Raw genomic sequence first — 56,664 nt, 5'->3', positions numbered from 1 at the left:
GGCCAAATCCTGGGCCGACGGCCGCTTCAAGAATTCGGTGATCCCGGTCAAGGACCAGAACGGCCTCACCATTCTCGATCATGACGAGCACATGCGCCCCTCGACCGACATGCAGTCGCTGGCATCGCTCAACCCGTCCTTCGTCATGCCGGGCGAAATGGGTGGCTTCGATGCGGTCGCCGTGCAGAAGCACCCGGAAGTCGAGGAAGTGAACCATGTCCATCATGCCGGCAACTCCTCCGGTATCGTTGACGGCGCCGCCGCGGTGCTGCTTGGCTCGAAGAAAGGCGGCAAGGCGATGGGCCTGAAGCCACGCGCCCGGATCCGTGCCTTCGCCAATATCGGTTCCGAGCCGGTGCTGATGCTGACCGGTCCGGTCGACGTCACCGAGAAGCTCTTGAAGCGCGCCAAGATGAAGCTGTCGGACATCGACCTCTTCGAACTCAACGAAGCCTTTGCTTCCGTTGTGCTGCGCTACATGCAGGCCTTCGAGATCCCGCACGACCAGATCAACGTCAATGGCGGCGCGATCGCCATGGGCCATCCGCTCGGCGCCACCGGCGCCATGATCTTCGGCACCGTGCTGGACGAACTCGAGCGCCGCGACCTGAACACAGCGCTGGTCACGCTCTGCATCGGGGCCGGCATGGGCACCGCCACCATCATCGAACGCGTCTGACGGGGAGAGAGAAGATGAGCTATACCAATTTCACCCTCGACGTCGACGCCGACGGCATTGCGCTGGTCACCTGGGACATGCCGGGCCGCTCCATGAACGTGTTCACCGAAGAGGCGATGCGGGAGTTGAATGCCATCGTCGACCAGGTGGCCGGCGACGCCGCCATCAAGGGCGCGGTGATCACCTCGGGCAAGGACAGCTTTTCCGGCGGTGCCGACATCACCATGCTGCAGAAGATGCTCGCCACCTTCGCCGCCGACAAGGAGAAGGACCTCGAGAAGGCCACCAAGGCGCTGTTCGACAATGCCGGCTACATGACGGGCCTGTTCCGCAAGCTGGAAACCTGCGGCAAGCCATGGGTATCGGCGATCAACGGCACCTGCATGGGCGGCGCCTTCGAGCTGTCCCTTGCCTGCCATGGCCGCGTCGCGGCCGATTCCGACAAGGTGAAGATGGCCCTTCCCGAGGTGAAGATCGGCATCTTCCCGGGCGCCGGCGGCACCCAGCGCGTGCCGCGGCTGACGGACCAGCAGCAGGCGCTGCAGATGCTGACCAGCGGCCAGAACCTGTCGCCGCAAAAGGCGAAGCAGATGGGCCTGATCCACGAGATCGCCGAACCTTCGAAGCTCGTCGAGACCGCCAAGGCAATGATCAGGAATGGCCTGAGGCCGGTCGCGCCCTGGGACGAGAAGGGCTTCAAGCTGCCCGGCGGGCCGGTCTATTCGGCGGCCGGCGCCAATCTCTGGCCGCCGGCCATCGCAATCCTGCGCCGCGAGACTTACGGCAATTATCCGGCCGCGGCGGCGATCCTGAAATGCGTCTATGAAGGCCTGCTGGTGCCGTTCGACACCGGGCTGAAGATCGAGCAGCGCTACTTCACCGAGATCATGCAGACCAGGCAAGCGGCGGCGATGATCCGCTCGCTGTTCATCTCGCTGCAGGAATTGAACAAGGGCGCGCGTCGCCCGGCCGGTGTGCCGGACACCAAGTTCAAGAAGATCGGCATCCTCGGCGCCGGCTTCATGGGTGCCGGCATCGCCTATGTCACCGCAAAAGCCGGCATTCCGGTCGTGCTCCTCGATCGTGACATGGAAGCGGCCGAGAAGGGCAAGGCCCATTCCGACAGCCTGATGACCGACCAGGTGAAGAAGGGCCGTGCCAAGCCCGAGGAGAAGGACAAGCTGCTCTCGCTGATCACCCCGACAGCCGACTATGCCGATCTGGCGGGCTGTGATCTCGTCGTCGAGGCGGTATTCGAGGATTCGGCCGTGAAGAAGGACGCCACCGAGAAGGCCGAGGCTGTGCTGAAGTCGTCGGCGATCTTTGCCTCCAACACCTCAACCATCCCGATCACCGCGCTGGCCAAGAACTCGTCGCGGCCGAAGAACTTCATCGGCATCCACTTCTTCTCGCCGGTGGACAAGATGATGCTGGTCGAGATCATCCTCGGCAAGAAGACCGGCGACAAGGCGCTTGCGACGGCCATCGACTTCGTGCGCGCCATCAGGAAGACGCCGATCGTGGTCAATGACACGCGCGGCTTCTACGTCAACCGCTGCGTCCTGCGTTACATGTCGGAAGCCTACAAGATGCTGATCGAAGGCGTCCCGGCGGCGATGATCGAGAACGCCGCCAAGGCCGCCGGCATGCCGGTCGGGCCGCTGGCGCTGACCGACGAGACGGCGATCGATCTCGCCCAGAAGATCATGAAGCAGACCATCAGGGATCTCGGCGAGAAGGCCGTTGACCCGAAGCAGATGGCGCTGATCAACACCTTGGTCGATACCCATGGCCGCTTCGGCCGCAAGAACGGCAAGGGCTTCTACGACTATCCGGCGAAGCCGGCGAAGAAGAAGCTGTGGCCGGGCCTGAAGGAGCTCTACCCGCAGCTCAAGCCGGAGAAGGTCGACTATGAGGAACTGAAGCAGCGCCTCCTGGTCACCATCGCTTTGGAAGCGGTGCGCGTCATGGAAGAGGGGATCGTCACCGATCCGCGCGAGGCCGATGTCGGCTCGATCCTTGCCTTCGGCTTCGCGCCCTTCACCGGTGGTGCGCTCTCCTATATCGACGGCATCGGCGCCAGGCAGTTCGTCAAGATCGCCAAGGCTCTGCAGAAGAAATATGGCGCCGAGTTCAAGCCGCCCCGGCTGCTGCTCGACATGGCCGAGAAGGGCGAGACCTTCTACCAGCGCTTCGATCCTTACCAGAAGGGCGAAGTCAAGGAGGCGGCTTGACGATCGGACGTTTGGGCACGCCTGCTGCGCCTTGCATCCTTGGATAGCAAGGACGCAGCAGCGCGCCCGAAGGCCACGGCTTCAAGCCGTGGCTCTTTCCGATCGGCGAAGCCGGCTTGTCTTTCGGGCACGCATCGCTTTCCTGCACGCAGGTATGTCGGAGAATTTGGCCCGACCCTTCCGTGCCCGGCGCAGATGCATTATTGCTGAGCAGCCGCTTGCTCATGTGGACAATCAGGCGGTCCCGCGGTAGACAGTCAGAGGCATTTTTTCCTGTTTCGAAGGAGAGCGAGCGTGCTCTCACACGATCGCGTATGGGCAGCCATCGACGCTCTGGCCGAGCGCTATTCGCTGTCGGCTTCCGGTCTCGCCCGACGCGCCGGCCTTGATTCAACCGCCTTCAACAAGTCGAAACGCCTGTCTTCGGACGGCCGGCCGCGTTGGCCATCGACGGAGTCCCTGGCCAAGATCATCGAGGCGACGGGAGCTTCGCTGGAAGAATTCACCGGCCTAGTCGAAGGACGCCTCGGCTCCGCCGCTCCGCAGCCGCACAGCGCCGTGCCGCTGCTTGGATTCGCCCAGGCCGGGGCTGGCGGATTCTTCGACGATGCCGGCTATCCTTCGGGGCAGGGCTGGGATCTTGTGGAACTCCCGACGCGGGCGGCGGAAAGTTCCTACGCGCTGAAGGTCCAGGGCGATTCCATGCTGCCGCTCTACCGCAACGGAGACGTGCTGATCGTCGAGCCGGGCGCCCCCACGCGCAAGGGCGATCGCGTTGTCGTCAAGACTGTTACCGGCGAGGTGATGGCCAAGGTGCTCGATCGGCAGACCGCCAAGTCGATTCTCCTGGTCTCGCTCAATCCCGCCCACCCGGACCGCGACATTCCAATGCGCGAGGTCGAATGGGTGGCGCGGATCGTCTGGGCAAGCCAGTAGGACCGGACTGGTGCGGGTCGTCCATTTTGTCCTGGCGGTTCTGACAGTACCGGCAATGGCGGCGCTGGTCGTTGCCGGAGGCCGCTCGCTGAAAGGCAACGAAAGCGTCGTCACGGTCGACCAGATCGATCCGGCCGCGGTTGCCGACCTAGCGCAAGACGCCGAGTTCGCGCCTGAGGCACCGGCCAACTCTGCCATTCCCGGTTCCGCCGCTTCTCCAAAGGCGGTGCCGCATTCGCGGATGATCGATCCTGAAGTGGTGGCACCGCCGGAACTGCCCGCCGAGGAGCTCGAACGGGTCGAGCCGCGCGCCCCGCTCAGCGATCTGGCGCTGGCCGGGCCGCTCAAGCCACGCAAATCGAAAATGCCGGATGGCCGGGATGGCACCAAGCTGTTCCAGCCTGTGGCAACCGCCGCCGGCCTGATCGAGGCCAAGGGGTATATTGTCGCCGTTTCCGGAGTGGATGTCGTCGCAGCTGACGAGATCTGCAGCGACGGGAGCAGGTCCTGGGACTGCGGCGCTCGCGCCCGGACAGCGTTTCGCGCTTTCCTGCGCGGGCGCACGGTGATGTGCGCGGTACCCGCGCAAGGCGGGCGCGACACCGTCGTGGCCGAGTGCTGGGTTGGCAACAAGGATGTCGGCCAGTGGCTGGTGGAGAACGGCTGGGCACGCGCCGCGCAGAGCGGCCCGTATCTCGAAGCGGAAGACAAGGCACGCGCTGCGAAGAAGGGCATCTTCGGTACCGCCCCGGACCTTGGCGGGCTGCCGTCTTTGCCGGCGGCCACCGGCCCGGCGCCTGACGCGCCGGATACCATCCTGCCGGCGGAAGACGGCGCCGTTACGCCGCCAACTGCCCAAGCAGCGCCCGCTCGATGAGCGCGCGTGTTTCGGCGATGCCGTAGAGCGCCGCGAAGGAACCGAAGCGCGGCCCGCGCTCCTGCCCGATCAGCACCTGGTAGATCATCTGGAAGAAGGCGACCGACACCCCGGGTCCGCCCTCCGGGCTCTGCTTGGAATGGTCCTGATAGCGCTCGATCCGCCGCGCGACGTTGAGGGCGGCGTTCTGGATCGCCTCGCCGTCGGCACCCTGGGGCAGCGCGCCAAGCGCGTCGGAAAGCTTCGCCAGGGCCTCGCGCTCCACCTCGTCGGCAGCGCGATAAACCTTGCTCGGCTTCACGAAGTCCTCGAAGTAGCGGATCGCATAGCCGGTCAGCCGGTCGAGCTCGGGATGCGTCGCTGGCGTCACGCCCGGCGCATGCCGCGAGATGAAGCCCCACAGCACCGCCTTGTCATGCGCGTTGGAGGCGCTGACCAGATTGAGCAACAACGCGAACGGCACCGGCAGGTCGATCGCGGGCGGGTTGCCGTCATGCATGTGCCAGACAGGATTGCCGAGCCGCTCCTTCCACGCCTGCCGCGGATAGGCGGAGAGGAAGGCGTAATATTCATCGACCGCCTTCGGGATGACGTCGAAGTAGAGCTTCTTGGCCTGACGCGGCCGCTGGAACATATAGAGGCCGAGGCTCTCGGTCGGCGCGTAGGTCAGCCACTCGTCGATGGTGAGACCGTTACCTTTCGATTTCGAGATCTTCTGGCCGTTCTCGTCGAGAAACAGCTCGTAGACGAAATGCTCCGGCGCCCGCCCGCCAAGGATGTTGCAGATGCGGTCGTAGATCGCCGCATTGGTCTGGTGATCCTTGCCGAACATTTCGAAATCGACGCCGAGCGCCGCCCAGCGCATGCCGAAATCCGGCTTCCACTGCAGCTTAACCTTGCCGCCCTTGATCGACAGGGTGGTTTCGGTGCCGTCCTCATCGTCAAAGGTGATGGTGCCGGCTTGGGCATCGACATGCTTCATCGGCACATAGAGCACGCGGCCGCTCTTCGGCGAGATCGGCAGGAACGGACTGTAGGTCGCCTGGCGCTCCGGCCCAAGCGTCGGCAGCATCACCGCCATGATCTCGTCATAGCGTTCGGCGGCGCGCAGCAGCACCTCGTCGAAGCGGCCCGACTTGTAGTATTCGGTCGCGCTGGCGAACTCGTAGTCGAAGCCGAACGTGTCGAGGAAGCGGCACAGCATCGCGTTGTTGTGGTCGGCAAAGCTCGCATAGTCGCCGCCGAATGGATTGGGCACCGATGAAAGCGGCTTGTGCAGATGCGGCTCGAGCGCGGCGCGGTCCGGAACATTGTCCGGAATCTTGCGCATGCCGTCCATGTCGTCGGAGAAGCACAGCAGCTTCGTCTTGATCTTGTCCCCGGTCAGCACACGGAAGGCATGCCGCACCATCGTGGTGCGGGCCACCTCGCCGAAGGTGCCGATATGCGGCAGGCCGGACGGGCCGTAGCCGGTCTCGAACAGGACGGTTTCGGGAAAATCCTTGCCCTTGTAGCGCGCGATGATTTTCTTCGCTTCCTCGAACGGCCAAGCCTTGCTGTCGGCTGCCGCGGCAAGCATCTCAGGATTGAGATCGATTGCGTTTGATCCCGTCATGTCGAAGTTCCGGTCGTGGGCAGGCTTTCGCCCGGTAAGATTTTCAACCGGTCTCTAGGCGCGACTGACCGGAGCGTCAACGATTTGCGGCGGTTTTCCTTGCGGTGCCGCAATGGCGTTCCTACGTTCGAGTCTCGCACTCAAGGAGTTTTGAATGCCTTTGCTGACGCCGCACGAAGCTTTGATCTATCTGATGGTCATCACTTCGGCTTCCGACCGCGACATGACCGATGTCGAGCTGGCTCGGATCGGGGACGTCGTCCGCACATGGCCGGTGTTCGTCGATTTCAATCGCGACAGGCTGGTTCCGGTGGCGCAGGCGTGCCAGAAAGCCTTGCACGAAGAGGACGGTCTGGAAGGCGTGCTTGCGCGCGTCGGCGAGGCCCTGCCGGAGCGGCTTCGCGATACCGCCTATGCCGCCGCCTTCGAGGTCGCGGCCGTCGATCTTGAAATGCGCATGGAAGAAGTCCGGGTCCTGCAACTCGTCCGCCTCCGGCTCGATCTCGACACGCTGACCGTCGCCGCGATCGCCCGCGCGGCCAAGGCCCGGCTGCGCACGCTGACGTGACAGTTGACTGGCAGCGGAGGGCCGGCCTCAGCTGAATATCGGCAGCCCCTCAGAAGAAGCTGACCGGGAAATAGCGCAGGTAGAACTCGGCGAAGGTACCCTTGATCGAGATCTCCTGCAGAGCATAGTCGAAGGCCGCGGCGAGCGCCGGGTCGCCTGTCCGGGTGGCGATCGCCATGCCCGATCCCAGATATTCCGGCGCCAGGTAGGGTCCGCCCGCGAAGCGGCAGCAGCCGGCCGCGTCGGAGCCGCCCAGCCAGAAAGAAAAGCGCATGCCATCGCCGAAGGCAGCGTCGATCTTGCCGGACTTCAGATCGGCATAGAGGTTCTCGGGCTTGTCGAAGGGCACGACCTGGACGGTGCCGAAATAGTCGCGCAGCATCTTCTCATGCGCCGAGCCGGCAAGCACGCCGACCCGCTTGCTGCGCAGCTTGTCGAGGATCGGCTCGGTGAAAGCCTTGGTCTTGGGCATGACGAAGCGCGCCGGAAATTGCAGGTAGGAGCGCGAGAAAGCGTATTTCTGGCGGCTCTCCGGCGTCGCGGCGATGCCGGCGATGATCGCTTCGCCTTCGCCTTTCCGCAGCGCGTCTTCGAGTTCGTTCCAGGGCATGGCCTGGATCTGGCATTTCTCGACGATGCCGAGTTCGGCGCAGATGGCCCGCGCCAGGTCGATGTGGAAACCCGACAGCCGGCCGGCGCCGTCGAGGAAGTTGAAGGGCGGAAAATCGGTCGTGGTGAGGAACCGCAATCGCGGCAGGCCGGAGAGGTCCGGCTTCGGCAGCCGCTCCTTGGCGTCCCACAGCACCGGCACCTGCGGTTCGGCGGCCTGAGCCGCGCCGAAGCGCGGCAGCGCCCCGATCAGCATCGATATCAGCGCCAGAAATATCCACCGGAATGTCACGAAAATGCTCCGCACTGTCACAAATCGAAGCTTTTCGTATGAAAATGACACATGCACAATGGTTTTTGATTTCATCCGACGGAATTAGGCGTATGGTTTAGCAGGTTTGCAAGTGGCTGCGTGGGCGCCTGCAAGGGAGGCGCAATCTCGTGGACATTGCAAATCCAAGGCTTGATGGCGTGGAGCCGTTCGGGCATTGACGAGGATTACGGAATCGCAAGCAACATAGGGTGGATGTTGCGATGAGCCAGTTCGACAGAACTTTGGAATACATAGACCAGCTGCAGCACGCCAATACGGCGGCTGCGGTTTGCGAACGCTTGCTCAGCGTCACCTCGAATTTCGGGCTGACGGCACTGATGGCTGGTACCGTGCCCCACCCGGGCACGCCGCGCGGCCAGCAGAAGGACCATGTGCTGCTCTGCGACTGGCCGGGCGAGTGGCTGGAGCGCTACGTGGCGCGAAACTATGTCGACCATGATCCGGTCGTCAGCCACATGAAGCAGCTGCAGGCCCCGTTCCAGTGGCGCGAAGCCTCCCAGAACATCGTCATCGACAAGAGCAGCGACGAGGTGATGGGCGATGCCCGCGAATTCAAGCTGCGCGACGGCCTGGCCTTCCCGCTGGTTACCCTCGACGGTCAGATCGTCATGGTGTCGCTGGGCGGCGAGGCGGTCGAGCTGTCGGAGGCCGAGTTCGGCATGGTCTCATTGGCGTCCACCTACGCGATCGGCCGTGCCATGCAACTCCATACGATGGCCGACAAGGTCATCGATCACATAGAATTGACGCCCCGCGAGCGGGAATGCCTGCAATGGGCAGCCGTTGGCAAGTCGGAGTGGGAGATTTCGCAGATCCTCGGCATCTCGGAGCACACCTCCGAGAAACATCTTCTCAACGCCAAGAGCAAACTCGGCGCCGCCAATCGGGTCCAAGCCGTCGCGGAGGCCATTAGGCGAGGCTACATTAGCTAGATCGAACATATCGGCCTAATGCCTGTCGCCCAGAAATGCGCTGGGACGATGACATGCATCGAACAAAGACGAGTGCATGTCGCCCAGAAGTGTGCAGCGATTCTGGGGCGACGACATGCATCAAAACAAAGACTTAAAGCGGGTCGGCCGAATCCGTTTCTGCGCGACCTGCATCACAATTCTTAGCGATGCGATCGCCTCATATTTTCGGGAAAGCCCGGCCGTATCTGCCTCTTTGGGAAACGGCTAATGCTTTCTTAACGCCAAAAGCAAACTCGAGCCGCCAACTGGGTCCAAGCCGTCGCGGAGCCCATTAGGCGAGGCTATATTGGGCAGGTCGGCCGTGCTGGCCTAGAATTCTTGCCTACGCGATCGCGTAATATTTTCGGGAAAGCCCGGCCGTATCTTCCTCTTAGCCCCAGGAGACGGCTGATGCTTTTTTCCCTTACCACTCAGGAACTGATGGAACGTCCCGACCTTTGGGAAGCCGTCCATCGTCTGCGCCACAAGATCTTCGTCGAAGAGATGGGCTGGACCGATCTCGATCGGCCGGACGGGCTCGAAATCGACCAGTTCGACCATGACGAGGCCGAACACCACCTCGTCATTCGCAACGGCGAGCTCGCCGGCTACCAGCGCATGCTGCCGACGACCCGGGCGCATCTTCTGACCGACGTACTGTCGGACCTCTGCGAGGGGACGTCCCCCTCGGGACCAGGCGTCTGGGAACTGACCCGCTATGCGGTGGCACCTGGCTTTCGTGACGGCAAGCGCGGCGTCTCGACCGTCGGCACCGAGCTGATTGCCGGCTTCGTCGAATGGGGGCTCAAGCGCAATGTCAACCAGGTCATCATCGAGTTCGAGCCGATGTGGGTGCTGCGGGCGCTGCAGTTGCACTTCCTGGCGACGCCCCTTGGCTATCAGCGCACCTACGGCAACCAGCAGGTCGTGGCGACGCTGCTCACCTTTACCGACCATACGTTGGAAGTGGTGCGCCAGCGCCGCAACCACTTCCTGCCGGTGCTGTCCAGGGGCTATCCCGGCCAGCTCGGCCTCAGGCAGGCTTCGTGAGGCGGGAGGCGGCCATGACTTACCATCCCGAACCAGAACTGCGCGGCCACACGCTGGTCGTCACGGTATCTTCCCACGACGGCCGGCCCGTGCTGGACAGGCACGCCTATGCCAGCCTGGCCAGGACGTTCCACCATGCCGCGGCCAATGACGAGGTGCGTGTGGTCCTGCTGCGCGGCCTCGCCGGCTGCTTCTGCCTCGGCGGCGACTTCTCGGAGTTTCTCGACGCCACCAAGCACCAGCAGCTGATCGCCGCGGTCACCGACATGTTCCGCATGCTGGCGACCTTTCCCAAGCCCGTGCTTGCCTGTGTCGACGGCGACGCCGTGGGTGTGGGCTGCACCATCCTGTTCCACTGCGACATGGTGATCGCTTCGAAGGCCAGCACGTTTCGGGTGCCGTTCGTCGACTTCGGCCTGGTGCCGGACGCGGCGACCAGCATCCTGGCCCCGCAGAAGCTCGGCTATGGCGGTGCCTTCCGCTTCTTCTGCCTCGGCGACACGCTCGGCGTCGAGGACGCCAAGGCGCTCGGTCTGGTCGGCGAGATCGTGACTGAAGGCAGTGCGGAAGAAATGGCGCTGGCAAGGGCAAGGCAGCTTGCCAAGAAACCGGTCGCAGCGCTGTTGCAGACACGCAGTCTGCTCAAGGGCGATACGGGCGTGCTGTGCGACCGCATCGACCACGAGATATCGCTGTTCCAGCAAGCGCTTCAGGACGACACGACGCTGAAGCGCCTGCAGCGGATCGCCCGCCTGGCCGCTTAGGCCAGCGCGCCTCAGCGCCGCGCCCAGAGGGGTGCGGCGCTGCAAACCGAGGATTGTCACCGGCGGCTGGCTCGGCGAAGCGAAAGAGCCTTACTCCTCCAGGAAGGAAGGCCCTTCCCCGATGATCTTCTTGTCTTCCTTGCCGATGGCATCGAGGTCGCGCCCGTCATAGGGCAGGGACGAGAGGATGCGCTGCATCACGGCGAGGCGCGCGCGGCGCTTGTCGTTGGCGCGCACGATAATCCATGGCGCGAACGCCTTATGCGTGCGCTCCACCATCAGGTCGCGCGCCTTGGTATAGTCGTCCCACTTGCTGATGCCGGCGATGTCGATGGGGGAGAACTTCCAATTCTTCAGCGGCGACCAGCGGCGGTCGTGGAAGCGTTCGAGCTGGGTTTCGCGGCCGATGTTCAGCCAGAACTTGAAGAAGTGGATTCCCTCGTTGCAGATCATCCGCTCGAAATGCGGCGTCTCGTCGAGGAATTGCTCGTGCTGCTCCGGCGTGCAGAAGCCCATCACCGGCTCGACGCCGGCGCGATTGTACCAGGAGCGGTCGAAGGTGACGAACTCGCCTGACGTCGGGAAATGGTCGGCATAACGCTGGTAATACCATTGCCCCGCTTCGGTCGGCGTCGGCTTGGTCAGTGCCACGTTGCGCGCGGTGCGCGGGTTCATGTACTGGCGCAGCACGAAGATCGTGCCGCCCTTGCCGGCGGCGTCTCGCCCTTCGAAGAGCGCCATCACCCGCTTGCCGGTCGCCTGCAGCCAGGCTTGCGCCTTGACCAGTTCAATCTGCAGCTTCTCGAGTTCCTTGTCGTACTGATCGCCCTTCATCTTCTTGTCATATGGATAGCCGCCGGCGGTCAGCTTGTTGTCCTCGACCCAGTCCGGAAGCACCGGATCGTCGATGTCGAACTCGCGTTCCTTGCCGCCGATCTTGATCTTGATCGGTCCCGCGGCGGGTGCCGCTTCGGGCTTTTCCTTGGCTTTTTTCATCCGGACGAACCTTTCCAGTTTGCGGACTCATGCTATGGGAGCCTGTGCGGCGTCGCATCCAACCGGACGCAAGGACGTCGTAGCACTTTGATTTTGCGCATGAACATTCAGAAAATCGATTCCGATTTTTGAACCATGCGCCTTGGCCCGGCGAAGCTTGGCCTGTCGGGCGGAATGCGGGGCGACGCGGGGCCTATGGCTGAGACGAGCGCGGAACGGAAGAGCACGAGGCAAGCCCTCGCCGCCCGGCTGTGGCGCGGCCGCTGGCTGCTTGGCGGCGGCACCCTCGCGATCCTGGCCGTCTACGCGTTTGCGGGCCTTTCGATCTTTGTGCCGTTGCTGGCGCTGGCGGTGCTCGCCATTGCGGCACTGCTGCCGGCCGATAACGAGCATCGCTCGGCCGACGGCGCGGCCGCGATCGAGGCAAGCGGGCTGCAGCGCCTGTCCGGCGAATATCTCGCCGCCGCGGTCGCCGATCCGCTGATCATCTTCGACCGCGCCGCCACCATCGTTCACGCCAATGCCGCCGCGTTCGCCGCCTTCGGCGGACTGGCGCCAGGCATGTCGTTGTCGCTGAAATTCCGCGCCCCGGAAATGCAAGCCTTGCTCGACGGCATCGTCTCGGGGATCGTCGCCGCCGATGTCGTCGACTATACCGAGAAGCTGCCGGTCGAACGGACATATCGGGTGAGCGCGTCCTCGGTCGGCCATGCCACCGAGCTTTACGTGCTGGTGTTCAAGGATCAGAGCGAGACGCGGCGGATCGACCGCATGCGCGCCGACTTCATCGCCAATGCCAGCCATGAGCTGCGCACGCCGCTCGCCTCGATCGCCGGCTTTATCGAGACGCTCAGAGGGCCGGCCCGCGACGATGCGGCCGCGCGCGACCAGTTCCTGCAGATCATGCAGAATCAGACCGGCCGCATGGCGCGCCTGATCGACGACCTCTTGTCGCTGTCGCGGCTTGAGATGAAGCCCTATCTGAGGCCGGGAACCGAGGTCGATCTTCGCCAGACCATCGACGCCGTGATCGACTCGCTCGCGCCGCTGGCCAAGGAGAACGGTCTCGCCATCGAGCGGGAGTTCACTGATGGATCGCTTTCCGTGCCCGGCGACCGCGACGAACTGTTCCAGGTTTTTGAGAACCTGCTCGAGAATGCATGCAAATACGGTCAGTCAGGCGGACGGGTCACCGTCTCGATCGCGCGCACCGGCTCTGGTCAGGAAGAGAGTGTCGACGTCACCATCCGGGATTATGGCCCCGGCATCGCGGAAGAGCACATCCCGCGCATCACCGAACGCTTCTACCGGGTCGACGTCGAGAGCAGCCGCACCCAAAAAGGCACCGGCCTTGGCCTTTCCATCGTCAAGCATATATTGACCCGTCACAACGCCACGCTTTCGATCAAGTCGGAAGTCGGCAAGGGCGCGGCGTTCACGGTTCATTTGCCGGCTTGCTAAAGCTGTATTATTTGCCAACTGGCGTTTTCGTTTTTCTGTCATGCGGTTCGCGTATCAGCAGGAGATCGACGAAGCGCAACAGCCGGCAAATCCGGGAAGGCATTTCATCATGCAGTCCGTGCATATCGTCAGTGCCTATGACGAGGAACTGAAATTCCTGTCCAAGCGCATCGCCGCGATGGGCGGGCATGCCGAGCGCATGGTCGAACAGGCGGTGGCGGCGCTGGTCAATGCCGATCCGGGCCTCGCCCAGAAGGTCATCCAGGACGATCTCGTCCTCGACGAGGGGCAACGCGAGATCGACGACAAGGCGATCGTCATCATTGCCAGGCGCCAGCCGATGGCCACGGACCTGCGCGAGATCGTCGGCGCCATTCGCATCTCGGCCGACATCGAGCGCGTCGGCGATCTCGGCAAGAACGTCGCCAAGCGCGTCGCGGCAGTGATCGATGGCCGCCAGCCGAGCAGCCTGTTCCGTGGCCTCGAGGCGCTGGCCAATCTGGCGCTGACGCAGCTCAAGGAAGTGCTCGACGTCTACGCTACGCGTTCGGTCGACAAGATTGGCTTCGTGCGTGACCGCGACGACCAGATCGACGCCATGTACACTTCGCTTTTCCGCGAGCTTCTGACCTACATGATGGAAGATCCGCGCAACATCGCGCCCTGCACGCATCTGTTGTTTTGCGCCAAGAACATCGAGCGTATCGGCGACCATGCCACCAACATCGCCGAAACCATCTACTACATCGTCACCGGTGACCAGATGCCGGCCGAGCGGCCGAAGGGCGACAAGACCGACAAGATCGTCGCTTCCGGAACGCTGTCCGGGAAGTGAACGGTCGCCTCTCGAACGCCCCGGTGATTTAGGCTAAGGTCTTCGCGATGCTGCTGTTTCTGCAGCCGTTTGCCTCGGGAGGTTGCGATGGAAAACGTCCGAAACCTGACCCCGGCCCCGCAGCCGACATCCGGCATCATTGCGTCCAGCGTCTATTCCGCCGGCAAGCGCGTCGCCGACATTCCGGTCGAGCAGGCCGGCGAATGGTCGACGAGGCCTGGCCATGTCGTCTGGATCGGGCTGCTCGAGCCGGACCGCAATCTGCTGCTGAGGGTGCAGGCGCAGTTCCATCTGCATGACCTTGCGATCGAGGATGCCGAGCATCCGCACCAGCGGCCGAAGATCGAGCAGTATGGCGATGCGCTGTTCATCGTCGCCCGCACCGCCCAGCTGATCGAGGGCCGCGTCACCTTCGGCGAGACGCATCTGTTCGTCGGCACCGGCTATATCGTCAGCGTCCGCCATGGACCGTCGACATCTTACGCCGCCGTGCGCCAGCATTGGGAAAGCTGCCCGTCTTCGCTCGCCAAGGGTGAGGATTTCGTCCTCTATGCCATCCTCGACTTCATCGTCGACAACTACATGCCGGTGCTCGAGCAGATCGAGGACGAGGTCGAGGCGATCGAGGACAAGGTGCTGCTCAAACCCATGAGCGGCGCCGATATCGAGCGGCTCTACATGCTGCGGCGCGACCTCCTGCGGCTGCGCAATGCGGCGCTGCCACTGGTTGAGGTTTGCCGCCGTTTGACCAGCGCCGAGCTGCCGCAGATCCACGCCGCCATGCATCCGCTGTTTCGCGACGTGACCGATCACATCCGCACCGTGCAGGAAAAGATCGACAGCCTGCGCGAGGTGCTTGCTTTCGCCTTCGAAGCCAGTCTGCTGGTTGGGCAAAGCCAGGAAACGGCGATCTCCAAGAAGCTCGCCTCATGGGCCGCCATCCTGGCGGTGCCGACAGCCTTCGCCGGCATCTATGGCATGAATTTCAACGACATGCCGGAACTGAAGATGGCGTATGGCTACCCGACAGTCCTGGTCGCCATCGCGCTGATCTGCTCGTTCCTGTACTGGCGCTTCAGGAAGAATGGGTGGTTGTGAATGGTGAATGGTGAATAGTGAATAGAAAAACTACTTCACACGGCCGGACTTGCCGTATCACCATTCACCATTCACCATTCACCATTCACCTCGCCCGCCGCCTTTCTGCCGCCGGCTGGAACGCCACGCGGGCATGGTACTTGCAGTAGGGACCGGTTTCGGCGGCGTCGTTGCCGCAGAAGCTGAACTCTTCCGACAGCGGATCGCCATTCGGCCATTTGCAGGTGCGCTCGGTCAGTTCCACGAGCTGCAGATGCCGGGAGATCGGCACAACGACATTCTCGACCGGGCGAATGTAATGGCGCGCCACCGGCTCGGCATCGAATTGTACCTGCAAGGCGGTGGCGCCGATCGAGGCCGTCACGTGGCGCGCAGCGCTCGCGGCGCGCGCCACCGATTTCTGAATCGAGGCTCCCTGTGTGGCCTTCTTCTGCCGCGCCGGCGCCGCGGTCGCCCGGCCGCGGCCCGACAGCTTGAGGCGGTGCACCTTGCCGATGACGGCATTGCGGCTCACTCCGCCGAGCTGCGCGGCGATCTGGCTGGCGCTTAGGCCCTCCGACCACAATTTCCTGAGAAGTTCGACCCGCTCGTCAGTCCAATTCATGAGACCGCGCTCCTGCTGAGGCGTACGGCAGTCAGAATCCTTTCCCGCCCCGGCTCCCGCCGGGCAAACGACACCAGATGTACCGGGTGATTAGGTCCGCCGCACGAAATCTAGTTATTTCTCGACTACAAATACCTTATGCGCTGACTCGGTGACAAGAGTCCGGAAGGCAACACCGATTCGGTTTTTGCGGTTTTCCCCAACTTGCCCGATCACTCATGAGCCGGCACCGTCTCAGGGCTTGCCGTGCACTCCTGCGCGACCTTTTCGTTGACTTCATGGCCGAAAACCACGATAAGCCGCAAAGGCCGCCGCATTGGCGGCTTTTTTGATTTCCGGTTCCGGAGACGCATATAATGAGCGGTTCGGCGCTTTACGAGACCTTTGCTCGTGCACCCCTGGCTTTCGAGCGCGGGGAAGGGACCTGGCTGGTCACAGTCAAGGGCGAGCGATATCTCGATTTCGCCGGCGGCATCGCCGTGAATTCGCTGGGCCACAGCCACCCGCATCTTGTGGCGGCGCTCACCGAGCAGGCCGCCAAGCTCTGGCACGTGTCCAATCTCTATGAGATCCCCGAGCAGCGCCGGCTGGGCGACCGCCTGGTCGAAGCGACCTTTGCCGACAAGGTGTTCTTCACCAATTCGGGCGCCGAGGCGCTGGAATGCGCCATAAAGACGGCGCGGCGCTATCATTTCGTCAAGGGCCATCCGGAACGCTTCCGCATCGTCACCTTCGAAGGTGCTTTTCATGGGCGCACCCTGGCGACGATCGCTGCCGGCGGCCAATATAAGTATCTCGAAGGTTTCGGTCCCAAGGTCGAGGGCTTCGACCAGGTCGCTTTCGACGACATCGACGCCGCCGAAAAGGCGATCACGGCGGAGACCGCTGCGATCCTGATCGAGCCGGTGCAGGGCGAGGGCGGCATCCGCCCGGTGCCGCCGCAATCCCTGAAGCGCCTGCGCCAGCTCTGCGACCAGCACGGCCTGCTCCTGATCTTCGACGAGGTCCAGTGCGGCATCGGCCGCACCGGCAAGCTGTTCGCGCATGAGTGGACGGGCGTCACGCCGGATCTGATGGCGATCGCCAAGGGAATCGGCGGCGGCTTCCCGATGGGCGCCTGTCTCGCGACCGACGAGGCCGCCACCGGCATGACCGCCGGCGTGCATGGCACCACCTTCGGCGGCAATCCCCTGGCGATGGCTGTCGGCAACGCCGTGCTCGACGTGGTGCTGGCCGACAGCTTCCTCGAAGACGTGCAGCGCAAGGCGCTGCTCCTGAAGCAGGGTCTCGCGTCGGTCGCCGACGAGTTTCCCGACGTCATCGAAGGCATCAGGGGAACCGGCCTGATGCTTGGGCTTAAATGCGCCATGCCCAACACCAAGGTGAACATGGCGCTGCGCGACCAGCACTTGCTTGCGGTGCCGGCCGGCGACAATGTCATTCGTCTGTTGCCGCCGCTCACCGTCACCGATGCCGAGATCGGCGAGGCGCTGGACCGCATCCGCGCCGGCGCCCGCGGGCTGGCGAACGCCATTGTCGCCGAAGCTGCCAAGTAGTCCTGGAAACCTGCCGATGAGTGTTCGTCACTTCACCGATCTGTCCGCCGTTTCCGAAGGCGATCTGCGCTTCATGCTGGACGATGCGATGGCGCGCAAGACCAGGCTCAAGGCCGGCGAGCGCTCGAAGCCGCTCGAAGGCAAGGTGCTGGCGATGATTTTTGACAAACCTTCGACGCGCACGCGCGTGTCCTTCGATGTCGGCATGCGGCAACTCGGCGGCGAGACGATCATGCTGACCGGCACCGAGATGCAGCTCGGCCGTTCCGAGACCATCGCCGACACCGCCAAGGTGCTGTCACGCTATGTCGATGCGATCATGATCCGCACCACTTCGCATGACCGGCTGCTGGAGCTCACCGAGAATGCCACCGTTCCGGTCATCAACGGCCTGACCGACGACACTCACCCCTGCCAGCTGATGGCCGACATCATGACCTTCGAGGAGCATCGTGGTCCGGTGGCCGGCAAGACCTTCGCCTGGACCGGCGACGGCAACAACGTGCTGCACTCGCTGTTGGAAGCCTCCGCGCGCTTCCGCTTCAAGCTCAATGTCGCCGTGCCCGAAGGCAGCGAGCCGGCCGAAAAGCATGTCGACTGGGCGAAGGCCAATGGCGGCAAGCTGAGTTTCACCCGCAACGCCGAGGAAGCCGTCGACCAGGCGGACTGCATCGTCACCGATTGCTGGGTATCGATGGGCCAGGAGCACCGCGCGCGCGGTCATAATGTCTTCCTGCCTTACCAGGTCAACGCGGCGCTGATGGCCAAGGCAAAGCCTGACGCGCTGTTCATGCACTGCCTGCCGGCGCATCGTGGCGAGGAGGTGACCGACGAGGTGATCGACGGGCCGCATTCGGTGGTGTTCGACGAGGCCGAGAACCGGCTGCACGCCCAGAAGGCGGTGCTGGCCTGGTGCCTGGGCGCTTGAATGGGGTTGCCTTGATCCGGGCCAACGTGATGCCTATCTGCGGGCCATCACGCAAATCGAGCGCGTTCCTGCGCATGCTGCCCGCCGGGCGGCATGGCCGCGCCCCGGAGCTTTGTCATGTTGGAAACCCGCCCATTGGCTGAACATCAACCCAGACTCGGTGAATTCGGCTTCGCCGGCGACGACCATGTCGTTCCGTACGAGGTCGCGCCGCTCGACGTGCGCGGCCGCACCGTGCAACTCGGGCCGATGCTCGACGCCATTTTGAGCCGCCACGACTATCCAGAGCCGGTCGCCCGCCTGCTCGCGGAGGCCTGCGTGCTGACCGTGCTGCTCGGCACCTCATTGAAGTTCGAAGGTAAGTTCATCCTGCAGACCCGCACCGACGGGCCGGTCGACATGCTGGTGGCGGACTTCACCACGCCGCACGCGCTGCGGGCCTATGCGCGATTTGATGCCGACAGGCTCGAGGCGCTGACCGCAACGGGCCAGACCTCGCAGCAGGCGCTGCTCGGCGCAGGCGTCCTGGCGCTGACCATCGACCAGGGCGCGCATACGCAGCGCTATCAGGGTATCGTCCAGCTTGACGGCACGTCGCTGGAGGACGCCGCTCGCACCTATTTCCGGCAGTCGGAGCAGATCCCGACCGATCTCAGAATGTCGGTCGCCAAGCTGGTGACGCCCGGCCCCGGCGGCGCGCGTGAGCAATGGCGCGCCGGCGGCATCCTGGCGCAGTTCCTGCCGCAGGCGTCGGAGCGGATGCGCGTTCCCGATATTTCGGGCGGCGACGGCGATCCGCGCAATGTGACGCACGAGCCGGCCGACAATTCCTGGCAGGAGCTTCTGGCACTGCTCGGCACCACCGAGCCGACCGAGTTGATCGATCCGACCGTGGGCGCCGAACGGCTGCTCTACCGGCTGTTCCACGAGCACGGCGTGCGTGTCTTCCGCGGTGTGCCGGTCGCCGACGAATGCTCCTGCTCGCGCGAAAAGATCCGCGGCATTCTCGAGGGTTTTTCGGCGCAGGAGATCAAGGACTCGACCGAAGAGGGCGGCATCCATGTCGCCTGCGAATTCTGCTCGACGCAGTACGATTTCGATCCGACGGAGTTCGTGGCGGCTGGATAAGGTCGCTTCTTGTTCACAAGACCTTTCCCCATCTGTCTTCTCTCCCCCGAGAGACCCGTCGGGGGAGAGGATTTTAGCTCGCCTTGGCGTCGTTCCCTTGTTTGATAGGGCTTCGTTGCCGCGGTATGCCGACGTCAAATGAATTCCTGGATGTGCTTGCGGACATCTGATGCTCGTTCGACTGGGGCCATATGGGTTTCTTCCGCGAGCACCATGAGCTTCGCTCCCCCGATCCCACTCGCGGCGGCTTCCATCATGCCGCTGCCGAAGAACTGGTCCCTTTCACCGCCTAGGATCAAGGTTCTGGCCGAGATGTTGCGAAGGTCTTCGTTCGTCACATTGTTGTGGAGCATTGCTTCGAGGTAGCGGACGATTGAACTCTGGGCTCCCATTCGTGCAATCAATCTGCGTTTGAACATCAGGCGAAAACGCAACAGCAGGTTCAGCCACGGTCGCCGAAATACCGTCGCGAATTCCTCCAGCAACGCATGAAATTGTTCGTCTTTCGCGAATTGGATCTGTCTGTGGAGCCGCTTTTTTCCATCGGCCGAAAAGCCATGTGCGCTCGCCAGTAAGATCAGTTTTTCCACGGAGTCGGGATAGTCTGCGGCCACATGCGTTGCCACCACGCCGCCATAGGAAATACCCATCAAACGTGCCGGCTTGTTGAGGTTGGTGTCGATGATCTCTGAGATGTCTCGAGCCATATTCCTGAGTGAAACATCGTCTTTTGGATCTGGATCGTAGCTGATCAGCACAAAGCTCATGCCCGGTGGAAGGATCCGTTTGAGCCGTCTGGCGTCCTTTTCCAATCTGGAAGGTTCGGGCTTCATCATGAACCCTTGACCGCCGTTGATGACAATAAGACTTTCCGGTCGCGTTCCGACTTTCGCGAATGGTATCCGGCCGAGAAACAATCCTGTTTCAATACTGCTCATGAGGCTGCTGCTTCGAGCATGGCCGGACACTCCTGTTGGCGCGGCGCTTTCACGGCATCGCTTGGCATTGGACGCTGCGTTTGGCGAAAGTGCCGATCCTGCGGCAGCGCCAATCGGACTGATCCAGTTGGAGCAGAGATGGCGCATGCAGCCAGTCGATATGTGGCGCCAAGATGCGCGGACAGGCCGGCACTAATTCACCGTCCGCCTTGTGCCCGGCATGTCGAGCGAGAAGGCCGGGATCGCGACGTCGAACATCTCGCCGCGCCCGTTGCGCATCGTATAGTGGCCGACCATGATGCCGGACGGCGTCGAGAGGGGGCAGCCCGACGTGTACTGGTAGCTGTCGCCGGGGTTGAGTTCCGGCTGGTCGCCGACGACGCCCGCGCCACGCACTTCCTCGACGCGGCCATGACCGTCGGTGATGTGCCAGTAGCGCGATAGAAGCTGAACGAACTCTTCCGATCGATTGTCGATCGTCACCTGGTATCCCCAGACATAGCGGTTCTCTGATGGATCGGAGCGATCCTCCAGGAAGAACGGCCTGACCTGCACTTCTATGTTCCGCGTCACGGCGCGATACATGAGCAACTCCGGTGCTGCGGCAGGAAATATTTGTCGCGCTGCGCGGCATTATCAACGCAAGGCAGCCCAATCTCCCGACCTCGACGCGCAGTGCCGCCAAACAATGTCATTTGAGTGACACATGACAATGGTTGGTGTGCACAAACCGTGTCGGGCGACTCGGGCGCTCCGTCGAATGGATGGCCGCGGGCGGCCTTTCGGGAGTGCCAGACTTCGATGGAACTGACTTTCGCGGCCGCCGTCACCTCGTCAGCCCTACTTGTTTCCAATCTCGCCAGCATCCTCTTGGCGGCATCGCGGCTGAAGCGGCGCCACGTCATTGCTCCCCCTGCAAGCAAGCAGCCGGCCGTCTCGATCGTTGTGCCTCTGCGTGGCGTCGAGGCGTTCACAAGGGAGACGCTCCAGCGCGCCTTCTCGCTCGACTGGCCGCGCTACGAGCTGATCTTCTGCGTCGCCCATGGCGAAGATCCGGTAATCAAACTCGTCAGTGCCGCGATCGCGCGATACCCCAAGGTTCCGGCGCGGTTGCTCATCGGCGACGACAAGGTGAGCGCCAATCCCAAGCTCAACAATTGCGTCAAGGGATGGCAGGCGGCCCGGAACGATTGGGTGATCCTTGCCGATTCCAACGTGCTGATGCCGAAGGACTATGTCCAGCATCTGCTGGCGGCATGGCGGCCGGATACCGGCCTCGTCTGCTCGACGCCGATCGGCTCGCGCCCGGACGGCTTCTGGGCCGAGGTCGAATGTGCCTTCCTCAACACGTTGCAGGCGCGCTGGCAATATGCCGGCGAAGCGCTCGGCCTCGGCTTTGCCCAAGGCAAGAGCATGCTGTGGAACAAGCCGCTGCTCGACGGCAGTGGCGGCATCCACGCTTTGGCTGCCGAGATCGCCGAGGATGCGGCCGCCACCAAGCTGGTCAACGGGCTTGGCCTGAAGGTCAATCTGGTCGCAGCGCCCTTCGAGCAGCCGCTCGGCCAGCGTCGGCTCGCCGAAGTCTGGTCGCGCCAGGCGCGCTGGGCGAGGCTGCGGCGCGTCACCTTCCCGCAATTCTTCGTCCCCGAGGTCCTCACCGGCGTGGCGGCTCCGCTCTTGCTCGCGCTGATCGCGGCGGCCAGCGCCGGCGTCAGCCTGCCTGCCACGGCGCTTTGCGTGCTGGCCATCGCCTATCTGCCGGAATGCCTGCTCGCCTCGTCCAAGGGCTGGTATCTATCGCCGCGCAGCATCACCGCGATGATGGTGCGCGACGCCCTGCTTCCCGCCATCTGGGCGCGCGGCTGGTTCGGCGGTGCCGTCGACTGGCGCGGCAACGCCATGACCATCCGCGCCAATGCGATGACCGAGCTGGAAGAGGGCGCCTAAAGCGGGTCGCACTGATACGCATTAGCGAATTCAGTTCACGCGCTTCAGGCCTTTGCTTTGATGCATGTCGTTGTCCCAGAACCGCTGCACACTTCTAGCGACATGCATTAAGCGGCGCCCAACCGGCACCGCCTACTTGGCCGCCTTCAGCGCCTGTTCGAGGTCGGCGAGCAGGTCATCCGTATCCTCCAGCCCGACGGACAGCCTGAGCGTGCCGGGCCCGATGCCAAGCTCCGCCCGCGCCTCGTCGCTGAGGTTCTTGTGCGTCGTCGTCGCCGGATGGGTGATCAGGCTCTTGGCGTCGCCGAGATTGTTGGAGATCAGCACGATGTCGAGCGCGTTCTGGACGGCGAATGCCGCCTGTTTGCCGCCCTTGACGTCGAGGCAGATCAGCGTCGAGCCGCCCGACATCTGCTTCCTGACGATATCGGCCTGCGGGTGGTCGGCCCGGCCCGGATAGATGACGCGGGCAATCTCCGGCCGCTCCGCCAGAAAGTCCGCGATCTTGCCGGCGCTTTCCGTCTGCTGGCGCACGCGCAGCGGCAGCGTCTCCAGGCCCTTGAGCAGCGTCCAGGCATTGAAGGGCGAGAGGCTCGGACCGGTGTGGCGGAAATAGTCGTGCAGGTTCTCGTCGATCCACTTTTTGTCCGACAGGATGATGCCGCCGAGACAGCGCCCCTGGCCGTCGATGTGCTTGGTTGCCGAATAGACGACGATATGCGCGCCGAGCTGCAACGGGTTCTGCTGCAGCGGCGTGGCAAAGACATTGTCGACGATCAGCCTGGCGCCGATCGAGTTGGCGAGCGCGGCAACGGCAGTGATGTCGACCACTTCAAGCGTCGGGTTGGTCGGGCTTTCCAGGAAGAACAGCTTCGTGTTCGGCCTGACCGCTTTTTCCCAGTTCGCAATGTCGGTGCCGTCGACCAGCGTCGCCTCGATGCCGTATTTCGGCGCCAGCGTCTCGACCACCCAGCGGCATGAGCCGAACAGGGCGCGGGCCGCAACGATATGGTCGCCGGCCCTGGCGCTGCAGAGCAGTGCCGCCGTCACCGCCGCCATGCCCGAAGCGGTGGCGCGCGCGTCCTCTGCGCCCTCCAGCGCGCACATGCGCTTTTCGAACATGTCGACTGTCGGGTTGGCGTAGCGCGAATAGATGAAGCCCGGCTCCTCGCCCTTGAAACGGGCTTCCGCCGCCTGCGCGCTCTCATAGACATAGCCCTGGGTGAGGTAGATCGCCTCGGCAGTCTCGCCGAAGCCGGAACGCAGCGTTCCGCCATGCACGAGTGCCGTCTGAGGCTTCCAATTACGCTTTTTGCTGCTCATAGCCCTGCTTCCAAACACAAAAAGACCGGCCGCGACGTCGCAACCGGTCCATACGGCCTTGCGGCCAACGGTCCTTTAGCGACTTGTTTAACGTGGCTGCAAGCCGACCGGCCAAATCACCACGGGATAACGACCCTTTAGACCCGTGCCGCGCTTGCGTCAATTGCCGGCTTCATTAAGAGGTTGTGCCAGGCAGGTAGGGCGAAACCCTTACGGTTTTGCGGCAGGAGCCTGCTACAATCACGTGCTTGCCCGGCCTTAGCGGAGCCAGACCTTGCGGCAGACAGGCATTCTTCCGGACCAGGACATCGCGGCGCTGTTCCAGTCGGGCGCGCTGAAATCGCCGCGCGCGCTGGACACCAACCAGATCCAGCCGGCGAGCCTTGACCTCAGGCTTGGCGACAAGGCCTACCGGGTGCGCGCCTCTTTCCTGCCCGGCCCGGATCATCTGGTGGCCGACAAGCTCGACCGGCTGAAGCTGCATGAGATCAGCCTTGCCGAGGGCGCGGTTCTGGAGACGGGCTGCGTCTATATCGTGCCGCTGCTCGAAAGCCTGACCCTGCCTTCAAATATTTCGGCTTCGGCCAATCCGAAGAGCTCGACCGGCCGTCTCGACATCTTCACGCGTGTCATGACCGACCGCGGACACGAGTTCGACAAGATCGCCGCCGGCTATCATGGTCCGCTCTATCTCGAGGTCAGCCCGCGCACTTTCCCGATCGTCGTGCGCGCCGGTTCGCGCCTGTCGCAGATCCGCTTCCGCATCGGCAATGCGGTGCTATCGGAAAAGGAGCTGCGCGACCTTCACGGCGCCGAGATGCTGGTCGCGACGGAGCCGCCCAACATTTCCGGCGGCGGCATCGCGCTGTCGATCGACCTCGACGGCGACAAGGACGGCCTGGTCGGCTATCGCGGCAAGCATCACACCGGCCTCGTCGATGTCGACAAGCGCGCCGCCCAGGACGTGGTCGATTTCTGGGAGCCGCTCTACAAGAGCGGCGCCGGCGAACTGGTGCTCGACCCGGACGAATTCTACATCCTGGTCAGCCGGGAAGCGGTGCATGTGCCGCCGCTTTATGCCGCCGAGATGACGCCCTTCGACCCGCTGGTCGGCGAGTTCCGCGTCCACTATGCCGGCTTCTTCGATCCGGGCTTTGGTCACTCAGCCGCCGGCGGCAGCGGCAGCCGCGCGGTGCTCGAAGTGCGCAGCCACGAGGTGCCGTTCATCCTCGACCACGGCCAGATTGTCGGGCGCCTGGTCTACGAGCACATGCTGAAGCGGCCGCAGGCGCTTTACGGCAGCGACCTCGGCTCCAACTACCAGGCGCAGGGGCTGAAGCTTTCCAAGCATTTCCGCGCTGCGCGCTAAGCAATCCCAGGAACTGCGCAGCAGTTTTTCGTCCGGAAGCGCGAAAAATGATCGGAGCGGGAACCGCTCCGATTATCGTCAACTCAGACTCCGCTTGCCGGGACCTGCCGGCCATGATTGGCTACGTGGACCGGTCGAGCCTCACTGAGGGAGACGAACATGCAGATATCGAGATGGATCATATCGGCGGCGGCCGCTGCCATGCTGGCGATTGGTGCTGGTTCGGCCAGCGCCGCCGAAAAGATCAAGATCGGCACCGAGGGCGCCTATCCGCCCTTCAACACCATCACGCCCGACGGCAAGGTCGAAGGCTTCGACATCGACATCGCCAATGCGCTTTGCGCGCAGATGAAGGTCGAATGCGAGATCGTCACCCAGGACTGGGACGGCATCATCCCGGCGCTGCAGGCCAAGAAGTTCGACGCCATCATCGCCTCGATGAGCATCACCGAGGAACGCAAGAAGCAGGTCGCCTTCACCCATAAATACTACACCACGCCTCTTGCGCTCGTGGCCCTGAAGGACAGCGACATTGCCTCGACCGAGCCCGCCGCGCTCGCCGGCAAGACGGTCGGCGCCCAGGCTTCGACCACGCAGGCGGACTATGCCCAGGACGCCTACGCCAAGGCCGGCGCCGAAGCCAAGCTCTATCCCACTCAGGAGGAGGCGATCACCGATCTCCAGAACGGCCGCCTCGACGCCGTCATCTCGGACAAGTTCGTGCTTGTCGACTGGCTGAAGAAGGCAAGCGACGGCTGCTGCAAGCTGGTCGGCGACGTCAAGGGCACCGAGACCGAGGCCGGCATCGCCGTGCGCCTGGAGGACACTGCGCTCCGCGACCGCCTCAACGCGGCCATCGACGCCATCGTCGCCGACGGCACCTACAAGAAGATCCAGGCCAAGTATTTCGACTTCGATATTTATTGAGATTGAAGCTGCCAATCTCCCCCCTCGTGGGTCCCACGAGGGGGGAGATCACGCTCTCACCTCACAGCGCCTTCACCGCCACCTTCACCGGCTTCTCGATCTCGAGTGGGTTGCGCAGCGGCAGGCCGAAATCCTTGGCCTCGATCTCGAACATGTCGCCCTCTTCGGTCCTGATGCCGTCGGCGAAGGACAGCGTCGCGGTGCCGAACATGTGCACATGCACGTCGCCCGGCTGGCGGAAGGCCGAATATTTGAAGTGGTGATGCTCCAGATTGGCGATCGTGTGCGACATGTTCGCCTCGCCCGACAGGAACGGCTTTTCCCAAAGCACCTTGCCGTCGCGATAGATGCGCGATGAGCCGCGTATGTCGGCCGGCAGGTCGCCGATCAGGATCTCCGGCCCGAACGAGGCATTGCGCAGCTTGGAATGGGCGAGGAACAGATAGTTCACCCGCTCCGTGACGTGGTCGGAAAACTCGTTGGACAGGGTGAATCCGACGCGGAACGGCGCGCCGTCATCGCCGATGACATAGATGCCGGCGATCTCCGGCTCCTCGCCGGCGTCCTGCGCGAAGGCGGGCGACATCAGCGCCGCGCCCGGCGCAACCGCCATGGTGCCGTTGCCCTTGTAGAACCATTCCGGCTGCACGCCGATCTGGCCCTTGGCCGGCTTGCCGCCTTCCAGCCCCATGCGGAACATCTTCATGGAATCGGTCAGCTGCTCCTCGCTGTCGCTGAGCTTCTTGTGCATGGAATCGCGCGTCGCCGCCGAGCCGAGATGTGTGAGCCCGGTGCCGGTCAGGTGGAGATGGGCAGGATCAGGATGATTGATCGGCGACACCACCCGCCCCTTCTTGTAGGCGGCGTCGAGATCGACCGCTTCGCCATAGCCCTTACGCTCGATCAGCGCTTCGAGACCGGTGCCCGTGCGCGCCGCTTCCATGGCCAGCGAATAGACGCTGCGCGCGCCGTTGATGATCCGGGTCTTGCCGCCGCTGCGGGCAACGACGCGGATCGTCTCGGCGTCGTCGAGGATCTGGGAAATCAGCATGGTGCACCCTCTTTCTTCTGCCTTAGGCGGGTTGCCCATCGGCAAACCCTACCGGGCGCGGCCCGGAACCGATCCGTGCCACGGTTGAAACTCTTCATCCGGATTGCGGTCGCGAGGCTGGTCCTTGACGGGACTTCTTTGGCGCCGGCCCGCTGCCGGCAGCTTCGCGATCTGGACCCGTATGCCTCCTGCCTTCCTCGCTGGAGCGGGTCGGCATTTCGACCGAAACGCTGCCCGCTCTAAGTATTCGTCTTACGCAATTCCGGACGGAGAACCGCTCTGCGCTGTTCCTGGAATTGCTCCTGTCAGGCCTTGTTCTTGTTGTAGACGTCGAAGATGACGGCGCCGAGCAGCACCAGGCCCTTGACCACCTGCTGCCAGTCGACATTGACGCCCATGATCGACATGCCGTTGTTCATCACGCCCATGATGAAGCCGCCGACCACGGCGCCGATCACCTGTCCGACGCCGCCCATCGCCGAGGCGCCGCCGATAAAGACGGCCGCGATCACGTCGAGCTCGCTGCCGAGGCCGGCGGCCGGCACCGCCTGGCCGAGTCGGGCCGCAATGATCAGGCCGCCGAGGGCCGACAGCACACCCATGTTGACGAAGACGAGCAGCGTCAGCCGTTCGGTGTTGATGCCCGACAGCTGTGCTGCCTTGGCGTTGCCACCCATGGCGTAGATGCGGCGGCCGATGGTCATGCGCTTGGTGACGAAGACGAACAGCGAGATCAGCACGCCCATCACCATCAGCACGACCGGCAGGCCCTTGTAGCTCGCGAACTGAAAGACCAGGAACAGCGCCAGCGCGCTGCCCACCAGCGTCTTGATGACGAACAGCGGGAAAGGCTCGGCTTCATAGCCATGGCGCTCACGCTTGCGGCGGGCCCTCAGCCCGAAATAGGCGTAGGCGAGCACCGCGACCACGCCCAGCAGCACCGTGGTCATATGCAGCGTCAATCCGCTGCCGACGATGGTCTTGCCGGCGGCGTTCACGGTCGGCGGCATCAGCACCAGCGGCCCGATGACGTCCGGGATGAAGCCGGAACTCAGCGCCTTGAAGCTGTCGGGAAGCGGGCCCACCGAGGAGCCGCCGCCAAGCAGCGCCTGGCAGATGCCCCGGAAAATCAGCATGCCGGCCAGCGTCACGATGAAGCTCGGTATCCGGTGATAGGCGATCCAATAGCCTTGCGCCGCGCCGATGAGGGCGCCGACAACCAGGCAGACGATCGAGACCACGAGCGGATTGCTGAATATTCCGAGCGGCCAGATGACCATCATCATCGCCGCCAGCGCGCCGATGAAGCCGGCGACCGACCCGACGCTGAGGTCGATATGGCCGGATACGATGACCAGCAGCATGCCAAGCGCCATCACGATGATGAACGAGTTCTGCTGAACGAGGTTGCTGAGGTTGACCGGTTTGAACAGCGTACCCGACGTCGTGTACTGGAAGAACAGCATGATGACGATCAGCGCGATGATCAGGCCGTATTCGCGCAGGTTCGTCGCCAGCGCCGATACGGCGATACGCCGGCCCGGCTGGACGTCCTCGGCGACGCTGCTTTGCGGTGCGGGAGAGCTTTCCGTGCTCATGATGCTTTTTTTCCTTCTCCCCGGACGATGGCGCGCATGATCTTCTCCTGGCTGGCGTCACTCGCCGCCATTTCGCCGACCATGCGCCCATCGTTCATGACGTAGATACGGTCGGTGATGCCGAGCAGCTCCGGCATTTCCGACGAGATGACGATGATTGCTTTGCCCTCGGCGGCGAGACGGGCGATGATCGTATAGATTTCGTACTTGGCGCCGACGTCGATGCCGCGCGTCGGCTCGTCGAGGATCAAGACCTCGGGATCGGCAAACAGCCATTTCGACAGCACGACCTTTTGCTGGTTGCCGCCGGAAAGGTTGCCGGTCAGCTGATAGACGCTCGATGCGCGGATGTTGGTCTTCTTGCGATAGTCATTCGCCACGCTCATCTCGCGCATGTCGTCGATGACGCCGCGGCTGGAAACGCCTCCTAGGTTGGCCAGCGTCACATTGTGCTTGATGTGGTCGATGAGGTTGAGCCCGTAGGTCTTGCGGTCTTCGGTGACATAGGCAATGCCGCTTTCCACCGCCTTGCTGACCGACGACAGGTCGATCGGCTTGCCTCGAAGCGACACCTCTCCGGTGATGTGCCGGCCGTAGGAGCGGCCGAACAGGCTCATCGCGAATTCGGTGCGGCCGGCGCCCATCAGTCCGGCTATGCCGACCACCTCTCCCTTGCGCACATTGAGGCTGATGTTCTTGATCACCTGCCGCTCGGGGTGGATCGGGTGGTAGACCGACCAGTCCTTGACCTCGAAGATCACGTCGCCGATCTGCGGCTCGCGCGGCGGGTAGCGGTCGTCGAGCGAACGGCCGACCATCGAGGTGATGATGCGGTCTTCGCTGATGTCTTTCCTGGGCAAGGTCTCGATGGTGCGCCCGTCGCGGATCACCGTGACGTTGTCGGCGACGCGGTTCACCTCGTTGAGCTTGTGCGAGATCAGGATCGAGGTCATGCCCTGGCGCTTGAACTCGAGCAGAAGATCAAGCAGCGCCTGGCTGTCCTTTTCGCTCAGCGAGGCCGTCGGTTCGTCGAGGATCAGGAGCTTCACTTCCTTGCTCAGCGCCTTGGCGATCTCGACAAGCTGCTGCTTGCCGACGCCGATATTGGTGATCAGCGTCTTGGGGTCTTCCTTGAGGCCCACCTTCTTGAGCAGGGCGCCGGTGCGCCTCTCGTTGGCATTCCAGTCGATGACGCCGTAGGTGGCGTGCTCGTTGCCGAGAAAGATGTTTTCCGCGATCGACAGCATCGGCACCAGGGCAAGTTCCTGGTGAATGATGACGATGCCGATATGCTCGCTGTCATGGATGCCTTTGAAGTGGCACTCCTGGCCGCGGAAGACGATCTGGCCTTCATAGGTGCCGGTTGGATAGACGCCCGACAGCACCTTCATCAGCGTCGACTTGCCGGCGCCGTTCTCGCCGACGATGGCATGGATCTCACCCTCCTCGACGCTGAGGTTGACGTTCGACAGCGCCTTGACGCCGGGAAACGTCTTGGTGATGTCGCGCATCTCCAAAATCGTCGAGGTCATCAGGAATTCCGCTCCCTGGCGCATGCCTTCCTTTTCCGGAAAGTGCCATGCGCGACAATCAACAGGCTACAGCTTTCCTTGTGCCCTGACGGGCCGGTGCTGCAGAAGCCGGCAAAAACAATACCGGGGTCGCTTCTGAACGAAAAGGGGCCCTGCGTCGCGCAGGACCCCCGTTTGAAAGCTGGATTACTTCAGCTCTTCGGCCTTGATGTAGCCGGAGTCGACGACCTGCGCCTGGTAGTTCGACTTGTCGACTTCATGCGGCGTCAGCAGGATCGACGGAACGACCTTGACGTCGTTGTTGTAGGTCTTGGTGTCGAGGCCCTCGGGCTTGCCGCCGGAGAGCACCTTGTCGACCAGCTGCACGGTGGCCTTGGCCAGCTCGCGCGTGTCTTTGAACACCGTCGAATACTGCTCGCCCGAGATGATCAGCTTGACCGAGGCCGTCTCGGCGTCCTGACCGGTCACGATCGGCCACGGCTGTGCATCCGTGCCGTAACCGACGGCGCGCAGCGAGGCGGTGATGCCGCGCGACAGGCCGTCGTAAGGCGACAGAACGCCGTCGACGCGGCTGCCGTCCGAGTAGTTGGCCGAGAGCAGGTTGTCCATGCGGGCCTGCGCGGTGGCGGCGAGCCAGCGCAGCGTGCCGACCTTGTCCATGCCCATCTGGCCCGACTTGATCTTGATCGAGCCGTCGTCGATCAGCGGCTGCAGGACAGACATCGCGCCGTTGTAGAAGAAGAAGGCGTTGTTGTCGTCGGGCGAGCCGCCGAACAGCTCGACGTTCCACGGCTTGGTGTTCGGGAAGCGCTCCTTGAGGCCCTTCACCAGGGAGTTCGCCTGGATCACGCCGACGCCGAAATTGTCGAAGGTGGTGTAGTAGTCGACATTCGGGGTCTTCTTGATCAGACGGTCGTAGGCGACGACGACGACGCCGGCGTCAGCGGCCTTCTGCAGTGCGTCGGCCATGGTGGTGCCGTCGATCGAGGCGATGATCAGCGCCTTCGGGCCCTTGGTGATTTCGTTTTCCAGCTGGCTGAGCTGGTTCGGAATGTCGTCCTGCGCATATTGCAGGTCGACCGTGTAGCCGAGGGCCTCGAGCTGGGACTTGACGGCGTCGCCGTCGTTGATCCAGCGCTGCGAGGTCTTGGTCGGCATCAGCACGCCGACCAGGCCTTCGCCCGCATGCGCGGGCAGCGCCATGGCCGCGATGCCAAGAGCCGCGACCGCGGCCAGTGTCTTGATGATTTTCACAGTAACTCTCCCTGGTTGATGGACGCGACACCTCGGGGCTTCGCGGGCCGCGCAGTCGATCAGGAGCGCGGACGCGCCACTGTCGCCTATCGATCTCCGGTATCCTCCCAATCGGCTCCGCGACGCTGTTTCAATCGATACGATCTTGCTCGTCACCGATCCTTGCGCCTCGGAACGCGCGAAGGGTGGGTCCCTTTGACATAACTGTCAAATGCGATCTTTGGTTGTTGCTATACCGAAACTGATATGTGATGAAAGACCCTCGACTGCTGTAGGGCTGATGGAAAAACGATGGCCGCGTTGCGTGATCCTGACGGGATTTCAAACAGTTACGAGAAGCTTCCGGGCGATGGCGAAACCCTGCTGCGCAGCGGGTTGAGCCTGCGTCATATGCGCATGATCGCGGCTCTCGACGATCACGGGCGGGTGAGCGCCGCTGCCCAGGTCATGAACATCTCGCAGCCGGCCGCCTCCCGAATGATCGGGGAAATGGAGGCCGTGCTCGACGTGAGGTTGTGCGAGCGGCTGCCGCGCGGCGTAACCCTCACTCCTTATGGCCAGGCGCTCGCAAGGCGCGCCCGCTCGATCCTGCTCGAGATGCGCGAGGCCGATCGCGAGATTGCGGAGCTCAAGGCGGGCAAGGGCGGTTCGGTGTTCCTGGGCGCTGTCACGGCTCCTGCCATCGAGCTGGCGGTGCCGGCGATTCGCGAGATCCGCCGCATCTATCCGCGCATCGAGATCACCATGCAGGTGGAGACCTCGAACGTGCTCGCCCGCGAACTGATCGCCTCGCGTCACGATTTCATCATCGCCCGAATTCCCGACGACCTCAATCCGCGGCTGTTCGAATCGCGCGTCATCGGCGTCGAGAAAGCTTGCCTGATCGTGCGCCGCGGCCATCCGCTGGTCAGCGGAAAGATGGTGAAGCTGGAGGAGACGGCCGCCTATGACTGGGTCTTCCAGTCCGGGGGCTCGCCGCTGCGCCAGGCGATGGAGAGCAACTTCCTCAATCGCAACATCGCGCTGCCGGATCGCATCCTCAACACCTCTTCGCTGCTCTTGACGCTGGTGATGGTGGCGCAATCCGACGCCATCGCCCCCGTCTCGGTTCAAGTGGCCAAATTCATCCAGAGTCCCGACGGCCTGGCGGGAGCGATCGACGTCGTGCAGACCGAGTTCGACATCGAGGTCAGGCCCTACAGCCTGATCACGGTGAAGAACCGTGTGCTCTCGCCGGCGGCCAAGATGCTGCACGACTTCATCTTGCGCGAAGTGGGGTAAATGGAACGAGAAACGTGCCCGAGCGTTCAAATGGATCGGAAATTCGTTGGAGCCCGTTAGGGACGAGGAAACGAAGGACCGATGCTCAACAGCTCGGGAGGTTTTGATGGAACGTCGGTTGTTTCTCACTGGAATGCTTGGCGTTGCCGGCGCGGCGGCACTGGCAAGCATGGTCGGACCCGGCAAGGCGGTTGCTGGTGTCCCAAGCGGCAACGGCATTCTCGATGAACTGGACAAGCCGGATCCGGCTGTCTTCGAGGACGGAGACGACAAGGCCGAACTGGAGCAGGTTTACCATCGCTATTGGCACGAACCTCGGCGCCGCCGGCGCCGCCGTCGACGCGGCTGGAGACGGGTCTGCCGCCGCTATTGGCGTCATGGCTATTGGCGCCGCCGCTGCAGGCGCGAACGTGTTTGGATACGCGTTTGGCTGTAACACGCTAGCAACGGCAAGCCGGTCACTGCACGGTGGCCGGCTTTTGGCTTTGGTAACGCCACGCCGTTGAACGGACAACTGCGCTCACCCGTCCTTCCTTCTCCACGGCTCGGCTCGTTTCAGACGTGGCAGTGGAGCAATTGGCTTGATTTTGCAGCCGCCGTGCTGTTGATAGGCGCCGGGCAGTGGGTGACCTGGACGTTCAATGGTCTCAAAGCTGCTGCCTGTTGTTAACCATCCCGATGCTAGCCTTGATCTCGCGAGATGAGCGAGGTCAACAAGATGTATACCGATCTGCCGACTGCGCGGGTTGGGTGGAGGCTGCTGGCCAGGGCGATGGGCTTGCTAGCCGCTGTCCTGACGATGCTGCCGGCGAATGCAGAGACGGTACGGGAGAATCCCGGCGGCCAGATCGCGATCTTCGCCTTGCACGTCGCCGAATTGCGTGCCGCCGAGGAACAGGTGGAATTTGACGGCACCTGCGACAGCGCCTGCACGCTCTATCTGTCTTTGCCCCAGCAACAGCTTTGCGTCACACCGCGAGCATCATTCGGCTTCCATCTACCTTTCGGCGTCGGTGCTCAGCAAAACGCGCTAGCCGCCGAATACCTGCTCTCGCAATACCCCGATTGGGTGCGGCAATGGATCGAGGCGCATGGCGGCCTGTCGCACAGCATCATGCGGATGGGAGCCGACGAGGCGGCACAACATCTTCCGCTATGCGGCGTGCTGGCCTAGCGCGCGGCGCGCCGACAGCGTCGGCATTGGGCTGAAGAATGGAGCGGGTAGCGGGAATCGAACCCGCGCGTTCAGCTTGGGAAGCTGACAAGCTACCATTACATCATACCCGCGCAGCAGCTTCGTTACCACGACGGCCCGGCCTCAAGCAATCGTCGATGCATCGAAAGCTGCGGGTGAGGTTGCCGGTCATTGCTTCAGTTGGCAACGCCATGCGAGCGCGATACCTTGCCGAGCGCCACTGAAGGACGGGATGGTCGCCATCCTGCAGATTTCGCGATCTGCCGCTCGGATTGAAGCCGAGGCAGGCGCCGCGCGGCCGCGGCGCGACGGAGCAAAGATTTTTCTATTATTTTCAGCTATTGGCAGCAAACGGTCAGAAGGCCGTCAATGCCGTTCCTTCACCTCGGGACAAGTCAAGTGCAGCCTATCGAACCCGTCGTCAACGCCCTCTGGATCGGCGCCGCGCTGGAAGATTGGCATGCGGCCTGCCTTCGCTCTTTCACGATGGCTGGGCATCGTGTGCTGCTCCATTGCTACGACGTGCCGCGCAACGTACCGCCCGAGGTGGAGGTGTTCGACGCTTCGGCGCTGATGCCTAGAGAGCGGATTGTCTACTATCGGTCGAACGGAAGCCCGTCGCTGTTTTCAAATCTCTACCGGCTGAAGATCTTGGAGGCCGGCATGGGGCTTTATGTCGATTGCGATGTCTTCTGCCTGAAGCCGATTCCGCGGCAAGACTACATTTTCGGCCACCAGACGAATCTCGAGCTCAACGGCGCGGTGCTCAAGCTGCCGCAGGGCAGCAGGATGCTGGAGGAAGCCCTCAAGATGACCGATGATCCGTACTACATCGCGCCTTGGCTGAGTCGGGAGAAGCGTCTGTGGTATCGGTCGCGCAAGGCGATTGGTCTGCCGATCCACATCTCCCGTTACGATTGGGGCCAACTGGGACCGAGGGCGATAACCTATCTCGCCAAGGCCACCGGCATGATGCGGCACGCGGCGCCAATCGACGTGTTCTATCCCGTGCTGCATACGCAGATCACGATGCTGCTTGATCCGGCGCTTTCATTGACCGACATCGGAACACCTCGCACGCTGTGCATCCATCTGTTCGATCAGATCCTCAAGAAGTGGATGAAAGGGCGTCCGATCCCGGCAACGTCGCCGCTTGGCCAAATGCTCGACCGCTGCGCCCTGCCGGCCCGGACCAGCGCCACTGCGGTGCCTCACAATCGTTGAGCCGCGATTCTTGATGAACGGCGGCAGAGTGCGTATTTCTGAGGCCACGCTCCCGAATCGGGCAACTCGAACCGGAGAACAGCCTTGTCCGCATTGACGCGATTCCTAGGCGATACGCCGCTCAGGGTGATCCTGAAGCTGCTGGTGGTTTCCTTCCTAGTCGGCCTCGTCATGCACGCGTTCGGTTGGTCGCCGATGGACGTCTTTTATGGCATCCGCCAGTTCTTCATCGATCTGTGGAATCTCGGCTTCCACGCCATCGACCGTTTCCTGGGTTACATCCTGCTCGGTGCCGCGATCGTTGTGCCCGCCTTCATCCTGATCAGGATCGCCAGCTACAGGAAGTAACCTTCACGCGAAGCGGGCGGCGACCTCGAACAGGATGGCGTGACGGGCGGCAAGCGCCGGCACATCGGCCGAATAGCCGCCGCCGATGACGCCGCAGAGCGGGATGTCGCGGGCTCGGAAATGGCCGATCACCATCTCGTCGCGCGCACGCAGCCCGTCATCGGAGAGCGCCAGCCTGCCGAGCTTGTCCTCGGCATGGACGTCCACCCCGGCATTGTAGAAGACGAGATCCCAGCGACTGAGTTCCGAAAGCTCGGGCAGGACGGCGCCGAGCCGCGCGAGATAGGCGGCATCGCCCGTGCCGTCGGGCAAGGCGACGTCGAGGTCGGACGCGATCTTGCGAGCCGGGTAATTGCGCTCGCCATGCATGGAGAAGGTGAAGACGCGCGGGTCGTCCTTCAGGATATCTGCCGTCCCGTCGCCCTGATGCACGTCGAGATCGACGATGAGGATGTTTTTGACGACGGCTTCGGCGAGCAGAACAAGCGAGGCCACGGCAACGTCGTTGAAGGTGCAGAAGCCCGCTCCCTGCGCACGCCTTGCATGATGGCTGCCGCCGGCGGCGTTGCAGGCAATGCCGTGCCTCAGCGCCAGCCGTGCCGCGAGCACCGTGCCGGCGGTGGCAAGCTGCGCTCGCAGCGACACCCGCTCACCGACCGGAAAACCGATCTCGCGTTCGATCCTCTCCGGCACTTCGCAGGCCAGCACCTGGTCGACATAGTCGCCGGCATGCGCACGCTTCAGCCATGAAGCCGGCGCCGGTTCCGGCAGGAAGAGCGCTCCCGGCGCGGCCACTCCACGGCCGCGCAGTGTCGCCATCAGCAGCGGATACTTGCTCATCGGAAAGCGATGGTTGACGGAAAAGCCGGCGTCATAGTGAGGATGGTGGACGATCTGCAGCGGCATGATGCGGGCCTGCGCCAGCTCTGGAATTCGGTTGACCGCCGCTAGGCGATTGCACGGTGCCGGCAAACTGGGGCACATCGGCTGCTCGATCAAGCAGCAATCCCGCAAGGCAGCAATCCTTTGGATGCGACCCAGGCCGACACCAGATCCTTCGCCGTCACCAACCGTTCGGTGCTGGCGATCGCCGTGCCGATGACGCTTGCCTATCTGACGACGCCGTTGCTCGGCATTGTCGATACGGCGGTGGTCGGCCAGTTCGGCGATGCGGCGCTGCTCGGCGGCCTGGCGGTGGGATCGCTGGTCTTCGATGTCGTCTTCGCCTCGTTCAATTTCCTGCGCTCAGGGACCACCGGACTTGTCGCCCAGGCCTTCGGACGCGGCGACGCGCTTGAGGAGCAGGCGGTGCTGTGGCGTGCCCTGCTGATCGCGGTCGTTGCCGGCATCGTGCTGGCGGTGCTTGCGCCGCTGGTCGCGACCATCGGGCAGTGGTTCATGGCCGCCGAGCCGCGCGTCAGCGCTGCGATGTCGATCTATATCCGCATCAGGCTGCTCGCCGCTCCCTTCTCCCTCGTCAACTACGCCATACTGGGTTACGTGCTGGGACGCGGCGAGGGCGGGTTGGGGCTGATGCTGCAGTTGGTGCTCAACGGCATCAACATCGTTCTTTGCATTCTGCTCGGTCTCGAACTCAGCTGGGGTGTCGCCGGCGTCGCCTGGGCGACGGTCAGCGGCGAATTTCTGGCGATGTTGCTTGGCCTTGCCATCGTGTTGATGCGCTTTCGGAAGTTGGAGCGTCCGTCGCGCCGTCGCGTCCTCGACCTGCCGGCCTATCGCCGCATGCTGTCGCTCAACCGCGATATCATGATCCGCTCCTTCTCGCTGCTTGCCGCCTTCGCGCTGTTCACCCGGCAAGGCGCGCAGTTCGGCACAGTGATGCTCGCCGCCAACGCCGTGCTGATGAACTTCTTCCTGATCGCAGGTTATTTCCTCGACGGCTTCGCCACTGCCGCGGAGCAGCTGGCCGGCCGCGCCATCGGCGCGCGGGCCAGGACGGCGTTCAAGCAAGCCGTGCGGCTGACGTTGGCCTGGGGTTTCGGCCTGGCGGCCGCAGCCAGCCTTATTCTGCTGAGCGCCGGTGCCGACCTGGTCGCGCTGGTGACCACCTCGCCGGAGGTTCGCGCCGTCGCCGACATCTATCTGCCCTGGGCCGCCTTCACCGCGCTGAGTGGTGTGCTGGCCTTTCAGATGGACGGCGTCTTCATCGGCGCGACCTGGTCGCGCGACATGCGCAACATGATGCTGCTGTCGTTCCTGGCCTTCAGCGGGGCGCTGATCACGTTGGCGCCGGCCTTCGGCAACAATGGCCTCTGGGCAGCGCTGCACGTGTTTCTGCTGGTCCGGGGCTTGAGCCTGCTGGCGATGCTGCCGCTGCGAGCGCGAACGGCGTTCAGCTGAGCGACTTCGCGGCCCAGTGCTGGCACCTGGTGTCGCGCAAGGCTGCGATGGACTTCAGGCGCTCCTTTTCAACCAGGCGGACCATGCCGGCAACGATGCGTCCCGGCAGCGCCGGACCCGCATAGATCATGCCGGTATAGAGCTGGACGAGGTCGGCGCCGGCGCGGATCTTTTCCAACGCGGTTTCGGCAGAGTCGACGCCGCCGACGCCGATGATGGCGATCTCCGGGCCAAGCAGCTTGCGCATCCGGGCCAGCACCGCCGTCGAGCGCTCGAACAGCGGCCTGCCCGAGAGCCCGCCGGTCTCGCTGGCGGCGGTCGTGCGCCGCAATCCAGTCCGCGCCAGCGTCGTGTTGGACACGATGACGCCTTCGATCTTCTTCTCGATGACCTCGGCGGCAACGTCTTCCAGTTCTGCGTCCACGAGGTCCGGGGCGATCTTGAGGAAGACAGGCGGCTGCACCGACGATGCCGCACGCGCTGCCGTCACCCGCGACAGAAGCTCGCCGAGCTGCTCGCGCGCCTGCATGTTGCGCAGCCCCGGCGTGTTCGGGGACGAGATGTTGACCGTGAGGTAGCTGGCATAGCGGGCAAAGCGCGTCACCCCGCGCTCGTAGTCGCCAATGCGGTCGGCGCTGTCCTTGTTGGCGCCGATGTTGACGCCGACGATGCCGCCGCGCCTTTTGCGCGCGGCAAGCCGCCTTTCGGCGGCCTCATGGCCCTCATTGTTGAAACCCAGCCGGTTGATCACCGCTTCGTCCGCCGTCAGCCGGAAGATGCGCGGCTTTGGATTGCCCGGCTGCGGCAGGGGCGTGATGGTCCCGACCTCGGCGAAGCCGAAGCCGAGGCCAAGCAGCGCGTCCGGCACCTCGGCATTCTTGTCGTAACCGGCGGCCATGCCGAGCGGGTTGGGGAAATCGAGACCGCAGAGCCTTACCTCGAGCCGGGCATCGTGCGGCGCCCGTGAGGCCACCGGCAGGCCGCAACGCAGCGCCGCGATCGACAGGCCATGCGCGGTTTCGGGGTCGAATGAGAACAGCAGCTTCTGGCCGATCCGGTCGAGCATGCTCATTCGTCCTCCAGTTTCGGAAATTGATGCGACCCATCCGCACCGAGCGCCAGCGGGCGAACCCAGATCGCCGCATCGACAGCAAGCGGCGCATAGAGATGCGGGAACAGCGAGCCGCCGCGCGAGACCTCGTATTTCAGTGCCGAGCCCAATTTCTCGCCATCGATGGCGATCAGCAGAAGGTCGCTCTGGCCGGCGAAATGCTTGGCCGCCGTCTCGCGCACCTGCGCGGCGGTGGAGAAATGGATGAAGCCGTCGGCGATGTCGACCGGCGCGCCCTTGAAGCGCCCTTGCTTCTCCGCCTCGCGCCACAGAGCCTCGGGGGCGATCTTGTAGATAATCTGAGACATTGTCGCGCTATAGTCTGAACCGGACATGCGGGAAAGGCTCTGCTGGCGGTCTTCCCTCATTTCCGGCGCAAACCTGTGGTAGAGTGCCTTCATCGGCTCATGGAGGAAAACATGCGTCTGCATCATATCCTTATCCCCGCGGCGCTTTGCTCGCTGGTTGCCGCCTCTGCCTTCTCCGAGGAGACCGAACGCTACCGCCTGGAGAAATCCGCCAACGGCTATGTCCGCATGGACACCCAGACCGGTGCGATGTCGATCTGCGAGGAGCGCTCCGGCCAGCTCGTCTGCAAGATGGCCGCCGATGAGCGCGCCGCCTTCCAGGACGAGGTCGACCGGCTGCAGAACTCGGTCAAGGCGCTCGACGAGCGCGTCGCCAAGCTCGAGAATTCGCTCTCCGCCCGGCTCGAATCGCAGCTGCCGAGCGAAGAGGATTTCAACAAGACGATGAGCTACATGGAGCGCTTCTTCCGCAGCTTCATGGATATCGTCAAGGACATGGACAGGCAGGACGGTGACGACGGCACCAAGCTCAACTCGCAAAAAACCTGAGTTGGCGAGCGAAACACCGGCCCGCGCGGGCTTTGTGGCTTGAAAACGGCCCGCGCCGCCGCATAATTGTTCCGATCCCGCAAGAATAGACAATCAGCGATGGGGGAGGGATATTTGCCGTCGGGCTACAACTTCGTCATCGCCGACGACCATCCACTTTTTCGTGGTGCGCTGAAGGAAGCACTTACCGGCATCGGCGACGTTGCGGCCATCCACGAGGCCGGCGATTTCGAGAGCGCCAAGGCGCTGGTCGTCGCCAATGACGAGATCGACATGGTGCTGCTCGACCTGTCGATGCCAGGCGCCAGCGGCCTGTCGGGGCTGATCTCGCTGCGCGGCATCCATCCATCGGTGCCGCTGGTGGTGGTGTCGGCGCATGATGACCCCGTCACCATCCGTCGCGCGCTGGACCTTGGGGCTTCCGGCTTCATTTCCAAGTCGGCCAGCATGGAGGAGATACGTTCCGCCGTGCGGGCGGTGTTGGCCGGCGACATTGCCGCGCCCGCCGGCATCGAGCTTGGCGTCGAGCGCGATCCGGAAATCTCCGATCTGATCAAGCGGCTGCAGGCGCTGACGCCGCAGCAGACGCGCGTGCTCGGCATGTTGGCGGAAGGCCTGCTCAACAAGCAGATCGCCTATGAGCTCGGCGTCTCCGAAGCGACCATCAAGGCGCATGTCTCGGCTATCCTGCAGAAGCTCGGGGTCGACAGCCGCACCCAGGCGGTCATTCAGCTCTCGAAAATTGGCGGCGACCCGCTGCAGATAGCGGGCTGATCACTCGGCCGCCGAGGCCAGCGGCCTCACTCTGGCCATCATCGAGCGCAGCACCGCCGGCTTGATCGGCTTGTTGATCACCGGCACCTCGAGCTCGCCCGCGGCCGCGCGGACCTCGCTGGAGCGGTCGGCGGTGATCAGCACGCAGGGCAGGTCCTGGCCGTGAGCGGCGCGCAGCTCGGCGATCGCGTCAAGTCCGGTGCCGCCATCGAGGTGGTAGTCGGCCAGCACGATGTCGGGCCTTGCGGCGCCGGGCAACACCAGATCTTCTGATCCGGAAGCCGTCGCCACCGAGCAGCCCCAGCCCTCGAGCAAGAGCCGCATGCCGTCGAGGATACGCGTGTCGTTGTCGATGCAGAGCACGCTGAGGCCGGCAAGCGAGGAGGCAGGCCGTGCCGGCGCGTTCCTGGCCTCGCTCGCCGGTGCAGCGACCGCAACCGCGGGCAAGATGACGGAGAAACGCGTGCCTTTGCCTGGGGTGGAGAAGATGCGGATCTCGAGCCTGAGCACGCGGGCGATGCGGTCGACGATCGAGAGTCCGAGCCCGAGGCCCTCGGCCTCGCGCGCGCCTTCGTCCAGTCGCGTGAACTCGTGGAACACCGTGTTCAGCTTGTCGCTGGCGATGCCGATGCCGGTGTCGATCACCTGGATCTCGGCCAGTCCGCCGCGCCGCCGCACACCGACCAGGATGCGTCCCTTTCGCGTGTATTTGATGGCGTTGGAGACCAGGTTCTGGATCAGCCGGCGCAACAGCTTGCGGTCGGTCACCACGCCGAGCGATGAGGGGATGATCGTCAGGGCAAGCTTCTTCTCGGCGGCGAGCGGGCGGAAATCGTTGCCGATCTGCTGCAGCAGCCCGTCAAGGCTGAAGGCGGTGTCCTCGGGCTTCATCGCCCCGGCATCGAGCCGGGAGATGTCGAGCACGGCGCCAAGGATGGTCTCGACGGATTCCAGGGAGGACTCGATGTTGACCGCCGCCTTGCCGGCCGGTCCCTTGCCGGCCTTTTCGATCAGCGAGGCGCAATAAAGCCGGGCGGCATTGAGCGGCTGCAGGATGTCGTGGCCGGCGGCGGCCAGAAACCGCGTCTTGCCGAGATTGGCTTCCTCGGCCAGCATTTGCGCCTGTGCCAGCTCCTCGTTGACCAGGGTGAGCTCGGCGGTGCGGCTCCTGACCCGCTGCTCCAGCGATTCATTGGCCCGCTTCAGCGCCAGGTCCTGCTCGACGCGGCCGGAAATGTCGGCGTAGGTCGCGACGATGCCGCCGTCCGGCATAGGGTTGGAGCGAAGCTCCAGGATGCGGCCGCTGGTCTTCAGCTCCATCTGCCAGGGACCGGCGAAGCTGGTCAGCCGGTTGAGCATCGCGACCCGCTGGTCGGCGGGGATATCGCCGCGCTCGGCAAGGTGGTGCAGGATCCGGTCGAGCGACACCCCGACCTGGCCCATTTCGTCCGGCAGGTCGAACAGTGCCCGGTATTGGCGGTTCCAGCAGATCAGCCGGAAATCGCGATCGAAGACGGTGATGCCTTGCTCCATCTGGTCGAGCGCGATCTGCAACAGATCGCGATTGTGCTGCAGCGCCTCGGTGGCGTCGTCGAGCAGACGGAAAGCGTCCTTGGAATCGCGGTCGTTGCGGCGGAACAGCAGCGACAGGATCAGCCGCGCCGAGGACGAGCCGACGGCGCTCGCCAGCAACTGCTCGGAGAAGCGGATGACGTCCATGCTGGCCTGCTCCTTGCCGTGCAGCGAGACGTTCGCGTTCTTCTCGAAGGACTGGAAGGAGCGCTCGGTCCGCTCGACGCCGAGATAGCGCGAGATCGTGTCCTTGAGGTCGTTGACGGTGACGGCGGTGCGGAAGCGGCGCAGGCTCGGCATCGGACCCGCGTCGCGCGGCACGAAGATCGCCGCCTGGATGCGCTCCAGCGGCACGGAGGCGCGGGACAGCGATCCCAGCACGAAGAACAGCGTGTTGACCGATAGGCTCCAGAGCACGCCGTGGTTCAGCGGTTCGCCGACGGTGCCGAACAATGCCTGCGGCCTGAGCGCTTCGAAGCCGAACAGGCCGTGGACGACAATGCCGGTGTCGGCAGCCGCCAGTGAAGGCAGAAGCAACGTATAGCCCCACACCAATATGCCGGCGACCATGCCGAGCGCGGCACCCCGGCCGTTGGCGCGGCGCCAGATCAGGCCGCCGATCAAGGCCGGCGCGAATTGCGCGATGGCGGCAAACGACATCAGCCCGATCGAAGAGAGTCGCGCGCTGTTTGTGCTCTCTCGGTAATAGAGGAAGGCGATGAACAGCATGATGAAGATCGACGCCCGCCGCACGTTGAGGATCAGCGTCGACCAGTCCTCGTTCTCGGAGTTGGTCGTCTTCAGCAGGCGGCGCACGAACAGCGGGATGACGAGATCGTTGGAGATCATGATCGACAGCGCCACGCTCTCGACGATGACCATGGCGGTCGCTGCCGACAGACCGCCGATGAATGCGATCATCGCCAGCACGTCATGGCCGCTGAACAGCGGCAGCGACAAGACATAGAGATCGCTGCTGGTCCTGCTGCCGACCAGCGACAGGCCCGCAAAGGCAATCGGCAGCACGAACAGGTTGATCGCCACCAGGTAAAGCGGGAATACCCAGGTCGCGGTGCGCAACTCGGCCTCGCTGCGGTTCTCGACGACGGTGACATAGAACTGGCGCGGCAGCATCAGCACGGCAAAGCCGCTTAAGGTCGTCAGCACCAGCCAGGTGGCCAATGAGGTGCTGTAGCCCATGGCCTGCCGCACCTGGCCGTTGGCCGCGAGTGTCTTCAGCATGTCGCCCGGCCCGCCGAAGATCAGGAAGGCGACCATCAGGCCGATGGCGAGGAAGGCGGCGAGCTTGACCACGGTCTCGACCGCGACCGCCAGCACCAGCCCGTCCTGGTGCTCGGTGGCGTCGGCATGGCGGGTGCCGAACAGCACCGCGAACAAGGCCAGCAGCATCGCGACCACCAGCGAGATGTCGCTGACGAACGGGTCGAAGGAAGGCGGCGAGCCGGTATAGTGCTCGACCATCAGGCGGACCGATCCCGAGATGGCCTTCAGCTGCAGCGCCATGTAGGGCACGGCGCCGATCGTCGCGATCAGCGTCGCGATCGCCGCCACGATGAAGCTCTTGCCGTAGCGGGCGCCGAGAAAGTCGGCGATCGAGGTGATCTTCTCGGTCTTGGCCAGCCGGACGATACGATTGAGCAGGGGAAAGCCGAACACGAACACCAGCGCCGGCCCGGTATAGATGCCGAGGAATTCGAGGCCGCGCTCGGAGGACAGCCCGACCGAGCCGAAAAACGTCCAGGAGGTGCAGTAGATGGCGAGGCTGAGCGCATAGATGAAGGGCCGCCCCCGGCCGAGACTGGCGGCCGCGGCGCGCCGGTCACCGATGCTCGCGATCGCGAAAAGCAGCGTCACATAGGCGATCGCGATGATGACGACGAACCAGCCTTGCACGGCTCGAACTTTGCTCCCTAGGCGGTTTTGCCTTGCGGCCGGTTAGACGCAACCACAGCTTCGAACTCAAGTCCATCGCGGCTTTCGGCGCATATGCGTTTGATCCCGCCGCCTGGACAAACCGCTGCCTTAACCCTTTTTCCGATTTTGCAACCGGGGGTTTTTGCTATGGTGGGGCCGGGTCGGCGCCGAGGGGAGAGGGTGAGGCGGCAGCGCGGCCGGTCATGGCAAGGAGGGTCGAATGCTGAAAGAATTCCAGGAATTCATCTCCAAGGGCAATGTGATGGACTTGGCCGTCGGCGTCATCATCGGCGCCGCTTTCGGCAAGATCGTCGATTCGCTGGTCAATGACATCATCATGCCGATCGTCGGAGCGATCTTCGGCGGGCTGGATTTCAACAACTACTTCTTCGGACTGTCCTCGAACGTCCACTCACCCGCGCTGGCTGACGCCAAGAAGGAGGGCGCTGTTTTCGCTTACGGCAGCTTCATCACCGTAGTGCTGAATTTCCTGATCCTTGCTTTCATCATCTTCCTCATGGTGAAGGCGGTGAACAATTTGCGCAGGAGGCTGGAGCGCGAGAAGCCCGCCGCGCCGGCCGCCCCGCCGCCGGCCGATGTGCAATTGCTGACCGAAATCCGCGACCTCCTCGCCAGGAGATAGCTGACCGACAGGACGCTGGACCAAAGCCCCGGTCGCCTGCGGCCGGGGTTTTCTGTTTGCGGCCGTCATAAAAGACGCTAGCAGTCGCCAAACGGAGCAGATTTGTGCATGACCCTGATCCAGAACCTGCGCGCGGAAGCCCGCGCCGCGCCCGAAAGCGGCATTGTCGCAGTCGTCAACCATGGCCGCCTGCGCGAAGGCCTGATTCCGCTCTGGGCGGGTGAGGGCGATCTGCCGACGCCGGCCTTCATCACCGACGCCGCGGCCCGGGGACTGGCGGCGGGCGAGACCTTCTACACTTGGCAGAAGGGCATTCCCGAGCTTCGGCAGGCGCTTGCCCGCTATTACGCCAGACATTTCGGCAAGAGTTGCGCCGAGGAAGAATTCATCGTCACGGGATCCGGCATGCACGCCATCCAGCTGGCGATCGACGCGGTCGCCGGCAGCGGCGACGAGGTCGTCTACCTGTCGCCGGCCTGGCCGAACTTTGCCGCCGCCGCGGGCGTCGCCGGTGCCGTTCCGATCGCGGTCACGCTCGACCAGTCTGGCAATGGCTGGTCCTGCGATGTCGAAAAGATTGCCGCCGCGATCACGCCCAGGACGAGAGCGCTGTTCGTCAACACGCCCTCGAACCCGACCGGCTGGACCGCCGACAGGCAGACGCTGCAGTCGATCCTCGATCTTGCCCGTCAAAGAGGCTTGTGGATCATCGCCGATGAAATCTATGCGCTGTTCCACTACGGCGGCGGCCGCGCTCCATCCTTTCTCGACATTGCGACGGCGGAAGACCGGATCCTGTTCGTCAACAGCTTTTCCAAGAATTGGGCCATGACCGGCTGGCGCGTCGGCTGGATCAAGACCCATCCCGCCTTGCAGCAAGTATTCGAGAACCTGATCCAGTACTCGACCTCTGGCGTCGCCCAGTTCATGCAGCGCGGCGCGGTAGCGGCGCTTGACGAGGGCGACGGCTTCATCGCCGAGCAGGTCGAGCGCGCGCGGGCGGCCCGCGACCTCGTCTGCAATATCTTGGGGGAGACCGGCAAGGCGCGTTTCACCGTGCCGCAGGGCGCGTTCTATCTGTTCTTCACCGTCGACGGCATCAGCGATTCCCGCGCAGCCGCCTTCGACATCGTCGACAACGCCAATGTCGGTCTGGCGCCGGGCACGGCCTTCGGACCCGGCGGCGAAGCCTTCCTCAGGCTATGTTTCCACCGCCGCCTCGATCAGCTCGAGGAAGCGGCGCATCGCCTGGCGAGGTGGATGAAGACAACCTGAGCCGACCTGAAGCCGCATTGAAACTCGGTCCGGTGCGCCAGCCGGGCTTTCGAGACCCGGAGCGCAGTGGAAATTGATATCCGTGAACAGCGGGAGCGCAGAAAGTCGCGGCGGATGGCCGCCGGAGTAGAGTTTCAAACGGCTTTCAGCCGCCCGACTTCGGCACCAGCAACGGAATGATGCGCTCGCTCTTGGCGACGGCCGGCCGTCCCGCCGAGGCATAAGGGATGCCGAGCGCGTCCCAGGTCTCGACCAGCGCGTCCTGCAGCTCGGCGATCAGCGCGTCGGAATGGAACGGGGTCGGCGTGATGCGCAGCCGCTCGGTGCCGCGCGGCACCGTCGGATAGTTGATCGGCTGGATATAGATGCCGTGCACGCCGAGCAGGCGGTCGCTGGCCATCTTGCACAGCTCCGGATCGCCGACCAGCACCGGCACGATGTGGGTGGCCGATTCCATCACCGGCAGCCCGGCCGCGGCCAGCACCTGCTTGGTCCGCGCCGCCTGGCGCTGCTGCGCCTCGCGCTCGGCCTGCGAGCGCTTCAGATGCTGGATCGAGGCGGTGGCGGCCGCCGCGATCGCCGGCGGCAGCGCGGTGGTGAAGATGAAGCCGGGCGCATAGGAGCGCACCGCGTCGATGACCGCGCTGCGGCCGCTGATGTAGCCGCCCAGCGTGCCGAAGGCCTTGGCCAAGGTGCCCTCGATGACGTCGATGCGCTCGGCCAGCCCTTCGCGCTCGGTGATGCCGCCGCCGCGCGGCCCGTACATGCCGACCGCATGCACCTCGTCGATATAGGTCATGGCGTTGTAGCGCTCGGCCAGCTCGACGATCTGCTTGATCGGCGCGATGTCGCCGTCCATCGAATAGACGCTCTCGAACACGATCAGCTTGGCGCGCTCGCGCCCGGCCGCCTGCAGCAGGCTCTCCAGATGGGCGACGTCGTTGTGGCGGAAGATCTTCTTCTCGGCGCCCGAGCGGCGCACCCCCTCGATCATCGAGGCGTGGTTCAATTCGTCGGAGAAGATCAGGCAGTTGGGCAACAGCCTGGCGATGGTCGAGATCGAGGCCTCGTTGGAAACGAAGCCGGAGGTGAAGACCAGCGCCGCTTCCTTGCCGTGCAGGTCGGCGAGCTCCTGCTCGAGCTCGACCAGCGGGTTGGAGGTGCCGGAGATGTTGCGGGTGCCGCCGGCGCCCGAGCCCATCTTGCCGGCCGCCGACTGGAAGGCGGCGATGACATCGCCGTGCTGGCCCATGCCGAGATAGTCGTTGGAGCACCAGACGGTGATTTCCTGGGCGCGGCCGTTGGAACGCCAGACGGCGCGCGGAAAGCGGCCGACGATACGCTCGAGATCGGCGAAGACGCGGTAGCGCCGCTCCGCATGGAGCTGGTCGATCGCTTCCTCGAAGAACCGCTGGTAGTTCATATCGGCTTCCCAATTTTGCGCCGGATCATAGTCACTGGCCGGATGCGCGTCCACCGGGACCCGTCCGGTCAAAATGCCACGCCCTACACCTGTTCCTAACGATGGCCGATCGTGGCCTATTCCCCGGGTCTGAGCCATCTTTGTTTCGGTACGATGCCTCGGACGGGAGGAACTGTTACAGACTTAACATTCAGGGAGGATATTGGGCTTGCGGCGGGGTTTGAAGTAAGGCGGCTGTTGGGACAGTTTCCGATAAATCTTGATCAGCGAGGTAGATGATGACGGTTTTGGTGACGGGCGGTGCCGGCTATATCGGCAGCCATATGGTCTGGGAGCTTCTGGACGCCGGAGAGGACGTCGTCGTGCTCGACCGGCTTTCCACCGGCTTCGAATGGGCGGTGGCGCCGGAGGCGAAGCTGGTCGTCGGCGATGTCGCCGATCGCGATCTGGTCTCGCGTATCATCCGCGAAAACAAGGTCGACGCCATCATCCACTTCGCCGGTTCGATCGTCGTGCCGGAATCCGTCTCCGACCCGCTCGGCTATTACGAGAACAACACCTGCAAGACACGTACGCTGATCGAGACCGCAGTGCGTGAAGGCGTGCCGCATTTCATCTTTTCCTCCACCGCGGCCGTCTATGGCGGCGCCGGGCTGGAGCCGGTGCGCGAGGATGCGCATCTGGCACCGGAATCGCCCTATGGGCTTTCCAAGCTGATGAGCGAATGGATGCTGCGCGACGCGGCCATGGCGCATGACATCCGCTACACGGCGCTCCGCTATTTCAATGTCGCCGGCGCCGATCCGAAGGGCCGCACCGGCCAATCGACGCCGGGCGCCACGCATCTGATCAAGGTCGCTTGCGAGACCGCGCTCGGCAAGCGGCCCTTCATGCAGGTCTTCGGCAACGACTATGCGACGCCGGACGGCACCTGCATCCGCGACTATATCCATGTCAGTGACCTTGCGGCGGCGCACCGGCTGGCGCTGCAGCGGCTGCGCGACGGCGGCGCCAGCCTCGTCGCCAATTGCGGCTACAGCCACGGCTATTCGGTGCTGGAGGTGATCGACAGCGTCCGCCGCGCCTTCGGCCGTGATTTCGATGTTCGAATGGGCGATCGCCGCCCCGGCGACGCCGCAGCCGTCGTCGCCAATTCCGAACTCGCCCGCAACGAGCTCAATTGGACGCCGCAGCGCGACGATCTCGATCTGATCGTCAACGATGCGCTGGCCTGGGAGCGCATCCTGACCGGCAAGAACTCGGCGCGGAGCTGAACAGCCAGGGCTCGTCCGGCGCGCCAAGACGCGCTATTGAGGACGCACGGCGCGTGGAGGCGCGCCGCACGCGGTTTTTCCTCTGGGGGGCGGCATGAAGGTTCTGGTGCTCGGGGCCGGCGTCGTAGGTACGGCGGCCGCCTACTATCTGGCGAGCGACGGCCACGAGGTGACGGTGATAGAGCGTCATCAGGCGCCGGCGCGCGGCACCAGCCGGTCGAACGCCGGCCTGGTTTCGCCCGGCGATGCCACTGCCTGGGCCTCGCCGGCGGCGCTGAAGACCTTCCTGCGCGCGCTCTACAACCACGACCTCGGCATCAAGGTGCGGCTGCGCTTCGATCCTTACTTCCTCGCCTGGAGCCTGCGCTTCCTGCGCCAGTGCACGGTGGCGCGCCTGCGCGCCAACAGCCGGGTCAAGCTGCGCCTGGCGCTCTATTCGCGCGATTGCATCAACGCCATCTCGGCCGATACCGGCATCCGCTATGACGAGCGCAAGAAGGGCATCATCTATTTCTTCCGCTCGCAGCACAGTCTCGACACCGGCACCGACAATTACCGCTACCTGGCCGAACATGGCCTGCCGATCGAAATCGTTGGCCGCGAGCGGCTGGTCGAACTGGAACCGGGCCTTGCCGGGGCCAAGGAAAAGATCGCCGGCGGCGTCTATTCGCCGATCGACCAGACCGGCGATTCCAAGCAGTTCACGCAGAATCTCGCCGCTTACGCGACCGAAAAGCTAGGCGTCCGATTTCTGTACGGCACAACCGTCGAGGGCTTCGACATCGATGGCGACAGGGTGCGCGCGGTGATGACTTCGGCCGGTGCGGTCGCGGGCGATGCCGTCGTCATCTCGATGGGGCCGGAAAGCGGCCTGCTCGGACGCCGCTACGGTATCGACCTGCCAGTTTATCCCGTCAAGGGCTACACGGCCACCGTGCCGCTCGAGGATGCGAACAAGGGCCCGACCATGGGCGGCGCCGATGAGGACCAGCTGATCGGCTATTCGAGGCTGGGCAACCGGTTGCGGCTCGCCTCGACCGCCGAGTTCACCGGCTTCGACCGCAGCTTCAAGCCGCGCGATTTCGCCGCCATGTTCAGGACCGGCAAGGATCTCTTTCCCGGCGCCTTCGACGAGAACAAAGCGGAGCTTTGGGCGGGCTTGCGGCCGATGATGCCGAATTCGGTGCCGGTGATCGGCCAGGCGAAATACCGCAACCTCTATCTGGACGCCGGCCACGGCCATGTCGGCTGGACGATGGCTTGCGGCTCCGGAAAATTCCTCGCCGACCTTGTTGCCGGGCGCAAGCCGGAGATCGACCCGCAAGGGCTGCTCTACAGGAACTAGCGATGTCCGGACCGCAAGTCGCCATCGACCTTGGCCGCATCGAGCGCAATGCGCGCACCGTGGTCGAGCGCTGCGCCGGGGCAGGCATCAAGGTCTTCGGCGTCACCAAGGGCACCTGCGGCATGCCGCAAGTGGCGCGCGCCATGCTGCGCGGCGGCGTCCACGGCATCGCCGAGTCGCGTTTCGAGAACATCCGCCGTCTGCGCGACAGCGGTGTTGCCGCGCCGATCATGCTGCTCCGAAGTCCGCCGATCGCCCGCGTCGAGGAGGTCGTGCGCACCGTCGACATCAGCCTGCAGTCGGAGCTTGCCATCATCCGGGAGATCGCCCGCATCGCCGAGCGCATGGGCCGTATCCACGACATCATGCTGATGGTCGATCTCGGCGATCTGAGAGAGGGCATCTGGCCGAACGACCTGGTGGCGACGGTCGAGCAGATCCTCGAAATGAGAGGCGTGCGCATCGCCGGCATCGGCACCAATCTCGGCTGCTTCGGTGCCATCATGCCGACCGAGGAGAATCTCGGCCAGCTCGTCGCTCATGCCTACAAGACCGAGCGTCTTTGCGGCAAAAGCCTCGACTGGATTTCCGGCGGCGCCTCGTCGTCACTGCCGCTACTGCTCGATGGTCGTCTGCCCGCCGGCATCAACAATCTCAGAGTTGGCGAGGCAATTCTGCAGGGCGGGCTCGAAACCTTCCGCGATCCGCCCTGGGACGCGCTGGAGCTCGATGCCTGCCGGCTGACCGGCGACATCATCGAGGTCAAGCTGAAGCCGTCGCGGCCGATCGGCCAGTCCGGCTACGACGCCTTCGGCAACCAGCCGGTGTTCGCCGACGAGGGCGATCGCTTGCGTGCCATCGCCAATATCGGTCGCGAGGACGTGCTGGTCGAAGGGCTGGTGCCGATCGCCAAGGGTGTGCGCGTGCTCGGCGCGTCCAGCGACCATCTGCTGCTCGACGTGCAGGACGCCGATCCGCCGCCCCGGGTCGGCGACCGCGTCGCCTTCCGCATGAGCTATGGCGCCATGCTGATGGCAATGACCTCGGAATATGTCGAGAAGGCTCCGATGCACGATGTCGTGGACTATTCGGGCCGCAAATTGGTGTCGATCTCGGCCGACCCCGCCGCCGCCGGCATTCTCGCCCGCGAGGCGACGGGGGCCAGGCTGGAGGCGTTGAACTTCGACGTCGTCGAACTCGCCGATGCGGACAGGCCGCCCTCGGGCTTGATCCGGCTCAGCACGGGCGCCGACCGCCGCATTGCGCACAGGGCGATGGCCGCCACGGCGCGCGCCACGCATTCCTTCGGCCTGATCTGGATCGATTCCATTGCGGCACTTATGCCCGAGGAGATCGACGGCATCGACCTGCCGCAAGTCTCGGTGCTGGCGCGGACGTTAGGGCTCGATCACAAGCCGGGCGCGCTGCAGCCGCAGCTCTCGCCGGAGAACGTCGTCCTGGTCGGCCTTCGTCACGCCGATCCCGCCGAGGCGCGGGTGCTGGCGGATTCGCGCGTTTCAGCCTTCACCATGACCGACATCGACGCTATGGGCATGCGCGACGTCATGCGCGAGGCGATCCACATCGCTTCTTCCGGCACGCAGGGCTTCCATGTCGCCTATGCGCCCGAGGTCACCGAGTTGGCCGGCTGGGCGGCAGGCTCCGGCGGCATCACCGTGCGCGAGACGCATCAGGCGATGGAGGCGATCGCGCTGTCCGGCGGACTGCTGTCGATGAGCGTTTCCGGCTTGGGCGCAGAGTTAGAGCCCAGGCTTGCCGCTGAGATGATCAACTTCGTCATGTCTGCGTTCGGCAAACGGATTCTCTGATCACGTTCGGCTCGGATCGAGAAGACGCGGCGACGAACAAGTTCATCGCCGCGTCGAGCGGCTGCGATCGCTACTGCAGCGACTTGCGAACGCGCACGAAAGGCGCCGGATCGATCAGGTCGTCCTTGTTCAGCGTGCGGCCCGCGCAGCAGCAGCAATAGCAGTAGCACATGCTTGCGCCGAGGGGCCCGACCTTGAGGGAATAGCGTTTGTCCTTCGGGATATACATCCAATCTCCCGCATTGAGCTCGATGCCGTCATAGTAGACCGAGCCGGACATGATGAAGCGGACGCCGTCATTGTCATGAGAATGCTCGCCCACTTCCGCGTTGGGCGCGGTGGCGGTGATGAAGAACTGGCCGCCGTCCAGGTAGAAGGGCAGCTGCCATTTGGTGAACCCGGTTGGAAGCTGTTCGTGCGGAACGCCCAGGAGGTTGCACAGCGCCACGGCTTCCTTGTCCCTGGATGTCAGGATCCGTGACTTCATCTTGTGTCCGACTTTTGCCAGCGCCTCGTCGATGCGCTTCTTGCCGTCGACGAAATCGATGTGCGTAGGTTTGAATGCGGCACTCATCTTGGGCCTCCGTGAAGGATTGATTAAAAATATATCTATCTCTTACATTCGATCGAGCAGCGAATGCTTTCTATACATGATACAATACATGAAATTATTATGTGATCGGCTTCACGCTTGTTTCCGCGACGCCTTCAATTGCACTGTTGGTCAATCCACTGGTAATTAGATGGCTGCCCGCCAGGCACGCGCATATTTGCCCCAGGCGAGCTCCACCGGCGGCTTGGTGCGCTCGCCCTTGCTCATCACCGCGGCGCCGTCCGCGACCAGAAGCGCCGCGCCGACGCTGGTGCCGGTAGAACCCTCCGAGTCGATGACCGGCCGCTCCGTCGCTGCTGCCAGCATGCGGATGAAAGGCAGGTTCTGCGCGAAGGGTCCCTCGACGATGGTCGGCCCGTCGCTGCCGATCAGTTCCAGGCAGGTCGCGGTCATCAGCGCGAGATAGAATGAGATGGCGACGAAGCGCTCGCCGGGACTCAGGGCCCCGGCATCGATCCACTGCTGTTCGCGATCGGGAAACGGCCCGGAGCCCTGCTGAGCCGATGGCAGAAGCAAGGCGTTTCGCGCCAGCACGCTGGCGACATCGTCCTCGCTCCAGGCTTGGGATTTGCCACCGGTCAGCAACGAGAACTCGCGCCCGCCCATGAAGCGCGCCGAGGGCACGGGATCGCCGAGCGCGTTGACATTGACCAGCGTGTCGCGCGCCGGATCCAGTTCGACCTTCCGGCCGTCGACGGCCATCGCGACGACCCAGGTGCCGGTCGAGACAACGGAGAAGGGCGGCCGATCGGACAACAGATGCGGCAGCAGCGAGGCGTTGGAATCGTGCAGCCCGCACAACACCGGCGTGTGCGGCTCAAGCCCGGTCTTCTGCGCGATTCCCTGCCGGATCGGTCCCAGCCGGTCTTTCGCAGGTCGCACCGGCGCCATCAGCCGCCGCCAGCCCATCCGGTCGACGAGCGATGAATAGTCGGCCTGCCAGGGATTCCACAGGTCGGTATGGCAGCCGAGCGACGTCACCTCGTTGGCGGCGACGCCGGTCAGCCTGAGCGCCCAGTATTGCGGATACATAAGGATCGCGGCAGCTCGGGCGAAGTCCGTCGCAAACCGCTGCTGCTGAAAAAAGAGCTGCGCGCCGATGTTGAGGCCGGCCGGCAGACGCGGCGTGCCGGTCTCGGCGAAGGGCGGGCGGACGGCGTCATACTCACTGCTCAATGCATCGGGTCCGGCGAATTCATAATCGATCACCGGCAGCGCCAGGCTGCCTTCGGCATCCACCAGGACGGCCGTCGCGCCATGGGTGGTGATCGAGATGGCATCGATGTGCTGCTTGGCGTGCAGCGTCCCGAGGCTCTCCAGGATGAAGGCCCACAAGCGCTCGACATCGTGATGAGGGTAGAGGCCTTCCGCGGCGGCGGCGTTGGCCGTGCGCCGCAGCCCCACCTCGCGCATGGTGGCGAGATCGACCAGCGCCACCTTGGCATTCGTCTTGCCGATATCGATGACGGCGACCTTGCGGATCATGCCATATGGAACATCGTTTCCAGCGGCATTGCCACCGGCTCGTTGTCGGCCCGGGTTTCCATGATATCGGCCATATGCGCCCACCAGCGCTGCATCACCGGATGCTTCGGCAAATCGGCCATGCCGTGATCGTCACGCCGCCACAGCACCCCGAACAGGATACTGGTCTCCTCGTCGAGATGGATCGAATAGTCGGAGACGCCGGCCTGCTTGAGCAGCGCGACCAGCGACGGCCAGATCTCGTCGTGGCGGCGCTTGTACTCGGCCTTCATGCCGGGATTGATCTTCATCTTGAAAGCGTATTTTTCCATCAGGCGAAGCGCCCCTCGCGCAGCCGCCGCCAGACGATCGGCAGCGCGATCACGATGATCAGCAGCAGGCCGATGAAGATCGACATGACGATGCCCGGCACGTTGAGCAGGCCAAGGCCGAAGGTCACCAGGCCCATGATGAAGGCGGCAAGGACCACGCCAAGGATGCTGCCGGCGCCGCCGAGGATGGAGACACCGCCCAGCACCACCATGGTGATCGCCTCGAGCTCATAGCCCTGCGCGATCGACGGCCTCGTCGAGCCGAGGCGCGAGGTGATCAGCACGGAGGCGATGCCCGACATCAGCCCCGTCAGGCAGAACAGGATGAACTTGATGCGATCGACGCGCACGCCGGAGAACTGGCAGGCGACCGGATTGTTGCCGATGGCGAACACGTGACGGCCGAAGCTCGTGCGGTGCAGCACGAACCAGTAGACGAGCGCCGCGACCAGGAACAGCGCCAGCTCGAACGAGAAAACCCACCAGACATAGCCCTGCCCGAAGAAGGCAAAACTCTCCGGATAGCCCTTATAGGCCTGGTCGCCGAGAATGATGAAGGCAATGCCGCGAAACAGGCTCATCGTGCCGATGGTGACGACGATGGAGGGCAGGCCGAGCCTGGTCACCAGCAGTCCGTTGAAGGCGCCGCAGCCGAGCCCGACGGCGATGCCGATCGCCACCAGCACCGGCATGCCTGCGCCGGCTTGCAAGGCCATGCCCATCATCGTCGAGGCGAGCGCCACGATCGCGGCGACCGACAGGTCGATCTCGCCGGAGATGATCAACAGCGCCATGGCGAGCGCGATCAGGGCCTTTTCGGTGAAGTTGAAGGTCAGGTCCGACAGCGACCACGGATCGAGGAAATAGGGCGAGGCGAAGCTGTTGATCGCAAAGATGATGATGGCGATCACGACCAGCAGCGCCTCCCAGGAGAAGATCGCCGAGGAGAGCGGCTTGTCGAGCCGGTCGGGGATATGACGCGGGGCAGGGGTGTCGGTCATGCCGCTTCCGCCTTTCTGAGGATGATGCGGCCCTGCCGGCGCTCGCCGCGTGCATTGAGCACCACGGCCAGGATGATGGCGCTGCCCGAGATCGCCATCTGCCAGAAGGGCGAGACGTTGATGACCGGCAGTGCGTTGGAGATGATGCCGAGGAACAGCGCCCCTAACACCGCGCCGCCGACCGAGCCGATGCCGCCGGCGATCGAGATGCCGCCGATGACGCAGGCGGCGATGATGTTGAGCTCATAGCCGTTGGCGACTTCGACCGAGGCGATCACATAGCGCGAGATCCATAAGTACCCGGCGAGCCCGCCGATCATGCCGGAAATGCAAAAGACGATGAACTTGGTGCGGCCGACATCGATGCCGGCATAGACCGAGGCGGTCGGGTTCACGCCGATGGCATGGATCGAGCGGCCGATAGCGGTGCGTGTCATCACCAGGAAGAACAGCGCGATCACCAGGATGGCGATCCACGACAGCACCGGCAGGCCGAGGAAGGCGGCGCGCTGGAAATTGATGAAGTCCGGGCTCATCTGGTCGGCATTGACCCAGGCGCCTCCGGAAATGACGAATGTCGCCCCCCGATAGATGGTGAGCGTGCCGAGCGTCACCACGATGGAGGGAATGTTCAGCCGCCACACCAGGAAGCCGTTGAATGCGCCGAGGATCAGGCCGACGAGCAGCGCGATGACGATCAGCACCGGAATCGGGATCGCCGGATGCGCGGCATTGAGCATCGCCACCACCATGCCGGTGAAGCAAAGATTGGACGCCATCGACAGGTCGATCGAGCGCGTCAGGATCACCACCATCTGGCCGAGCGCCAGGATCATCAGGATCGAAGTGTCGTTGAACACCTGGCGCAGGTTGGCCGGATTGGCGAAACCAGGGAAGCGCGTCGAAATCAGGCCGATCAGCACGACGATGCCGGCAAGCAGCCAGATCTCGCGATATTTGAGGAAGTTCTTCATGCCGCGATCCCCGCTGCTGTCCTGACCAGCGTCTCGGCGTCGAGGCCCTTGTTGTCGTAGGTTGCCGCGATGCGGCCCTCGCGCATGACCACCACCCGGTCCGACATGCCAAGGATCTCGGGCAGTTCCGATGAGACCATGATCACCGAAAGCCCCTGCGCGACCAGCTCCGCCATGAAGCCGTGCACGGCGGCCTTGGAGCCGATGTCGATGCCCTTGGTCGGTTCGTCGAGGATGATGACCTTGGGCGCGGTGGCCAGCCATTTGGCGATGACCACTTTCTGCTGGTTGCCGCCGGAAAGCGTTCCGACGTCCTGGCTGAGCGAAGAGGCGCGCAGATCAAGGCGCTCGGTATAGGAGCGGGCGAGCGCGAACTCTTCCGCCAGCCTGAGCACGCCGGATTTCGAGGTCCGCTTGAGCGATGGCAGCGAGACGTTCTGAAAGATCGGCAGGCCGATAACCACGCCCTGCTTGCCGCGCTCTTCCGGCACATAGACGATGCCGGCCTCGATGGAATCCGCGGCCGATTTCGGCGCGATCGTCTGGCTGTCCAGCGAGATGGTGCCTCGGCTCGTGCGCGTGATGCCGGCGATCGCCTGCATCACCTCGCTGCGCCCGGCGCCGACCAGCCCGTAGAAACCGAGGATCTCGCCCTTGCGCAGCTCGAAG

At 63.8% G+C, this 56,664-nt stretch carries 52 protein-coding genes, 1 tRNA gene and 1 riboswitch (2 of these 54 running past the window's edge); of the genes, 30 read left to right on the top strand and 23 right to left on the bottom strand.

Features of this window, described 5'->3' with window-relative positions:
* The 4 genes from EN818_RS24130 to EN818_RS24115 all read left to right on the top strand — a co-directional run.
* On the top strand, positions 1-679 hold the 3' portion of the coding sequence (locus EN818_RS24130; RefSeq protein WP_095807752.1) for an acetyl-CoA C-acetyltransferase. 530 nt of this gene lie to the left of the window's left edge; 679 of the gene's 1,209 nt are visible here — the last part of the coding sequence; its start codon lies off the left edge, out of view; it ends in the stop codon at positions 677-679.
* A gap of 14 nt (positions 680-693) precedes the next feature.
* Positions 694-2,913, top strand: a complete 2,220-nt coding sequence (locus tag EN818_RS24125; RefSeq protein WP_129553489.1) for a 3-hydroxyacyl-CoA dehydrogenase NAD-binding domain-containing protein — start codon at positions 694-696, stop codon at positions 2,911-2,913.
* A gap of 294 nt (positions 2,914-3,207) precedes the next feature.
* Positions 3,208-3,849, top strand: coding sequence for a helix-turn-helix transcriptional regulator (locus EN818_RS24120; RefSeq protein ID WP_095807755.1), 642 nt, complete (start codon positions 3,208-3,210; stop codon positions 3,847-3,849).
* A 10-nt stretch (positions 3,850-3,859) separates the two neighbouring features.
* On the top strand, positions 3,860-4,726 hold the full coding sequence (locus tag EN818_RS24115; RefSeq protein WP_245420434.1) for a thermonuclease family protein: 867 nt from the start codon (positions 3,860-3,862) through the stop codon (positions 4,724-4,726).
* Here the strand turns inward: EN818_RS24115 and EN818_RS24110 are convergent.
* Positions 4,689-6,341: a lysine--tRNA ligase gene (locus tag EN818_RS24110; protein WP_095807757.1), complete on the bottom strand. Its 1,653-nt coding sequence runs from the start codon at positions 6,339-6,341 to the stop codon at positions 4,689-4,691. The two genes, EN818_RS24115 and EN818_RS24110, sit on opposite strands and share 38 nt — an antisense overlap.
* Before the next feature lie 154 nt (positions 6,342-6,495).
* Between EN818_RS24110 and EN818_RS24105 the strand changes: the two genes are divergently transcribed.
* Positions 6,496-6,909 (top strand): tellurite resistance TerB family protein, encoded by a 414-nt coding sequence (locus tag EN818_RS24105; protein WP_095807758.1) that lies wholly within the window; start codon positions 6,496-6,498, stop codon positions 6,907-6,909.
* Between the two features lie 49 nt (positions 6,910-6,958).
* On the opposite strand, the gene EN818_RS24100 is transcribed toward EN818_RS24105, so the two are convergent.
* Positions 6,959-7,774, bottom strand: coding sequence for a transporter substrate-binding domain-containing protein (locus EN818_RS24100; RefSeq protein WP_095807866.1), 816 nt, complete (start codon positions 7,772-7,774; stop codon positions 6,959-6,961).
* A gap of 278 nt (positions 7,775-8,052) precedes the next feature.
* On the opposite strand from EN818_RS24100, the gene EN818_RS24095 reads away from it, so the two are divergent.
* The 3 genes from EN818_RS24095 (at position 8,053) to EN818_RS24085 (ending at position 10,619) form a co-directional block, all read left to right on the top strand.
* On the top strand, positions 8,053-8,784 hold the full coding sequence (locus EN818_RS24095) for a LuxR family transcriptional regulator (RefSeq protein ID WP_095807759.1): 732 nt from the start codon (positions 8,053-8,055) through the stop codon (positions 8,782-8,784).
* Positions 8,785-9,216: 432 nt separating this feature from the next.
* Positions 9,217-9,855, top strand: a complete 639-nt coding sequence (locus EN818_RS24090) for an acyl-homoserine-lactone synthase (RefSeq protein WP_095807760.1) — start codon at positions 9,217-9,219, stop codon at positions 9,853-9,855.
* 14 nt (positions 9,856-9,869) lie between these two features.
* A complete protein-coding gene (locus EN818_RS24085) occupies positions 9,870-10,619 on the top strand; it encodes an enoyl-CoA hydratase-related protein (RefSeq protein ID WP_095807761.1) in 750 nt (249 codons plus the stop codon).
* Positions 10,620-10,709: 90 nt separating this feature from the next.
* Here EN818_RS24085 and ppk2 read toward each other — a convergent pair whose 3' ends face one another.
* Entirely contained in the window at positions 10,710-11,615 is a 906-nt protein-coding gene (ppk2, locus tag EN818_RS24080) for a polyphosphate kinase 2 (protein WP_095807762.1), read from the bottom strand.
* 195 nt (positions 11,616-11,810) lie between these two features.
* Here ppk2 and EN818_RS24075 point away from each other — a divergent pair, with 195 nt between their 5' ends.
* The 3 genes from EN818_RS24075 (at position 11,811) to EN818_RS24065 (ending at position 15,009) form a co-directional block, all read left to right on the top strand.
* A complete protein-coding gene (locus tag EN818_RS24075; RefSeq protein ID WP_165349922.1) occupies positions 11,811-13,076 on the top strand; it encodes an ATP-binding protein in 1,266 nt (421 codons plus the stop codon).
* A gap of 109 nt (positions 13,077-13,185) precedes the next feature.
* The gene (phoU, locus tag EN818_RS24070) at positions 13,186-13,911 is read left to right on the top strand and encodes a phosphate signaling complex protein PhoU (RefSeq protein ID WP_095807868.1); all 726 of its coding nucleotides are present in this window, start codon (positions 13,186-13,188) and stop codon (positions 13,909-13,911) included.
* A gap of 87 nt (positions 13,912-13,998) precedes the next feature.
* Positions 13,999-15,009, top strand: coding sequence for a magnesium and cobalt transport protein CorA (locus EN818_RS24065; RefSeq protein WP_095807763.1), 1,011 nt, complete (start codon positions 13,999-14,001; stop codon positions 15,007-15,009).
* An 85-nt stretch (positions 15,010-15,094) separates the two neighbouring features.
* On the opposite strand, the gene EN818_RS24060 is transcribed toward EN818_RS24065, so the two are convergent.
* The gene (locus EN818_RS24060) at positions 15,095-15,613 is read right to left on the bottom strand and encodes a GcrA family cell cycle regulator (RefSeq protein ID WP_095807764.1); all 519 of its coding nucleotides are present in this window, start codon (positions 15,611-15,613) and stop codon (positions 15,095-15,097) included.
* A gap of 356 nt (positions 15,614-15,969) precedes the next feature.
* On the opposite strand from EN818_RS24060, the gene EN818_RS24055 reads away from it, so the two are divergent.
* The 3 genes from EN818_RS24055 (at position 15,970) to EN818_RS24045 (ending at position 19,225) form a co-directional block, all read left to right on the top strand.
* A complete protein-coding gene (locus tag EN818_RS24055) occupies positions 15,970-17,169 on the top strand; it encodes an aspartate aminotransferase family protein (RefSeq protein ID WP_095807765.1) in 1,200 nt (399 codons plus the stop codon).
* Positions 17,170-17,185: 16 nt separating this feature from the next.
* Positions 17,186-18,097: an ornithine carbamoyltransferase gene (argF, locus tag EN818_RS24050; RefSeq protein ID WP_095807766.1), complete on the top strand. Its 912-nt coding sequence runs from the start codon at positions 17,186-17,188 to the stop codon at positions 18,095-18,097.
* A 93-nt stretch (positions 18,098-18,190) separates the two neighbouring features.
* On the top strand, positions 18,191-19,225 hold the full coding sequence (locus EN818_RS24045) for an Hsp33 family molecular chaperone (RefSeq protein ID WP_095807767.1): 1,035 nt from the start codon (positions 18,191-18,193) through the stop codon (positions 19,223-19,225).
* Between the two features lie 134 nt (positions 19,226-19,359).
* Here EN818_RS24045 and EN818_RS24040 read toward each other — a convergent pair whose 3' ends face one another.
* The gene (locus EN818_RS24040) at positions 19,360-20,163 is read right to left on the bottom strand and encodes an alpha/beta hydrolase (RefSeq protein ID WP_176478408.1); all 804 of its coding nucleotides are present in this window, start codon (positions 20,161-20,163) and stop codon (positions 19,360-19,362) included.
* 192 nt (positions 20,164-20,355) lie between these two features.
* Positions 20,356-20,748, bottom strand: coding sequence for a Co2+/Mg2+ efflux protein ApaG (gene apaG, locus EN818_RS24035; RefSeq protein ID WP_095807769.1), 393 nt, complete (start codon positions 20,746-20,748; stop codon positions 20,356-20,358).
* A 216-nt stretch (positions 20,749-20,964) separates the two neighbouring features.
* Here apaG and EN818_RS24030 point away from each other — a divergent pair, with 216 nt between their 5' ends.
* Complete coding sequence (locus EN818_RS24030) at positions 20,965-22,110, top strand: ceramide glucosyltransferase (RefSeq protein WP_095807770.1); 1,146 nt, start codon at positions 20,965-20,967, stop codon at positions 22,108-22,110.
* A 132-nt stretch (positions 22,111-22,242) separates the two neighbouring features.
* Here EN818_RS24030 and EN818_RS24025 read toward each other — a convergent pair whose 3' ends face one another.
* Positions 22,243-23,433 carry an O-succinylhomoserine sulfhydrylase gene (locus EN818_RS24025; RefSeq protein ID WP_135905541.1) on the bottom strand — a complete coding sequence of 397 codons (1,191 nt, stop codon included), beginning with the start codon at positions 23,431-23,433 and terminating at the stop codon, positions 22,243-22,245.
* A 55-nt stretch (positions 23,434-23,488) separates the two neighbouring features.
* Positions 23,489-23,566, bottom strand: a riboswitch (SAM riboswitch).
* Between the two features lie 141 nt (positions 23,567-23,707).
* Here EN818_RS24025 and EN818_RS24020 point away from each other — a divergent pair.
* Together EN818_RS24020 and EN818_RS24015 are read left to right on the top strand one after the other, a co-directional pair.
* Positions 23,708-24,802 (top strand): 2'-deoxycytidine 5'-triphosphate deaminase, encoded by a 1,095-nt coding sequence (locus EN818_RS24020; RefSeq protein ID WP_095807772.1) that lies wholly within the window; start codon positions 23,708-23,710, stop codon positions 24,800-24,802.
* Positions 24,803-24,961: 159 nt separating this feature from the next.
* The gene (locus EN818_RS24015; RefSeq protein ID WP_129553487.1) at positions 24,962-25,729 is read left to right on the top strand and encodes an ABC transporter substrate-binding protein; all 768 of its coding nucleotides are present in this window, start codon (positions 24,962-24,964) and stop codon (positions 25,727-25,729) included.
* A 61-nt stretch (positions 25,730-25,790) separates the two neighbouring features.
* Here EN818_RS24015 and araD1 read toward each other — a convergent pair whose 3' ends face one another.
* The 4 genes from araD1 to chvE form a co-directional block, all read right to left on the bottom strand.
* Positions 25,791-26,780, bottom strand: a complete 990-nt coding sequence (gene araD1 / locus EN818_RS24010; protein WP_095807773.1) for an AraD1 family protein — start codon at positions 26,778-26,780, stop codon at positions 25,791-25,793.
* A 305-nt stretch (positions 26,781-27,085) separates the two neighbouring features.
* Complete coding sequence (gene mmsB / locus EN818_RS24005) at positions 27,086-28,378, bottom strand: multiple monosaccharide ABC transporter permease (RefSeq protein ID WP_095807774.1); 1,293 nt, start codon at positions 28,376-28,378, stop codon at positions 27,086-27,088.
* Positions 28,375-29,910 carry a multiple monosaccharide ABC transporter ATP-binding protein gene (gene mmsA / locus EN818_RS24000; protein WP_095807869.1) on the bottom strand — a complete coding sequence of 512 codons (1,536 nt, stop codon included), beginning with the start codon at positions 29,908-29,910 and terminating at the stop codon, positions 28,375-28,377. The genes mmsB and mmsA overlap by 4 nt, the downstream gene beginning before the upstream one ends.
* A gap of 186 nt (positions 29,911-30,096) precedes the next feature.
* Positions 30,097-31,164, bottom strand: a complete 1,068-nt coding sequence (gene chvE / locus EN818_RS23995) for a multiple monosaccharide ABC transporter substrate-binding protein (RefSeq protein ID WP_095807775.1) — start codon at positions 31,162-31,164, stop codon at positions 30,097-30,099.
* Between the two features lie 291 nt (positions 31,165-31,455).
* Here chvE and EN818_RS23990 point away from each other — a divergent pair, with 291 nt between their 5' ends.
* The 3 genes from EN818_RS23990 to EN818_RS23980 all read left to right on the top strand — a co-directional run bounded on the left by EN818_RS23990 (position 31,456) and on the right by EN818_RS23980 (position 33,619).
* Entirely contained in the window at positions 31,456-32,445 is a 990-nt protein-coding gene (locus EN818_RS23990) for a LysR family transcriptional regulator (RefSeq protein WP_095807776.1), read from the top strand.
* A 106-nt stretch (positions 32,446-32,551) separates the two neighbouring features.
* A complete protein-coding gene (locus EN818_RS23985) occupies positions 32,552-32,881 on the top strand; it encodes a protamine-2 (modular protein) (protein ID WP_095807777.1) in 330 nt (109 codons plus the stop codon).
* Positions 32,882-33,145: 264 nt separating this feature from the next.
* Positions 33,146-33,619, top strand: a complete 474-nt coding sequence (locus EN818_RS23980) for a hypothetical protein (protein ID WP_095807778.1) — start codon at positions 33,146-33,148, stop codon at positions 33,617-33,619.
* A 39-nt stretch (positions 33,620-33,658) separates the two neighbouring features.
* Here EN818_RS23980 and EN818_RS23975 read toward each other — a convergent pair.
* Positions 33,659-33,732 (bottom strand) — tRNA-Gly (locus EN818_RS23975).
* Positions 33,733-34,039: 307 nt separating this feature from the next.
* On the opposite strand from EN818_RS23975, the gene EN818_RS23970 reads away from it, so the two are divergent.
* Entirely contained in the window at positions 34,040-34,864 is an 825-nt protein-coding gene (locus EN818_RS23970) for a galactosyltransferase Lgt5 (RefSeq protein ID WP_095807779.1), read from the top strand.
* An 84-nt stretch (positions 34,865-34,948) separates the two neighbouring features.
* Entirely contained in the window at positions 34,949-35,212 is a 264-nt protein-coding gene (locus EN818_RS23965) for a DUF6460 domain-containing protein (RefSeq protein WP_095807780.1), read from the top strand.
* 3 nt (positions 35,213-35,215) lie between these two features.
* Here the strand turns inward: EN818_RS23965 and EN818_RS23960 are convergent, their stop codons facing one another.
* Positions 35,216-36,118 (bottom strand): histone deacetylase, encoded by a 903-nt coding sequence (locus EN818_RS23960; RefSeq protein WP_095807870.1) that lies wholly within the window; start codon positions 36,116-36,118, stop codon positions 35,216-35,218.
* A gap of 120 nt (positions 36,119-36,238) precedes the next feature.
* Here EN818_RS23960 and EN818_RS23955 point away from each other — a divergent pair, with 120 nt between their 5' ends.
* On the top strand, positions 36,239-37,573 hold the full coding sequence (locus EN818_RS23955) for an MATE family efflux transporter (protein ID WP_189523834.1): 1,335 nt from the start codon (positions 36,239-36,241) through the stop codon (positions 37,571-37,573).
* Here the strand turns inward: EN818_RS23955 and EN818_RS23950 are convergent.
* Together EN818_RS23950 and EN818_RS23945 are read right to left on the bottom strand one after the other, a co-directional pair.
* Positions 37,566-38,645, bottom strand: a complete 1,080-nt coding sequence (locus EN818_RS23950) for a quinone-dependent dihydroorotate dehydrogenase (RefSeq protein WP_095807781.1) — start codon at positions 38,643-38,645, stop codon at positions 37,566-37,568. The two genes, EN818_RS23955 and EN818_RS23950, sit on opposite strands and share 8 nt — an antisense overlap.
* A complete protein-coding gene (locus tag EN818_RS23945) occupies positions 38,642-38,992 on the bottom strand; it encodes a DUF952 domain-containing protein (RefSeq protein ID WP_165350073.1) in 351 nt (116 codons plus the stop codon). The genes EN818_RS23950 and EN818_RS23945 overlap by 4 nt, the downstream gene beginning before the upstream one ends.
* A 111-nt stretch (positions 38,993-39,103) precedes the next feature.
* Between EN818_RS23945 and EN818_RS23940 the strand changes: the two genes are divergently transcribed.
* The gene (locus tag EN818_RS23940; RefSeq protein WP_095807873.1) at positions 39,104-39,541 is read left to right on the top strand and encodes a hypothetical protein; all 438 of its coding nucleotides are present in this window, start codon (positions 39,104-39,106) and stop codon (positions 39,539-39,541) included.
* A 114-nt stretch (positions 39,542-39,655) separates the two neighbouring features.
* Positions 39,656-40,315: a response regulator transcription factor gene (locus EN818_RS23935; RefSeq protein ID WP_095807874.1), complete on the top strand. Its 660-nt coding sequence runs from the start codon at positions 39,656-39,658 to the stop codon at positions 40,313-40,315.
* Here EN818_RS23935 and EN818_RS23930 read toward each other — a convergent pair whose 3' ends face one another.
* Positions 40,316-43,801: a PAS domain-containing hybrid sensor histidine kinase/response regulator gene (locus tag EN818_RS23930; protein WP_095807782.1), complete on the bottom strand. Its 3,486-nt coding sequence runs from the start codon at positions 43,799-43,801 to the stop codon at positions 40,316-40,318.
* 241 nt (positions 43,802-44,042) lie between these two features.
* On the opposite strand from EN818_RS23930, the gene mscL reads away from it, so the two are divergent.
* Positions 44,043-44,465 carry a large conductance mechanosensitive channel protein MscL gene (gene mscL, locus EN818_RS23925; RefSeq protein WP_095807783.1) on the top strand — a complete coding sequence of 141 codons (423 nt, stop codon included), beginning with the start codon at positions 44,043-44,045 and terminating at the stop codon, positions 44,463-44,465.
* A 108-nt stretch (positions 44,466-44,573) separates the two neighbouring features.
* Positions 44,574-45,740, top strand: a complete 1,167-nt coding sequence (locus tag EN818_RS23920) for a pyridoxal phosphate-dependent aminotransferase (protein ID WP_095807784.1) — start codon at positions 44,574-44,576, stop codon at positions 45,738-45,740.
* A 145-nt stretch (positions 45,741-45,885) separates the two neighbouring features.
* On the opposite strand, the gene hemA is transcribed toward EN818_RS23920, so the two are convergent.
* On the bottom strand, positions 45,886-47,163 hold the full coding sequence (gene hemA / locus EN818_RS23915) for a 5-aminolevulinate synthase (protein WP_095807875.1): 1,278 nt from the start codon (positions 47,161-47,163) through the stop codon (positions 45,886-45,888).
* Positions 47,164-47,441: 278 nt separating this feature from the next.
* On the opposite strand from hemA, the gene galE reads away from it, so the two are divergent.
* From galE to EN818_RS23900, 3 genes are all read left to right on the top strand, one after another.
* Positions 47,442-48,437: a UDP-glucose 4-epimerase GalE gene (galE, locus tag EN818_RS23910; RefSeq protein ID WP_095807876.1), complete on the top strand. Its 996-nt coding sequence runs from the start codon at positions 47,442-47,444 to the stop codon at positions 48,435-48,437.
* A gap of 94 nt (positions 48,438-48,531) precedes the next feature.
* Positions 48,532-49,782, top strand: coding sequence for a D-amino acid dehydrogenase (locus EN818_RS23905; RefSeq protein WP_129553486.1), 1,251 nt, complete (start codon positions 48,532-48,534; stop codon positions 49,780-49,782).
* A gap of 2 nt (positions 49,783-49,784) precedes the next feature.
* Positions 49,785-51,611 carry an alanine racemase gene (locus EN818_RS23900; protein ID WP_095807786.1) on the top strand — a complete coding sequence of 609 codons (1,827 nt, stop codon included), beginning with the start codon at positions 49,785-49,787 and terminating at the stop codon, positions 51,609-51,611.
* A gap of 70 nt (positions 51,612-51,681) precedes the next feature.
* On the opposite strand, the gene EN818_RS23895 is transcribed toward EN818_RS23900, so the two are convergent.
* From EN818_RS23895 to EN818_RS23870, 6 genes are all read right to left on the bottom strand, one after another.
* Positions 51,682-52,185, bottom strand: coding sequence for a hypothetical protein (locus EN818_RS23895; RefSeq protein WP_095807787.1), 504 nt, complete (start codon positions 52,183-52,185; stop codon positions 51,682-51,684).
* Positions 52,186-52,350: 165 nt separating this feature from the next.
* Complete coding sequence (locus EN818_RS23890) at positions 52,351-53,709, bottom strand: FGGY-family carbohydrate kinase (RefSeq protein ID WP_135905539.1); 1,359 nt, start codon at positions 53,707-53,709, stop codon at positions 52,351-52,353.
* Positions 53,706-54,020 (bottom strand): L-rhamnose mutarotase, encoded by a 315-nt coding sequence (gene rhaM / locus EN818_RS23885; protein WP_176478409.1) that lies wholly within the window; start codon positions 54,018-54,020, stop codon positions 53,706-53,708. Before rhaM ends, EN818_RS23890 begins: the two co-directional genes overlap by 4 nt.
* Complete coding sequence (locus EN818_RS23880; protein ID WP_095807790.1) at positions 54,020-55,021, bottom strand: ABC transporter permease; 1,002 nt, start codon at positions 55,019-55,021, stop codon at positions 54,020-54,022. Before EN818_RS23880 ends, rhaM begins: the two co-directional genes overlap by 1 nt.
* The gene (locus EN818_RS23875) at positions 55,018-55,995 is read right to left on the bottom strand and encodes an ABC transporter permease (protein ID WP_095807791.1); all 978 of its coding nucleotides are present in this window, start codon (positions 55,993-55,995) and stop codon (positions 55,018-55,020) included. The genes EN818_RS23880 and EN818_RS23875 overlap by 4 nt, the downstream gene beginning before the upstream one ends.
* Positions 55,992-56,664: the end of a sugar ABC transporter ATP-binding protein gene (locus EN818_RS23870; RefSeq protein ID WP_095807792.1), read on the bottom strand. 887 nt of this gene lie beyond the right edge of the window; the window shows 673 of its 1,560 coding nt (coding positions 888-1,560); its start codon lies off the right edge, out of view — the gene reads right to left on this strand; its stop codon occupies positions 55,992-55,994. Before EN818_RS23870 ends, EN818_RS23875 begins: the two co-directional genes overlap by 4 nt.

This window comes from Mesorhizobium sp. M3A.F.Ca.ET.175.01.1.1 (assembly GCF_004791945.1).
Lineage (GTDB): Bacteria > Pseudomonadota > Alphaproteobacteria > Rhizobiales > Rhizobiaceae > Mesorhizobium.
Note: the sequence above shows the minus strand (reverse complement) of the source record. Positions and strands in the feature narration are given on the sequence as shown.

Coding starts and splice junctions, on each gene's coding strand:
- EN818_RS24095 (WP_095807759.1), top strand. CDS start 8,053: ATGAGCCAGTTCGACAGAACTTTGGAATACATAGACCAGCTGCAGCAC.
- argF (WP_095807766.1), top strand. CDS start 17,186: ATGAGTGTTCGTCACTTCACCGATCTGTCCGCCGTTTCCGAAGGCGAT.
- EN818_RS23950 (WP_095807781.1), bottom strand. CDS start 38,645: ATGAGCATGCTCGACCGGATCGGCCAGAAGCTGCTGTTCTCATTCGAC.
- EN818_RS23890 (WP_135905539.1), bottom strand. CDS start 53,709: ATGATCCGCAAGGTCGCCGTCATCGATATCGGCAAGACGAATGCCAAG.
- EN818_RS23900 (WP_095807786.1), top strand. CDS start 49,785: ATGTCCGGACCGCAAGTCGCCATCGACCTTGGCCGCATCGAGCGCAAT.
- EN818_RS24110 (WP_095807757.1), bottom strand. CDS start 6,341: ATGACGGGATCAAACGCAATCGATCTCAATCCTGAGATGCTTGCCGCG.
- mmsB (WP_095807774.1), bottom strand. CDS start 28,378: ATGAGCACGGAAAGCTCTCCCGCACCGCAAAGCAGCGTCGCCGAGGAC.
- EN818_RS23945 (WP_165350073.1), bottom strand. CDS start 38,992: ATGTCTCAGATTATCTACAAGATCGCCCCCGAGGCTCTGTGGCGCGAG.
- EN818_RS24125 (WP_129553489.1), top strand. CDS start 694: ATGAGCTATACCAATTTCACCCTCGACGTCGACGCCGACGGCATTGCG.
- EN818_RS23940 (WP_095807873.1), top strand. CDS start 39,104: ATGCGTCTGCATCATATCCTTATCCCCGCGGCGCTTTGCTCGCTGGTT.
- mmsA (WP_095807869.1), bottom strand. CDS start 29,910: ATGACCTCGACGATTTTGGAGATGCGCGACATCACCAAGACGTTTCCC.
- EN818_RS24085 (WP_095807761.1), top strand. CDS start 9,870: ATGACTTACCATCCCGAACCAGAACTGCGCGGCCACACGCTGGTCGTC.
- ppk2 (WP_095807762.1), bottom strand. CDS start 11,615: ATGAAAAAAGCCAAGGAAAAGCCCGAAGCGGCACCCGCCGCGGGACCG.
- EN818_RS23905 (WP_129553486.1), top strand. CDS start 48,532: ATGAAGGTTCTGGTGCTCGGGGCCGGCGTCGTAGGTACGGCGGCCGCC.
- EN818_RS24040 (WP_176478408.1), bottom strand. CDS start 20,163: ATGAGCAGTATTGAAACAGGATTGTTTCTCGGCCGGATACCATTCGCG.
- EN818_RS24105 (WP_095807758.1), top strand. CDS start 6,496: ATGCCTTTGCTGACGCCGCACGAAGCTTTGATCTATCTGATGGTCATC.
- EN818_RS24055 (WP_095807765.1), top strand. CDS start 15,970: ATGAGCGGTTCGGCGCTTTACGAGACCTTTGCTCGTGCACCCCTGGCT.
- rhaM (WP_176478409.1), bottom strand. CDS start 54,020: ATGGAAAAATACGCTTTCAAGATGAAGATCAATCCCGGCATGAAGGCC.
- EN818_RS23895 (WP_095807787.1), bottom strand. CDS start 52,185: ATGAGTGCCGCATTCAAACCTACGCACATCGATTTCGTCGACGGCAAG.
- EN818_RS24015 (WP_129553487.1), top strand. CDS start 24,962: ATGCAGATATCGAGATGGATCATATCGGCGGCGGCCGCTGCCATGCTG.
- galE (WP_095807876.1), top strand. CDS start 47,442: ATGACGGTTTTGGTGACGGGCGGTGCCGGCTATATCGGCAGCCATATG.
- EN818_RS23960 (WP_095807870.1), bottom strand. CDS start 36,118: ATGCCGCTGCAGATCGTCCACCATCCTCACTATGACGCCGGCTTTTCC.
- apaG (WP_095807769.1), bottom strand. CDS start 20,748: ATGTATCGCGCCGTGACGCGGAACATAGAAGTGCAGGTCAGGCCGTTC.
- EN818_RS23980 (WP_095807778.1), top strand. CDS start 33,146: ATGAGCGAGGTCAACAAGATGTATACCGATCTGCCGACTGCGCGGGTT.
- araD1 (WP_095807773.1), bottom strand. CDS start 26,780: ATGCTGATTTCCCAGATCCTCGACGACGCCGAGACGATCCGCGTCGTT.
- mscL (WP_095807783.1), top strand. CDS start 44,043: ATGCTGAAAGAATTCCAGGAATTCATCTCCAAGGGCAATGTGATGGAC.
- phoU (WP_095807868.1), top strand. CDS start 13,186: ATGCAGTCCGTGCATATCGTCAGTGCCTATGACGAGGAACTGAAATTC.
- EN818_RS23920 (WP_095807784.1), top strand. CDS start 44,574: ATGACCCTGATCCAGAACCTGCGCGCGGAAGCCCGCGCCGCGCCCGAA.
- EN818_RS24030 (WP_095807770.1), top strand. CDS start 20,965: ATGGAACTGACTTTCGCGGCCGCCGTCACCTCGTCAGCCCTACTTGTT.
- EN818_RS24075 (WP_165349922.1), top strand. CDS start 11,811: ATGGCTGAGACGAGCGCGGAACGGAAGAGCACGAGGCAAGCCCTCGCC.
- EN818_RS24025 (WP_135905541.1), bottom strand. CDS start 23,433: ATGAGCAGCAAAAAGCGTAATTGGAAGCCTCAGACGGCACTCGTGCAT.
- EN818_RS24045 (WP_095807767.1), top strand. CDS start 18,191: ATGGCCGCGCCCCGGAGCTTTGTCATGTTGGAAACCCGCCCATTGGCT.
- hemA (WP_095807875.1), bottom strand. CDS start 47,163: ATGAACTACCAGCGGTTCTTCGAGGAAGCGATCGACCAGCTCCATGCG.
- EN818_RS24060 (WP_095807764.1), bottom strand. CDS start 15,613: ATGAATTGGACTGACGAGCGGGTCGAACTTCTCAGGAAATTGTGGTCG.
- EN818_RS23875 (WP_095807791.1), bottom strand. CDS start 55,995: ATGAAGAACTTCCTCAAATATCGCGAGATCTGGCTGCTTGCCGGCATC.
- EN818_RS24100 (WP_095807866.1), bottom strand. CDS start 7,774: ATGCTGATCGGGGCGCTGCCGCGCTTCGGCGCGGCTCAGGCCGCCGAA.
- EN818_RS24065 (WP_095807763.1), top strand. CDS start 13,999: ATGGAAAACGTCCGAAACCTGACCCCGGCCCCGCAGCCGACATCCGGC.
- EN818_RS24090 (WP_095807760.1), top strand. CDS start 9,217: ATGCTTTTTTCCCTTACCACTCAGGAACTGATGGAACGTCCCGACCTT.
- EN818_RS23880 (WP_095807790.1), bottom strand. CDS start 55,021: ATGACCGACACCCCTGCCCCGCGTCATATCCCCGACCGGCTCGACAAG.
- EN818_RS23985 (WP_095807777.1), top strand. CDS start 32,552: ATGGAACGTCGGTTGTTTCTCACTGGAATGCTTGGCGTTGCCGGCGCG.
- EN818_RS23990 (WP_095807776.1), top strand. CDS start 31,456: ATGGCCGCGTTGCGTGATCCTGACGGGATTTCAAACAGTTACGAGAAG.